General features: G+C 42.5%; 56 protein-coding genes, 8 tRNA genes and 1 pseudogene (1 of these 65 running past the window's edge). 6 read left to right on the top strand and 59 right to left on the bottom strand.

Annotation, left to right across the window (positions count from 1 at the left end):
* The 6 genes from H8S07_RS09420 to H8S07_RS09395 all read right to left on the bottom strand — a co-directional run.
* Positions 1–141 carry the 5' portion of a selenium metabolism-associated LysR family transcriptional regulator gene (locus tag H8S07_RS09420; protein WP_117537777.1) on the bottom strand. The gene continues 807 nt to the left of window position 1, outside the view, so only the first 141 of its 948 coding nucleotides appear in the window; its start codon is at positions 139–141; the stop codon falls past the left edge of the window.
* Positions 141–2,054: a selenocysteine-specific translation elongation factor gene (gene selB, locus H8S07_RS09415; protein WP_117537776.1), complete on the bottom strand. Its 1,914-nt coding sequence runs from the start codon at positions 2,052–2,054 to the stop codon at positions 141–143. Before selB ends, H8S07_RS09420 begins: the two co-directional genes overlap by 1 nt.
* A 12-nt stretch (positions 2,055–2,066) precedes the next feature.
* The gene (gene selA, locus H8S07_RS09410) at positions 2,067–3,494 is read right to left on the bottom strand and encodes an L-seryl-tRNA(Sec) selenium transferase (RefSeq protein WP_117537775.1); all 1,428 of its coding nucleotides are present in this window, start codon (positions 3,492–3,494) and stop codon (positions 2,067–2,069) included.
* A gap of 29 nt (positions 3,495–3,523) precedes the next feature.
* Entirely contained in the window at positions 3,524–4,564 is a 1,041-nt protein-coding gene (selD, locus tag H8S07_RS09405) for a selenide, water dikinase SelD (protein WP_186855938.1), read from the bottom strand.
* A gap of 141 nt (positions 4,565–4,705) precedes the next feature.
* Positions 4,706–5,311, bottom strand: coding sequence for a sulfurtransferase-like selenium metabolism protein YedF (gene yedF, locus H8S07_RS09400; protein WP_021859792.1), 606 nt, complete (start codon positions 5,309–5,311; stop codon positions 4,706–4,708).
* Positions 5,312–5,363: 52 nt separating this feature from the next.
* On the bottom strand, positions 5,364–6,017 hold the full coding sequence (locus H8S07_RS09395; RefSeq protein ID WP_117537773.1) for a PHP domain-containing protein: 654 nt from the start codon (positions 6,015–6,017) through the stop codon (positions 5,364–5,366).
* Between the two features lie 203 nt (positions 6,018–6,220).
* On the opposite strand from H8S07_RS09395, the gene H8S07_RS09390 reads away from it, so the two are divergent.
* Positions 6,221–7,084, top strand: coding sequence for a class I SAM-dependent methyltransferase (locus H8S07_RS09390; protein WP_021859794.1), 864 nt, complete (start codon positions 6,221–6,223; stop codon positions 7,082–7,084).
* A 97-nt stretch (positions 7,085–7,181) separates the two neighbouring features.
* Positions 7,182–7,343 carry a rubredoxin gene (gene rd / locus H8S07_RS09385; RefSeq protein ID WP_117537772.1) on the top strand — a complete coding sequence of 54 codons (162 nt, stop codon included), beginning with the start codon at positions 7,182–7,184 and terminating at the stop codon, positions 7,341–7,343.
* Between the two features lie 187 nt (positions 7,344–7,530).
* Here the strand turns inward: rd and H8S07_RS09380 are convergent, their stop codons facing one another.
* On the bottom strand, positions 7,531–8,202 hold the full coding sequence (locus tag H8S07_RS09380) for an HAD family hydrolase (protein WP_186855937.1): 672 nt from the start codon (positions 8,200–8,202) through the stop codon (positions 7,531–7,533).
* Positions 8,203–8,396: 194 nt separating this feature from the next.
* Here H8S07_RS09380 and H8S07_RS09375 point away from each other — a divergent pair, with 194 nt between their 5' ends.
* Complete coding sequence (locus H8S07_RS09375; RefSeq protein WP_186855936.1) at positions 8,397–9,227, top strand: hypothetical protein; 831 nt, start codon at positions 8,397–8,399, stop codon at positions 9,225–9,227.
* Between the two features lie 262 nt (positions 9,228–9,489).
* On the opposite strand, the gene H8S07_RS09370 is transcribed toward H8S07_RS09375, so the two are convergent.
* The 25 genes from H8S07_RS09370 to murB form a co-directional block, all read right to left on the bottom strand.
* Complete coding sequence (locus H8S07_RS09370; RefSeq protein WP_186855935.1) at positions 9,490–10,815, bottom strand: flavodoxin; 1,326 nt, start codon at positions 10,813–10,815, stop codon at positions 9,490–9,492.
* Between the two features lie 27 nt (positions 10,816–10,842).
* Positions 10,843–12,687, bottom strand: coding sequence for a rhodanese-like domain-containing protein (locus H8S07_RS09365; protein WP_186855934.1), 1,845 nt, complete (start codon positions 12,685–12,687; stop codon positions 10,843–10,845).
* 17 nt (positions 12,688–12,704) lie between these two features.
* Positions 12,705–12,929, bottom strand: a complete 225-nt coding sequence (locus H8S07_RS09360) for a hypothetical protein (protein WP_186855933.1) — start codon at positions 12,927–12,929, stop codon at positions 12,705–12,707.
* A gap of 561 nt (positions 12,930–13,490) precedes the next feature.
* Positions 13,491–13,571: transfer RNA gene (locus tag H8S07_RS09355), tRNA-Leu, on the bottom strand.
* 104 nt (positions 13,572–13,675) lie between these two features.
* Positions 13,676–15,001: an MATE family efflux transporter gene (locus H8S07_RS09350; protein ID WP_021859798.1), complete on the bottom strand. Its 1,326-nt coding sequence runs from the start codon at positions 14,999–15,001 to the stop codon at positions 13,676–13,678.
* A gap of 78 nt (positions 15,002–15,079) precedes the next feature.
* Positions 15,080–15,152, bottom strand: a tRNA-Lys gene (locus tag H8S07_RS09345).
* Positions 15,153–15,158: 6 nt separating this feature from the next.
* A tRNA-Gln gene (locus tag H8S07_RS09340) sits at positions 15,159–15,230 on the bottom strand.
* 33 nt (positions 15,231–15,263) lie between these two features.
* Positions 15,264–15,337 (bottom strand) — tRNA-His (locus H8S07_RS09335).
* A gap of 67 nt (positions 15,338–15,404) precedes the next feature.
* Positions 15,405–15,478 (bottom strand) — tRNA-Arg (locus tag H8S07_RS09330).
* A gap of 56 nt (positions 15,479–15,534) precedes the next feature.
* Positions 15,535–15,605 (bottom strand) — tRNA-Gly (locus H8S07_RS09325).
* A 7-nt stretch (positions 15,606–15,612) separates the two neighbouring features.
* Positions 15,613–15,687: transfer RNA gene (locus tag H8S07_RS09320), tRNA-Pro, on the bottom strand.
* Positions 15,688–15,808: 121 nt separating this feature from the next.
* Positions 15,809–16,288 (bottom strand): metallophosphoesterase family protein, encoded by a 480-nt coding sequence (locus H8S07_RS09315; protein ID WP_186855932.1) that lies wholly within the window; start codon positions 16,286–16,288, stop codon positions 15,809–15,811.
* Positions 16,285–16,902: an RdgB/HAM1 family non-canonical purine NTP pyrophosphatase gene (rdgB, locus tag H8S07_RS09310; protein WP_186855931.1), complete on the bottom strand. Its 618-nt coding sequence runs from the start codon at positions 16,900–16,902 to the stop codon at positions 16,285–16,287. Before rdgB ends, H8S07_RS09315 begins: the two co-directional genes overlap by 4 nt.
* Positions 16,903–18,060 (bottom strand): THUMP domain-containing class I SAM-dependent RNA methyltransferase, encoded by a 1,158-nt coding sequence (locus tag H8S07_RS09305; RefSeq protein ID WP_021860178.1) that lies wholly within the window; start codon positions 18,058–18,060, stop codon positions 16,903–16,905.
* 335 nt (positions 18,061–18,395) lie between these two features.
* Positions 18,396–18,593, bottom strand: a complete 198-nt coding sequence (locus H8S07_RS09300; RefSeq protein ID WP_021860176.1) for a hypothetical protein — start codon at positions 18,591–18,593, stop codon at positions 18,396–18,398.
* A 297-nt stretch (positions 18,594–18,890) separates the two neighbouring features.
* Positions 18,891–19,355 (bottom strand): DUF1700 domain-containing protein, encoded by a 465-nt coding sequence (locus tag H8S07_RS09295; RefSeq protein WP_186855930.1) that lies wholly within the window; start codon positions 19,353–19,355, stop codon positions 18,891–18,893.
* 164 nt (positions 19,356–19,519) lie between these two features.
* Positions 19,520–21,631: a glutamine synthetase III family protein gene (locus tag H8S07_RS09290; protein ID WP_186855929.1), complete on the bottom strand. Its 2,112-nt coding sequence runs from the start codon at positions 21,629–21,631 to the stop codon at positions 19,520–19,522.
* Positions 21,632–21,790: 159 nt separating this feature from the next.
* Positions 21,791–22,657: a class II fructose-1,6-bisphosphate aldolase gene (gene fba, locus H8S07_RS09285; protein ID WP_021860173.1), complete on the bottom strand. Its 867-nt coding sequence runs from the start codon at positions 22,655–22,657 to the stop codon at positions 21,791–21,793.
* A 58-nt stretch (positions 22,658–22,715) separates the two neighbouring features.
* Positions 22,716–23,174 (bottom strand): prepilin peptidase, encoded by a 459-nt coding sequence (locus tag H8S07_RS09280; RefSeq protein ID WP_118288356.1) that lies wholly within the window; start codon positions 23,172–23,174, stop codon positions 22,716–22,718.
* Between the two features lie 200 nt (positions 23,175–23,374).
* Positions 23,375–23,446, bottom strand: a tRNA-Glu gene (locus tag H8S07_RS09275).
* A 118-nt stretch (positions 23,447–23,564) separates the two neighbouring features.
* Positions 23,565–24,497, bottom strand: a complete 933-nt coding sequence (locus H8S07_RS09270; protein ID WP_021860171.1) for a diacylglycerol/lipid kinase family protein — start codon at positions 24,495–24,497, stop codon at positions 23,565–23,567.
* A gap of 83 nt (positions 24,498–24,580) precedes the next feature.
* Positions 24,581–24,838 (bottom strand): HPr family phosphocarrier protein, encoded by a 258-nt coding sequence (locus tag H8S07_RS09265; RefSeq protein WP_021860170.1) that lies wholly within the window; start codon positions 24,836–24,838, stop codon positions 24,581–24,583.
* Entirely contained in the window at positions 24,831–25,733 is a 903-nt protein-coding gene (whiA, locus tag H8S07_RS09260; protein ID WP_021860169.1) for a DNA-binding protein WhiA, read from the bottom strand. The genes H8S07_RS09265 and whiA overlap by 8 nt, the downstream gene beginning before the upstream one ends.
* A 9-nt stretch (positions 25,734–25,742) precedes the next feature.
* Positions 25,743–26,627 carry an RNase adapter RapZ gene (rapZ, locus tag H8S07_RS09255; protein ID WP_021860168.1) on the bottom strand — a complete coding sequence of 295 codons (885 nt, stop codon included), beginning with the start codon at positions 26,625–26,627 and terminating at the stop codon, positions 25,743–25,745.
* 1 nt (position 26,628) lies between these two features.
* On the bottom strand, positions 26,629–27,540 hold the full coding sequence (murB, locus tag H8S07_RS09250; RefSeq protein WP_186855928.1) for a UDP-N-acetylmuramate dehydrogenase: 912 nt from the start codon (positions 27,538–27,540) through the stop codon (positions 26,629–26,631).
* 148 nt (positions 27,541–27,688) lie between these two features.
* Between murB and H8S07_RS09245 the strand changes: the two genes are divergently transcribed.
* Positions 27,689–28,969, top strand: coding sequence for an HlyC/CorC family transporter (locus tag H8S07_RS09245; RefSeq protein ID WP_186855927.1), 1,281 nt, complete (start codon positions 27,689–27,691; stop codon positions 28,967–28,969).
* Between the two features lie 95 nt (positions 28,970–29,064).
* Here the strand turns inward: H8S07_RS09245 and H8S07_RS09240 are convergent, their stop codons facing one another.
* From H8S07_RS09240 to pdxA, 16 genes and pseudogenes are all read right to left on the bottom strand, one after another.
* Positions 29,065–29,751 (bottom strand): sigma-70 domain-containing protein, encoded by a 687-nt coding sequence (locus H8S07_RS09240; RefSeq protein WP_186855926.1) that lies wholly within the window; start codon positions 29,749–29,751, stop codon positions 29,065–29,067.
* Between the two features lie 90 nt (positions 29,752–29,841).
* Positions 29,842–30,759: an RpnC/YadD family protein gene (locus H8S07_RS09235; RefSeq protein ID WP_186855925.1), complete on the bottom strand. Its 918-nt coding sequence runs from the start codon at positions 30,757–30,759 to the stop codon at positions 29,842–29,844.
* A 228-nt stretch (positions 30,760–30,987) separates the two neighbouring features.
* Positions 30,988–31,254: a hypothetical protein gene (locus tag H8S07_RS09230; RefSeq protein WP_186855924.1), complete on the bottom strand. Its 267-nt coding sequence runs from the start codon at positions 31,252–31,254 to the stop codon at positions 30,988–30,990.
* Between the two features lie 206 nt (positions 31,255–31,460).
* The gene (locus H8S07_RS14940; protein ID WP_226977400.1) at positions 31,461–31,853 is read right to left on the bottom strand and encodes an SPOR domain-containing protein; all 393 of its coding nucleotides are present in this window, start codon (positions 31,851–31,853) and stop codon (positions 31,461–31,463) included.
* Positions 31,854–32,078: 225 nt separating this feature from the next.
* A pseudogene (locus tag H8S07_RS14935) lies at positions 32,079–32,606 on the bottom strand (N-acetylmuramoyl-L-alanine amidase family protein); the annotation flags it as partial.
* Positions 32,607–32,671: 65 nt separating this feature from the next.
* A complete protein-coding gene (locus tag H8S07_RS09215) occupies positions 32,672–32,845 on the bottom strand; it encodes a hypothetical protein (protein ID WP_186855944.1) in 174 nt (57 codons plus the stop codon).
* 53 nt (positions 32,846–32,898) lie between these two features.
* Positions 32,899–33,972, bottom strand: a complete 1,074-nt coding sequence (locus tag H8S07_RS09210; protein WP_186855923.1) for a M24 family metallopeptidase — start codon at positions 33,970–33,972, stop codon at positions 32,899–32,901.
* 96 nt (positions 33,973–34,068) lie between these two features.
* Positions 34,069–35,475 carry an FAD-binding oxidoreductase gene (locus H8S07_RS09205; protein ID WP_186855922.1) on the bottom strand — a complete coding sequence of 469 codons (1,407 nt, stop codon included), beginning with the start codon at positions 35,473–35,475 and terminating at the stop codon, positions 34,069–34,071.
* A gap of 2 nt (positions 35,476–35,477) precedes the next feature.
* Entirely contained in the window at positions 35,478–36,671 is a 1,194-nt protein-coding gene (locus tag H8S07_RS09200; RefSeq protein ID WP_186855921.1) for an electron transfer flavoprotein subunit alpha, read from the bottom strand.
* A 12-nt stretch (positions 36,672–36,683) separates the two neighbouring features.
* The gene (locus H8S07_RS09195) at positions 36,684–37,472 is read right to left on the bottom strand and encodes an electron transfer flavoprotein subunit beta/FixA family protein (RefSeq protein ID WP_186855920.1); all 789 of its coding nucleotides are present in this window, start codon (positions 37,470–37,472) and stop codon (positions 36,684–36,686) included.
* Between the two features lie 469 nt (positions 37,473–37,941).
* Positions 37,942–38,622 (bottom strand): FadR/GntR family transcriptional regulator, encoded by a 681-nt coding sequence (locus H8S07_RS09190; protein WP_186855919.1) that lies wholly within the window; start codon positions 38,620–38,622, stop codon positions 37,942–37,944.
* A gap of 53 nt (positions 38,623–38,675) precedes the next feature.
* Entirely contained in the window at positions 38,676–39,437 is a 762-nt protein-coding gene (locus tag H8S07_RS09185; protein ID WP_117537766.1) for a DeoR/GlpR family DNA-binding transcription regulator, read from the bottom strand.
* Positions 39,438–39,575: 138 nt separating this feature from the next.
* Positions 39,576–40,076 carry a YcxB family protein gene (locus H8S07_RS09180; protein ID WP_117537765.1) on the bottom strand — a complete coding sequence of 167 codons (501 nt, stop codon included), beginning with the start codon at positions 40,074–40,076 and terminating at the stop codon, positions 39,576–39,578.
* 103 nt (positions 40,077–40,179) lie between these two features.
* The gene (locus tag H8S07_RS09175; RefSeq protein WP_117537764.1) at positions 40,180–41,211 is read right to left on the bottom strand and encodes a 2-keto-3-deoxygluconate permease; all 1,032 of its coding nucleotides are present in this window, start codon (positions 41,209–41,211) and stop codon (positions 40,180–40,182) included.
* Between the two features lie 18 nt (positions 41,212–41,229).
* A complete protein-coding gene (locus H8S07_RS09170; RefSeq protein ID WP_021860155.1) occupies positions 41,230–42,573 on the bottom strand; it encodes a four-carbon acid sugar kinase family protein in 1,344 nt (447 codons plus the stop codon).
* Entirely contained in the window at positions 42,574–43,593 is a 1,020-nt protein-coding gene (gene pdxA / locus H8S07_RS09165; protein ID WP_186855918.1) for a 4-hydroxythreonine-4-phosphate dehydrogenase PdxA, read from the bottom strand.
* Between the two features lie 303 nt (positions 43,594–43,896).
* Between pdxA and tpiA the strand changes: the two genes are divergently transcribed.
* Positions 43,897–44,685 carry a triose-phosphate isomerase gene (tpiA, locus tag H8S07_RS09160; RefSeq protein ID WP_118519847.1) on the top strand — a complete coding sequence of 263 codons (789 nt, stop codon included), beginning with the start codon at positions 43,897–43,899 and terminating at the stop codon, positions 44,683–44,685.
* Positions 44,686–44,839: 154 nt separating this feature from the next.
* On the opposite strand, the gene dhaL is transcribed toward tpiA, so the two are convergent.
* Both dhaL and rpiB read right to left on the bottom strand, forming a co-directional pair.
* Entirely contained in the window at positions 44,840–46,606 is a 1,767-nt protein-coding gene (gene dhaL, locus H8S07_RS09155) for a dihydroxyacetone kinase subunit DhaL (protein ID WP_186855917.1), read from the bottom strand.
* A 146-nt stretch (positions 46,607–46,752) separates the two neighbouring features.
* Positions 46,753–47,199: a ribose 5-phosphate isomerase B gene (gene rpiB, locus H8S07_RS09150; RefSeq protein WP_021860151.1), complete on the bottom strand. Its 447-nt coding sequence runs from the start codon at positions 47,197–47,199 to the stop codon at positions 46,753–46,755.
* Between the two features lie 90 nt (positions 47,200–47,289).
* Between rpiB and H8S07_RS09145 the strand changes: the two genes are divergently transcribed.
* Positions 47,290–48,075, top strand: a complete 786-nt coding sequence (locus H8S07_RS09145) for an HAD family hydrolase (protein ID WP_186855916.1) — start codon at positions 47,290–47,292, stop codon at positions 48,073–48,075.
* 117 nt (positions 48,076–48,192) lie between these two features.
* Here H8S07_RS09145 and H8S07_RS09140 read toward each other — a convergent pair whose 3' ends face one another.
* The 9 genes from H8S07_RS09140 to H8S07_RS14930 form a co-directional block, all read right to left on the bottom strand.
* Positions 48,193–49,278 carry a M24 family metallopeptidase gene (locus H8S07_RS09140; protein WP_021860149.1) on the bottom strand — a complete coding sequence of 362 codons (1,086 nt, stop codon included), beginning with the start codon at positions 49,276–49,278 and terminating at the stop codon, positions 48,193–48,195.
* 142 nt (positions 49,279–49,420) lie between these two features.
* Entirely contained in the window at positions 49,421–50,062 is a 642-nt protein-coding gene (locus H8S07_RS09135) for an HAD family hydrolase (protein ID WP_186855915.1), read from the bottom strand.
* An 85-nt stretch (positions 50,063–50,147) separates the two neighbouring features.
* A complete protein-coding gene (locus H8S07_RS14770) occupies positions 50,148–51,653 on the bottom strand; it encodes a xylulokinase (RefSeq protein WP_186855914.1) in 1,506 nt (501 codons plus the stop codon).
* 16 nt (positions 51,654–51,669) lie between these two features.
* On the bottom strand, positions 51,670–52,722 hold the full coding sequence (locus H8S07_RS09125) for a 2-hydroxyacid dehydrogenase (RefSeq protein ID WP_021860146.1): 1,053 nt from the start codon (positions 52,720–52,722) through the stop codon (positions 51,670–51,672).
* Positions 52,723–52,808: 86 nt separating this feature from the next.
* Positions 52,809–53,462, bottom strand: coding sequence for a class II aldolase/adducin family protein (locus H8S07_RS09120; RefSeq protein ID WP_021860145.1), 654 nt, complete (start codon positions 53,460–53,462; stop codon positions 52,809–52,811).
* Between the two features lie 86 nt (positions 53,463–53,548).
* Positions 53,549–54,586: a 2-hydroxyacid dehydrogenase gene (locus H8S07_RS09115; RefSeq protein ID WP_021860144.1), complete on the bottom strand. Its 1,038-nt coding sequence runs from the start codon at positions 54,584–54,586 to the stop codon at positions 53,549–53,551.
* Positions 54,587–54,590: 4 nt separating this feature from the next.
* Entirely contained in the window at positions 54,591–56,120 is a 1,530-nt protein-coding gene (locus H8S07_RS09110) for an FGGY-family carbohydrate kinase (RefSeq protein WP_186855913.1), read from the bottom strand.
* Positions 56,121–56,126: 6 nt separating this feature from the next.
* Positions 56,127–57,071 (bottom strand): sugar-binding transcriptional regulator, encoded by a 945-nt coding sequence (locus H8S07_RS09105; RefSeq protein ID WP_118660582.1) that lies wholly within the window; start codon positions 57,069–57,071, stop codon positions 56,127–56,129.
* A gap of 435 nt (positions 57,072–57,506) precedes the next feature.
* Positions 57,507–57,671: dihydroxyacetone kinase family protein (locus H8S07_RS14930; RefSeq protein ID WP_186855912.1), on the bottom strand; the 165-nt coding region annotated here is incomplete at its 5' end.

Raw genomic sequence — 57,671 nt, 5'->3', positions numbered from 1 at the left:
TAATCTTGCGTTTAATTCTTTCTCCAGCGATGAAATATGTGCACTGATCGTCGGCTGTGTCAAGAACAGATCTTTTGCCGCTTTCGAAAAACTACCACCTTCTGCTACTTTTACAAACGCTTCTAACTGTTTCAGATTCATTAGTATGCCACCCTTTCACTCTCTGCACCGGTTTTTTTCGTTACTTTGATACTGTCCATATACTCCAGAATCGGTTTTGCACTTTTTCTGCTCGTATCAAAAATGTCTCTTACCTGTGCAATTGTAATGATCGGATCTTCCGACAGTTTTGCTAAGATGATTTCCTTCGCTTTGTCCATATATTCAGTAAGCGTATACATGTCATCTGTAACTTTGACAATCTTTCCTTCTTCCAGCAAAATATTTAATATATCGTCTCCGATCTCCCGGCTGACTTTTCCAAGATCAATCTCCGTATATTTCAGGAAATCATATTTTGCTTTGCGGAAGCTGTCAAGATAGGTTCCGGATACTTTCTCATAAGTATCATCTTTGGTGACTTCATAATCAGGTGTACATAAAAATTCATCTACACGTTTGATGTGTCCGTTGTTTTCTTCTTTTTCAATAATTTTATCAAATACATTTGGCTTCACTTTTTTGAAGAAAGTCATCTGTACTTCTGCTTTTTTCATTCCATAACGGTATGGATGCTCTTCTTCGTATTTCTCCAGTGCATCCGTCAGTTTCTTCGCTGCTTCACGCTCAGAATCCGCATGCCAGACATAAGTATCTTTTCTCATCGGGAATGTGTAAATCGTTCCCTCTTCTTCCAACTCTTTTACATCTTCTTCAACTTCTTCCGGTGACAGCGCAGTAAGCTTCGCAAGCTCTGTACAGGAAATCAGTGTATCGCCGTGTGCTTTCGCATGCAATGCAATAACATCTGCGGAGGAACCAGATTCCTTTCTTTCCAGTTCTTCAATGACATCGTCCTGGAATCTGCGCTTAATCTTCGGATTCGGCTCCAGGATCATGCCTCCACCGATCGTCTCCATCGGTGAATAGAAGCGGACAACAAATTTGTCTCCTCTTCTGACTGCAATCTCTTCTTCCAGGCGAAGCTGTACATAACCACTCTCACCCGGTCCGATTTCTTCCTTGTCAAGAAGAACTGCACGACATAAAATCTCGCTTGTTCCTGTGAAGAAATGAAGCCGCGAATGATTGGTCAGCACACGTAACGATGAGTCCAGCACATTCAGTTTTACATCAAGAAGATCTGTATTCTTCATACTGTTGACCGGCGCAAGCACGCATCCTCTCTTGATCTCCTTTTTCTTAACGTTGGAAAGATTGATTGCAACCCGCTGTCCTGCGTAACATTCTTTCTTATCCTCTCCATGCACCTGAATGCTTCGGATTTTACATTCTTTGCCAATCGGATACATCTCCAATGTGTCTTCTTTGGAAATCGTTCCAGATACAAGTGTTCCGGTGATAATCGTTCCAAATCCCGACAGTGTAAATGCACGGTCAATTGGAAGACGCGGGATCGTGTGAATATCCTTCTGGACAATGTCATCGCTTGTCAGATGCACGATCTCATCGATCAGTTTGTCCAGTCCCTGTCCGGTTACGGCAGATACTTCCACCACCGGCGCTCCTTCCAGAAATGTGCCTGCCAGCTCGTCTTTTACATCTTCTTCTACGAGTTCCAGCCACTCTTCATCTACAAGATCACATTTATTCAATACAATAATACTTTTTTCAATTCCCAATAAATTCAGAATATCCATATGCTCTCTTGTCTGCGGCATGATTCCTTCGTCCGCTGCAATGACAAGCAACACAAGATCCATTCCTACTACACCGGCAACCATGTTGTTAATAAATTTCTCATGTCCCGGAACATCGATGATTCCTGCACGATCTCCACCCGGAAGGTCAAAATACGTAAATCCGAGGTCAATTGTAATTCCACGGCGCTGTTCTTCTTCCCATCGGTCTGTATTTCTTCCGGTCAGTGCTTTAATGAGTGTCGTCTTACCATGGTCTATATGCCCGGCCGTTCCAATGATGATATTTTTCATAGCCATTCTCTCCTAACGTACTTCTATCAGACTCTTCTCTTCAAACACCTGCAGTTCCTGTAACTGCTTAGCGAGTAATTTGAAATTCTGTTCATCCATCGTTCTTACGTCGATCAGCACAGTGTCATTTGCTGTTCTCGGAATCAACGGCACCGGCATATGGCGCAGTCTTTCTTCAAGCTCTGTAATGCTGATCTTCTCAGGATTGATCGCAACGCCCATACTTGCGATACGCTCCAGAGGGAGAGAACCTCCGCCAATCTGTGATTCAAGTGGAACCACACTGATCTCGGCAGAAAGCTTTGCCGCTTTTAAAATACGGCATAATTTCTTAGCATCTTTAGTCACTTCGTCTAATGATTTTGTAATCATGCGAAGAACAGGAATGTTCTGAACTGCCTTTTCTTCGGACAGATATTCCTGTAATACAAGTTCCAGCGTTGCCGCTGTAAATTTATCAATACGGAGAGCACGGGTAAGCTGGTTCTTCTTCATCATATCGATGTATTTCTTCTTACCGATAATGATACCTGCCTGTGGTCCTCCCAATAATTTGTCGCCACTGAAGCAGACAACATCCGCACCTTTTGCAATGGATTCCTGTACAGTCGGCTCGTGTGTCAGACCGTATCTTTCCAGATCAATGAGCACACCACTTCCCAAGTCTTCCACTACCGGAAGATCATGTTCCTTCGCAAGCGGGATCAGTTCATCAATCCCTACGGTATCTGTAAATCCAACAATACGGTAATTGCTTGTGTGTACCTTCAGAAGTGCCTTTGTCTCTTCTGTGATCGCATCTTCATAATCATCATAGTGTGTCTTGTTGGTTGTTCCTACTTCCACAAGTGAAGCCCCGCTCTGCTCCATAACATCCGGGATGCGGAACTTACCGCCAATCTCTACAAGCTCGCCACGGGAAACAATCACTTCCCCTCCTTTAGCAAGCGAGCTCAAAATAAGCATAACAGAAGCAGCGTTGTTATTGACTGCCATCGCAGCCTCTGCCCCTGTAATTTTGCACAACAATTTCTCGAAGTGCGAATAACGTTCGCCACGTCTTCCGGCTTCGAGATTATACTCCAGATTTGAATATCCTGTTGCAATAGCCGCTACCCTCTTCATATGTTCCGGGCTTATCGGTGCTCTTCCCAGATTGGTGTGGAGAATGGTCCCCGTACCATTCATTACCATGCGCATGTTCGGCGTATGCATTGCAGACACTGTCCGCTCGATCTTCTCCGTCAACGCTTCAATCTGTCTCTTTGCTTCCTCTTCGTCTTCACATTTTGCAATATAAGCACGCAGACGATTCATCTCCAGATGAATGGATTCCATAACCGTCTCCCGGCTATAAGTCTCTATCAACATCTGGACTTTCTCATCAGCAAGCAGCACATCCACTTTCGGGATACTGCGATACAACATATTCTTGTCCATATTTTTCTTCCTTCCACTTTTTCTTTGACTTAAAACAGTCGGATCAACTTGTCGCTCTTAGGTGCAACCTTTCCGATCACCGAAATCGTGGTATCCATGCTTGCATTCTTAAAATCTGCCAGCATCTCATTCAAATTATCCGGTGCCACACTGATTAACAATCCGCCGGATGTCTGTGGGTCATATAGCAGGTCCAGATAATACTCCGGAATAGAACCTGCGTCTACTTTCCCAATAGAATATCCTCGGTTCTTGTATGCTCCGGCCGGGACCAGTCCCATCTTCGCGAAATCGATCGCATCGGTAAGGTATGCAATGTCTTTAACATTGATTTCAAATGTCACATCACTGGCTGATGCCATCTCGACACAGTGACCGAGAAGTCCAAATCCTGTGATGTCTGTGCAGGCGCTGACGTCATATTTCTCAACCGCCTGTTTTCCTCTCTTATTCAGCGATGCCATAACCGTCTGCGCTTCTCTGATTGCTTCCGGTGATGCCATATCTGCTTTGATCGCAGTATTAACGATTCCGCTTCCTATCTGTTTCGTTAAAACCAGGATGTCTCCCGGTCTGCATCCGTAATTCTTAAAGATCTTATCCGGATGCACAAAGCCTGATACACAGAGACCATATTTCGGTTCATCATCCTGCACCGAATGTCCTCCTACCAGAACAGCTCCTGCTTCCTTCACTTTGTCTGCTCCTCCGGCAAGGATATCCCCTAAAATAGCTGGATCCAGGCAGTTCGGAAATCCAACAATATTCAAAGCTACTGCCGGTTCTCCTCCCATCGCCCACACATCACTCAGTGAATTGGCCGCTGCAATCTGTCCGAACATATACGGCTCATCTACGATCGGTGTAAAAAAATCCACCGTCTGTATCATAGCAATATCATCTGTCACTTTATATATAGCAGCATCGTCCGACGTCTCAATACCTACGATCAGGTTCTTGTCCTCGAACTTCGGCAACTTACCCAGAACCTGGGCAAGGGTCTCAGGACCAATCTTAGCTGCTCACCCTGCCGTCTTCGTCAAGCTTGTCAGTTTTACATCTGATTTCATACTTGTTTTCTCCTCTCCTTGGTATTGGATGTAACTTCCGCTATACATCTATATATATAGCAAAAATAAGCCGGACTTCCTGTGCGACTCACAAGTGTCCGGCTCTATTACCTCTGTTACAAAATCTGTCTGGACAAATGATTAAGGTCTGATGATCTTACCAGCACCCGCCATTGTCTCAACAATACTGTACATATTTGTTACAGTTCCTACCACCAGTTTTTCTTTCAATCCATAATAATCAAGGCATGTTCCACATGTCAGAATCTGAACCCCCTGTGCTTCCAGTGACTTCAAATCTTCCAATGAATCAGAACCTTCTGTGGTCAGAGTCGCTCCACCGTTATAGAATAACATAGTTTTAGGTAAAGTATCAAGCTGTGTTATTGCAAAGATGAAACCTTTTATTAATACTTTTCCAAGTTCATCGTTACCAGATCCCATGCGGTCTGAATTAATTACTACAACTGTGTTATCTCTTGCGTCCGGCATACAAGTCTCCTCTCCTTCGCTTACTGTCTCAGGTGCTCCGTTCATCTGGATCGTAACTTTGTATTCTTTGTCAGCGATCTTCTCAGACTTTACTGCACCGCCTGAGCTTTCAGCCATCTTTGTTACGTTCTGAACGGCGATCTCATTGTCAACTAAAACTTCGATCGTCTCCGGGCCTGTGAGCGCCTGCATTGCCTTTTTGGTCTTTATAACCGGGATCGGGCAATTATCTCCCATAGCATTAACTGTAATCATAATGATTCTCCTTTCATGCCTTCCCTTTTTTATCTTATATAGATATATTCTATCATTGATGTGCGGAAAGGTAAATAGATTTCTTATTTGTAATTATATGATATTGTCCATCCTTATAAAAAGCCGGACACATCGTTCCTTTTTTAAACACTTCCAGAAATTCTTCCATTGTATGTACTTTCTCCGGAAAATAAGTGGCGCATACACCAACTTTCTCCGGTACATGACAGTCACTGGAACCAAGTGTGAAAAGTCCAAGTTCTTCTGCATATTCAGCAGCCTTATAACATGCTTCAAGCGACGTACTTCCATTCAAGACTTCCAACCCATCCAGTCCGTGCACGGTGCGTAAATTATCTTCCAGTCCTCTGTTATTATTGCGAAATGGATGTGCTGCAAAACACACGCCGCCCTGCGCTTTGACAAGATCAATAAAATCCTGTGCAGGTATCCGTTCTTTCGGATACTCTTCAATTCCAAATGCCACTATATCGCCCTGCAGGGAGAAAAATTCAATTCCTGTAAAGATCGGGAAATTCTCACGTCTGGAATATTCTGCTGCATATTCCTTAAGCCCCATGCTGTCATGATCTGTAATGCAGATTCCGTCCAGTCCTTTTGCCCTGGCAATGCGTACCATCTCATCCAGTTTCAGAAAACTGTCTTTGGAATATGTCATCTCATGCATATGTGTATCGATCAGCATAATCATTTCCTCCCATAGTTGTCTGTTTTTCCAACTGTTCTTCTCTTTCTATTATATAAACTCCTGTCCCGTGCTTCAAATAGAGTTTTTTAATATATATCCATTATTATAGAAGATGTCTATAGGCTTTCTTTTTCTTTTCCGCCATGCTATAATCTTTCATGAATGACTATGCTAACAAATCATGAGAAAGGTTTTTAATTATGTGGATTGCAGATCAATGGAAAGATTATGAAGTAATAGATTGCAGCAAAGGAGAAAAACTGGAACGCTGGGGTGATTTTCTTCTTGTGCGCCCGGATCCGCAGGTAATCTGGGATACCAAAAAGACAAACAGTGGCTGGAAACATCCGAACGGACATTATCACCGCAGTAAAAAAGGCGGTGGCGAATGGGAATTTTTCGATTTACCAAAACAGTGGCAGATTCATTATAAAGAGCTGACATTTAATCTGAAACCATTCAGCTTCAAACATACCGGACTTTTCCCGGAACAGGCAACCAACTGGGACTGGTTCTCCGATAAAATCAAAAACGCCGGACGACCGGTAAAAGTTCTGAACCTTTTTGCCTATACCGGAGGCGCTACTCTTGCGGCTGCCGCAGCCGGAGCAAGTGTTACACACGTAGATGCGTCCAAGGGAATGGTTACATGGGCGAAGGAAAATGCAGCATCTTCCGGTTTATCCGATAAACCGATTCGCTGGCTTGTCGATGACTGTGTGAAATTTGTAGAACGTGAGATCCGCCGTGGCAATCACTATGATGCGATCATCATGGATCCACCTTCTTATGGAAGAGGTCCAAAAGGAGAAATCTGGAAAATCGAGGATGCCATTCATCCGCTTATCAAATTATGTACGAAGATACTCTCTGCCGATCCGTTGTTCTTCCTTGTAAATTCCTACACAACCGGTCTGGCACCTGCTGTTCTGACTTATATGATCGCGACAGAACTTGCACCATGGCACGGACATGTAGAATCCCAGGAAATCGGTCTTCCGGTCAGCAGCACCGGCCTTGTCCTCCCTTGCGGAGCATCTGGACGCTGGTCTAAAGAGATATAGCATTTTTGTCCGATATGATGTATGCTATAACTATAAGATGATGTTTGGGAAAATATCCCGGACAAGGACACGAAAGGTTTCTAACGGAGGAGAAAAGATGGAAAAATATGTATGTCAACCTTGCGGCTATGTTTATGATCCGGAAAATGGGGATCCGGATGGCGGTATCGCTCCCGGAACAGCTTTTGAAGATCTGCCGGACGACTGGCTCTGCCCGATCTGTGGTATGGGAAAAGAAGTATTCGCAAAAGAAGACTAATACGGATACGCCGTGTAAACTTGTCAAAAAAACATGGACATAACAAAAGAAGACCAGCTGTATATTGAGAACACCTCAGCATACATCCAGTCTTCTTTTTATTATGTATGAAACACACCATATTGCATAATTTTCCCATGATATCTCATTGGAAAATATAATTCCAAAGAGTTTTTATGATTGAAAATTATACACTCCCCTCTAAAAACGGAATCACTTCCCCAAGATCAGCAAACTTCCGGTAAATCAGCTTTTTTATCTCTTCTGCCGGCTGGAGCAGATCCGGAATCATGATGGTATGTAATCCTGCTGCCACCGCCGACCGAATTCCGCCCGGTGCATCTTCAAATGCCAGTCCGTTTTCCGGACGCAGTGCAATACTCTCACAGACACGGAGATAGATTTCCGGATCTGGTTTTCCTTTTGTTACCATATCGCCAAATACACCGCCGTCAAACCACTGATAAAGTCCCGCATCCATCAGTACACGCTCTGCATACTTTCTGCTTGACGAAGTTGCCACTGCGGTCTTGTAGTCATGCGTCTTTGCATATTCCAGTAACTCTGCTGCTCCTTTTTTCACCGGAAGTCCCTCTGTATCTGTAATCTGATAAAAATATTTGGATGTCAGTTTCTGAAATTCTTCATAAGGAAAATCTGCGCTGATCGCATTTTTAAAATACTGTCTGCGGCTTTTTGCATTCATTCCCAGTGTATGGTAGATCTGCTGCCCCATTCCTTCTATTCCGAGTTCTTTGCCGGACAGCTCCCACGATCTCTGCACAATCCGCTCCGAATCAAGCAGCAGACCGTCCATATCAAATACAAATCCTTCTATTTTATTTCCATTTATTTTCATGACAATGCTCTCCTGTATCTCCAATTATTACTCATGATAGTTATTTTACATCATTTACCTTAGTTCGATTGTTTTCTATTATACACAATTCTAAATCTAAAGAAAACCTTATGTCTTCCTGAAATTTTTGTGATATCTATTGTATCCATTCGATATAGATACTAAAATGTAAATCGTTTTAGGAGGGATTTTTTATGAGTATGAATACTGCAAATAAGGGAAAAGATATCTTCGACAATGATTTTGAAGTGATCTACGAAGGGGATCTTCCTGATATTAACATTGATACAGACGATAATTACAAAGATGTACTTTCCAGTCTTTCCGATCTGGATACAACAAAGCATATCGATTATGTGGAAGAAAATTATACTACTTCATTCGATGAGACGCCGGAAGAATATATGAAACGGAAGCGCGGCGGCAAGGTATCCGGCAATGATTCTGACAAAAAACGTTCTTCTGATAAAGGCGGGCACAAAAAGGGCGGTTTTCATCTGCCAAATTTTCTGTCTCCTTTGAAGAAAGGCGCAGCAACCGGTGGAAAGATCGCTGCTAAAGCAACACGCAAGACGTTGAATCTCCTGCTCCGTGCCGGAACTCTGGTACTCATTGCTATTATTTTCTGCATGCTGGGACTGACATTCTGGAAAAACGCTCCGGCTTACGGAAATATTGCTGCGGCGGTCGCACAGAAGAATTATATTCTGGGGGCTTATCTTGGTGTTGCCTTATTCCTGCTTCTCGTGGAAGCAGTCACATTTTTAATCGTGCTTTTCGGAAGCAGTACTTATGGGAAACGCGGACACCGTTACGATAAAGGCAAAGGCTTGTTTTCTTTTATTTTCATCTATGCAGGTGCATATCTGTCTCTGTATTTTGAAAATCTGATCCCGGCTTCTCCCGCTCCGCTTCAGGGTTTAAAAGGAGCACTGCAACTCTACGGCGGACTTGCTTCCGCTCTTCTGCCACTCTGCGCGCTGGGTGTTGTAAGCTGCTTTGTAAGAAAATATGTGATACGATAGTCAATTGAAAGACTGTCCTTTATTCCAATACCCTCTATGCTGACAGAACATGTTACGCAAGATTGTATTTTTCATCTGTAGAAAATTTTATTAACAGTTTTCTACAAATGTTATAGTTAGGTTATTGAATATATTTAATAAAGCAAAAGCAGCTCCGTATTATATACCAGATACGGTACATAACACAGAGCTGCTTCTTTTATGTTCTGGGGAAACCTCCCCTTTCCATATTTACTTTTATTTATCCTTAATTTCTTATCAGTTAATCAATTGAAATGAGTGTATACTGATTCTGAATTACATTATCATTCGCATCTTTTGCTGCTCTGCAATAAATCGTAAATCCATTATAGAAAAATCTAACCGAGGATACGCCGTGTGTACAACCATTGACATCAACGGTCATGTTATTATACTTTCCGACTTTTTCAGCAATTTCTTCCTTGGAAAGTGTTTGACCAAGGAGTTTTGTTGCTGCTTCTTTCTGTCCTGCAACAGTCTTTAACGGATCTGCCTTTGCTGTTTCAACTTTTTTGCTTACTTCTGCAACCCACTCTTCTACTTCTTCTTTTGCATCCGGAACCATTTTGCGGGTTAAGAGCTTTCCGTCTTCTTCTCCCATTACAACAGAATTTGGAAGTTTAGCTTTCAGGACATTAATTGCATCTCCAAAACCATAACCACCGGCTTTAATCTGGTCGCAGGAAGAGAATGGTACGATTGTCTTGCCATCCAGATTGTTTTCCTTCATAAAAGTATAAAGGGCACGTGGCGGCTGGCCATACCAATTCGGGAATCCAAGATAAACAACATCATACTGGCTTAAGTCTTCCGTACATTCTTCTACGTCGGGAGCAATACCCATAGCCATTTCCTGATCCTGGACAATTGTCTGTGTCTCTTTCTTTGTCTTAGGATACAGACTCTTTGTACGGATGGAATAAGTCTTTGTATTCAATGCGCCTGCAATCCACTCTGCCAGGAGACCATTGTTACCGGTGATCTTACCTGTGCTGTCCTTCAGCACACTTGCAGAAGTCATAGCATCGATCGGTGTCTGCCCTTCGTTCACATAGCCAGATTCCGGATTACCTGATGCCAGTTTGTTGTAAACTTCCTCTGCATCTTCAATATTCTCACCACGCGCGAAATAAATAACAATCGCTTTTTTTGGTTTTGTTGGTTTCGGTGTTGGTGTAGGCGTCGGCTTTGGTGTTATCTTCTTCGGTTTTGCTTTTACCGTAATTTTCACTTTTGCTTTCGCTTTTTTGTTCTTTTTGGAAGTTACAGTAATGGTTGTCTTTCCAGCTTTTTTCGCTGTTACAACTCCCTTTGAGGAAACCGTTGCAATTTTCTTGTTACTGCTTTTATATTTGACAGATTTGCTTGCTTTTTTCGGTTTCACAGTTTTTACTTTAATCTTCACTTTTTTGCCAACCGTAAGAGTCTTCTTTGTTGGCGTTACATAAATCTTTTTTGGTTTCTTTGATGCTGCAAAAGCATCTGCAGCATCAAAGGTAATTGCCATTACAAAAACCAGAGCGAAAATCACAGCTTTTTTCATGATAGCTTTTATATTTGACTTCATAAAAACGCTCCTTTATCTGCTCTTTTCTTATTCTGGTTTCCTATTTTTAGCGTCTGTTACAATGTTTCCGCTTTCATCTACAACTTCATCAAGATATTTGTCGTATTTTACTTTTCTTCCGGCATAGTCGATAAACCAGTTTCCACGGTTAGCCCATACAACCCAGCCTTCGCCCCATGCTCTGACATTGTTGATATCTACAGACTGTGCATTGTAAGCTTCTCTTGCAGCTCCCCAACCATCGCCACAGAACTGGATGATGGATTTATCTGTCGGGATGCCATTTTTCTCGTAACCTGCAAGGATTACTTCTTTCATAGCCGGTGTTCCGTCTGCATTTTCAAAGTACATTCCATTTGCTTCGAATGAGCCAGGAACTTTTCCTAACAAATCGTGATAGCTGTATGTAGAACTGATGCTGTCTCCTCCAACAAGTGTTCCTGCTGTGTGGTTGTTTCCATCTTCTCCATTTTTGCTGATCATATCTTTTACTTCATCCATCCATGCAAGTTCATTCGGGCTTGCGATCTTGTCTGATCCGAAAGAATCTACAGATGTCGGTTTTACAACATTCTTGTTGTCAAGCTGATATCCGTTGTAGTTCCATGCATTCATAAGACCACTCATACCGTAGTATTTTACTCCGAGAGATCTTAACATATATCCAAGTCTTGCGATCGGACGTCCATCACTTGACATTCCGATTACGATAGAATCTTTTGTAATTCCGTATTCCGGACAAATGCTGTCACGCATCTCCTCCAGTGGAATCAGGCTATACTCAATGGAATATTTCTCACGTTTTTCCGGTGTGTATGAACGAGGTCTCTCATATGTATTTGTATTCATATGAACAGCGCCCGGAACATGTCCTGTTGTCAGGTAAGAAGATTCTTTTACGTTTCCGTAGCTTACATCAATCAGAACAATCTTATCCATATCAGCTTCGCTGAATACTGATTTTGTAAGTGAAGATAATGAATCTGTGTTTCCTGTCTTGTAGTCAGAAATATTTTTTACGATCTCTGATGGAAGGAAACGATCGTAATTCTTGTAAGACTCTACATTTGTTCCTGCATCGATCATATCTTTTGCATTGTAAACTTTTACATTCTTAACACCCTGTTTGTAGAAGTATTTTGCTACATTTACAGCTTCATCCTTTTTATCTGTATAATCATATATAATATATGTCTTATCTGCATTTAAGTCGATTGCTGTATTGTAGTTTTTCAAACTCTTCTCACGTTTTGAGCTGGAAATGCTGAAGTCAAGCCATCTTGCAGAATACAGAACTGCATTTTTCAGATGTCCGCCATTCTTAGCGCCCTGAAGTGCCCATCCTGCGTATGCTTCCTGCGGTCTTGCATCAACCAGTTCCGTCTTATCATCAGCATCATTCATCATAGCTTCAACTTCTTCTGTTGTAGCTGTCTCCGGCACAAAATCATCTGCGTCCGGCTGATCCGGTTCCGGATCCGGTGTTGGTGTCGGATCTACTGGATCTGTTGTATCTTTTTTAGCTGTAACTTTAATCTTTACAGATTTCACAATACCTGTCTTAGCATCTGTAGCTTTTACAGTTACTGTTCCGGCTTTCACACCTGTAACTACAACACTTGTAGATTTTGCGGAAGAGAGTTTTGCAACATCCTTTCCTGCTGTAATTGACCATTTTGCGCTGTTGTTAGATTTTAAAGTTACTTTCTTGCCAGCTTCTACTGTTGTAGCTGATGCTTTTACAGTTAATACCGGTAATACTTTAATTGTAACTTTCTTCGTCTGAGAACCTGCTTTTGCTTTTACAACTGCAGTTCCTTTCTTCAGACCTTTCACTTTTACGCTCTTTGCCTTTTTGCTTGTCAGTTTCACGTATTTTGATCCCTTTACTACGGACAATTTACGGATTTGTTCGCCTTAAGATCTACTGTTTTTCCAACAGCAATTGTTTTCGATGCGGGTTTCACAGTAAGTTTGCTTGCCGCTAACGCGCTGGTAGATGACACGCCTAAAGTTCCGACTGAGACGAGAACAGCCAGAGCAACTGCCATTACCCTTTTGAGCAATGATGATTTCTTAAACATTTTGCTTCCTCCTCTAAAGTTTTTACACATCTCTCTAAAGCTCCCTTTCTCATAGTTGCCTCTTTGATTTATGCATTGTTAATATTATATCATTACCCCCCCCCGGTATATCTAATAAATATTACCAATAATTATCAATTTATTATTATTTTCTATAAATATAAAAGCGATAATGATTGTCATTATTGTGCAATATGTACATTCTTTCAAGGATTCATAAATATTCTGTTTTCTGTGTCAAGCGCGATTATTCTCTGTAACCCATTTTCGTTTTGCAACATTTCGTAGCATTTATGTATTAAAATACATTAGTGCTTATATATACAATAATCAAACAATACTCCACATATACGCGTGTACTTTTCATTGTCGTCATACCCCGGGCTCTCCCTCTTTTGTATACTTCGTACACCATCTCGCCTGTTCATCGTATACTCAGCGATAAAACTCCCCTTGTGAGTTTTATCCGCTGATTAGCGGTCGTCAAATGCCGCCATGCACACATGGCGCATTTTCCTCGTCGCTATAACAAAAAAGACCACCACTTTCGTGATGATCTTCTTCGTAATTGATATTATATCATGTAGCAAATGCGGATGACAGGACTTGAACCTGCACGTCGGGGACACCAGATCCTAAGTCTGGCGCGTCTGCCAATTCCGCCACATCCGCATGCGAACTGCCTAAATAATATACTATATTTTCTGCATATTTGTCAACTGGTTTTTTATAATCATCTGTTTCCTGTTATTTCCGGGACATTTTGAAAATTTTCCTTAAATAACCTGATGCTCCATCCATTTTCCACTTTTAAAGCGGATACTGTAAATAATCGCACGGACTGACCAGTCAGTGAACATTCCGATCCATACTGCAATCGGTCCAAAACCGAGCACTCTCGCAAGAAACATCGCAAGTGTGACACGACAAAACCACATGATGAGCGCCGATGTAACCATCGTAAATTTCACATCCCCGGCTGCACGGAAACCGTATGCCGGTATAAATGCCAACGACCACACAATTGGTTTTGCAATGGTGATACAGCCAACCATGAAAATACACATTTTTGCACTCTTTGCTTCCATTCCACCGAAAATCGTAATTGGATGTACGAGCGCAAAGATCAGCAGACAGCTTGCAATCACGACAACTTCTGACACGGCTGTCATCTTCTTAATATAGTAGGCTGCCTCATCTTTTCTTCCGGCTCCCATACATTCTCCGACTACCGTCATCAGTCCGACACCTATTCCAATTGCCAGAATACCATTCAGATTTTCCAGGATATTTGTCATTCCCTGCGCAGCAATTGCGGCCGTCCCCATCATAGACACCGTAGACTGGATTGCCAGTTTACCAAACTGGAACATACTGTTTTCGATTCCCGACGGAATACCAAGATACAGAATCCGGCGGATCTGTGACCAGATAGGGCGAATACTAAGATACCCCCTCAGGCGGATAATAAGTTCCGGACGACGCAGAAGACACAGCACTGCAATCATCGAAAATGCACGCGACAACATGGTCGCTGTTGCCGAACCGATAACTTCCATATGAAATCCCCATACAAACAGTATATTTAATATGAGATTCAGAATATTTGCACACAGTGAAATCATCATCGGCGTTTTACTGTTTTCCTGTGCACGGAATATGGACGAACCATCATCATACAACGCAATAAACGGATAGGATATCGCTGAAATAATAAAATATTGTCTGGAATATTTCATAACCTGTGGTTCTACTTCTCCAAAGATCAACCGCAGGAGCGGTCCATTTGCTGCCAGACAGATTGCTGCAATCACCACAGACAATACAAATGTGATGAACAGAAGCTGTCTTGCCGCTTCATTTGCTTCTTTTTCTTTTTTGCATCCAAGATATTGGGAACATACAACTGTTCCTCCTGCTGCCAGTGCATAAAACGCCTGAACGATCAGTACGTTGATGGCGTCTACCAGACTGACTGCTGAGATTGCCGCCGAACCCAGATTGCTGACTACCATTGTTCCAACTGTTCCCATCATGGAATTTAGCAACTGATCAAATGCCAACGGTGCCATCAGTTTCCACAATGCTTTATTAGAAAACATGTGTTTTCCCACTTTTTTTCCTTCTTTCTACACAAACAAAAAAACGCAAACCCCAAAGGATTTGCATCTATAATTCAGTGAGCGTGCGGGGATTCGAACCCCGGACAACTTGATTAAAAGTCAAGTGCTCTACCACCTGAGCTACACGCCCATATAACTGGGCTAGTTGGATTCGAACCAACGAATGCAGGAGTCAAAGTCCTGTGCCTTACCGCTTGGCGATAGCCCAATAATACATTTTCTCTTTACAGAAAAAAAGAAAGGTGGGTAATGGGACTCGAACCCATGATATCCAGAACCACAATCTGGCGCGCTAACCAACTGCACCATACCCACCATATATTACTTATCGAACTATAGCTGTCCAACTAAGTACCACATTATTAAATTGTTGTGGTTCTAACGAGCCTGGGGGGATTCGAACCCTCGACCTACGGCTTAGAAGGCCGTTGCTCTATCCAGCTGAGCTACAGACTCTTAAGGATAAGCTCCTCAGAACTATCACTTTTCCAAATGTCTGTTGACACTCGGAAAGCGGGTGATGGGAATCGAACCCACGTATCCAGCTTGGAAGGCTGGTGTTCTACCATTGAACTACACCCGCAAGATTATCGGGGTGACAGGATTCGAACCTGCGACCTCCTGGTCCCAAACCAGGCGCTCTAGCCAAGCTGAGCCACACCCCGATATTGTTTACTTTGTGTCATCTTGTTGTATCTCCGTGACACAATAGCTATTATATAGCAAGGTTCGAATATTGTCAATAACTTTTTTGATTTTTTTTTGCAATTTTTTACATGTCTTTTCTTATACATATTTCAGCTCAATCTCCGGCATGCCCGATGCATCAATCTCCATGATCATATAGGTCTTCTGACGCCCGCTCTGACGCGGGTAAGAGATACTTCCCGGATTCAATATCGTCACGCCGTCTTCTTCATGCAGCGATGGCTTATGTGTATGTCCATACATCACCACATCAGCGTCTCTGCCTTTAGCTTCTTTCAGCAAATCACTCTCTCCCATAGATACATAATAATAGTGTCCATGTGTAATGAAAATGTGATTTCCTTCCACAACGAATTCTTCTTCCTGCGGAAGATCACTGAAATAGTCATTATTTCCTGCAACGATATGTACCGGACAGTCCGCCAGTGCTTCTATATAATCAGCCCCGCCTTCCACATCTCCAAGATGGATAAGCATATCAATCGGCTTCTCCCGCTCCAAAACCTGTTCCAGAGATACGTGAGCCTTATGTGTATCACTTACGATCAGTATTTTCATTTCTTCTTATTCTCCAGAATCTCACGCATTTTCCGAAGTCCTTCTCCTCTGTGGCTTCGTCTGTTCTTCTCTTCCGGCGCAAGTTCTGCGCTGGTACATCCACATTCCGGCAGATAGAAAATCGGATCATATCCAAATCCGTTTTCTCCGGCAATCTCATGACCAATAATGCCCTCCATCGTGCCGCGCACAACTTCATGGCTTCCATCCGGAAGTACAGCTGCGATCGCACAGACAAACCGCGCTGTACGTTTTTCGTCCGGCACACCATCCAGACGGTCTAAGAGCGCCTGATTTTTAATATCATAGGAAGTATCCTCTCCCATGTACCGCGCAGAATAGATTCCAGGCTCTTTGTTCAGATAATCGATTTCCAGGCCGGAATCATCTGCCATCACAACTGCTTCTTTGTATTCCGGTATCTCATGTGCGATTTTCGCAATCTCGGATGCTTTGATCAGTGCATTTTCTTCAAATGTGGTTCCATCCTCTACAACATCTGCCTGAATCTCTGCTTCTTTCTGTGAGAGAATCTCCAGTCCCAGACCGTCAAGGATCATACGGACTTCCACCATCTTATGCTCATTTCCTGTTGCAAATATTATTTTCTTCATCTACTGCTCCTCTCTCGGTTTTCTCGGCGGCTTCGGTCCCATAAACTGATAGAAATATGTCTTCAACATTCCATTGTAAATCTTCCGGTTCTTATCCGCTTTCCGTCCGAAATAACGCTGTGCATCTTCATAAGAAGTAATCATGTAAGCTGACCAGCTGTCAAGCCCTGCAAAGCTCTCGCCAAATGCACGATACAGTTCCGGCAGGTCTTTCTTATCTTCCAGACGTTCTCCGTAAGGCGGGTTCGTCACGATAAATCCGTATTTCTTCGGATGACTTAAGTTTCTTACATCTCTCTCCTGAAAATGGATCAGATGATCCACTCCGGCTTCTCTTGCATTTCTTCTTGCGATCTTAATGACTGATCCATCGATATCATATCCCTGAATGTCCACATCGATATCGTCCTTAATCAGATCATTTGCCTCGTTGATCACGTCATACCACATTTTCTTCGGGATCAGGTTCGTCCACTCTTCTGCCGTGAAGGAACGATTCATTCCCGGCGCGATATTTGCAGCCATCATTGCAGCTTCTATCGGAAATGTTCCACTTCCGCAGAACGGATCTACGAATACACGGTCTTTCTTCCATGGTGTCAGCTTGATGAGTGCTGCTGCCAGAGTCTCCGTGATCGGCGCTTTGCCGGAAACTTCACGGTATCCTCTCTTGTGCAGGGACACACCGGATGTATCGATTCCTACTGTCACGATATCTTTCATCAAAAATACACGTACCGGATAAGAAGCTCCGTCTTCGGGAAACCACTCGATTCCATAATATTCCTGCAGCCGTCTGACCATTGCTTTCTTCATAATAGACTGGATGTCTGACGGGCTGAATAATTTACTCTTAACAGACGCTGCCTTGGCAACCCAGAATTTTCCATTCTTCGGAATATAACGCTCCCACGGCAGGTTCTTTGTCTTGTCAAATAATTCTTCAAATGTTACCGCTTTGAAACTTCCTGCTTTTACAAGGATTCTCTCTGCTGTCCGCAGGAAAATATTGGCACGGCAGATTGCGTCTTCATCTCCGTAAAATGTCACTCTTCCATCTTCTACTTCTGCGATATCATAGCCAAGGTCTATGATCTCTCTTTTTAAAACTGCCTCCAACCCAAAATGGCATGGTGCAATCAATTCTATTTTACTCATATATTTCTCCTGTTTCTTCCGTACTTTTCTGTTTGTACTCTTTCTTAGTATATTCTACATAAAAAAAGCGCGCAAGGTTTTTATAACAAAGAATATGACTTTGCATATCTGCCGGAAGATTTTTATATAAAAAAGGCTTCCCTGAAAATACCTGTATCTTCAGGGAAGCCTTTTTGTTTACTTCATTATAAATGACTACCATCATAAAGCGCAAACTGCATCACACATTATTTGATTTTTGCTTTTGCTGCTTTTGACCATGCCGAATAGAGTTTGACACTCTTTCCGCCATATTTCACTGTCTTATAAGTGCGGATTGTTACGCCATTTTCTGATTACTGTCTCTCTTTGTAGCCGTGGCAGTTGCTATCAGAAGAATTTCTATTGGATTCATTCTTGTCGGACTGCCCATATGCATTCTTTTTGGATGCATTCTTATTATATCCGTTTTTGTTAGATGAGTTCTTGTCTGCGATGTTTTTGCCATAAGCATTCTTATCAGATGCATTCATGTTTGATGAGTTTTTTGCCATTTTAAATTCCTCCTAATTCTTTTTTAAGTTACAGGATTATTGTGTCCATCTGCATCTGTTTTATGTATCTTTTTCACAAAAACAGGCTTACAAATATATTAAGATTTTTTTAAGGTTTTTCTTGCTTTTTGACTCTTGCTATATTATACTTAAACTTGTAGAAAGGTTACTTTCTACAACCCCTTATTAATTATTTATACTCCCCTCAAAAGACCGATGGCTCCCCCATCGGTCTTTTACTTTATATTTTTCTTTTTATCACAGGGATTCATCAAATTTTTCTTCTGCTTTCAGTTCTTATCTTCGTCTCTGTCCGATTACCCGGAGAATCCACATCAACACAATAAGCGGAAGAACGATCGGCGCAAGAATGCTGATAATTCCTCCGATCACCGCCACGATCAAGACGATAATTCCAACAAGCCCCAGTATCAGAAGAAGTTTCTTCCACCAGCTGTCCAATCCAAATACATGGACATTGCCATATCTATTCTGTTTGACGGAATCATATTCGCTATTTGCAGTGGTCTCACTTCTGTATTCACCTTCTGTGTACTCCTGGTTCTCCTGTGCATCTATGATCGTACGGGCAATCGCCCATGGATCTCCCAATTCATCTATCACTTCTTTTTCGGATTTTCCTTTCGCTACTTCATCTGTAATATACTGCTTATAATAATTCACATTCTCACTTACAACTGCACCACTTAAGTCATTGCCAAGTGCGGCTCTTAATTTTTCCAGAAATTCCTGTTTCGTCATTCTATTATCTCCTTAATCAGCAAAATGTGCCTAATAAAAAACCTTGCACTTAGGATAGCACATACAAGTTGCCATTCCAAGTGCAAGGTTCTTAAAATTTTCTAATGAATTTATAAAAATCAGGAGTTCATATTTATCGTATCTTTTATCTATCGCAAAACCGATTACACTTCAAAGATCAGATCTCCATATGATGGCATCGGCCATGCTTCTTTGTCTACGATCATTTCCAATTTGTCAACCGGTGTACGCAGAGTTTCCATTGCAGGTACTACATCGAAGTGATAGAATCTTGCCTGCTCTTCACCTTCATCCATAGCTGCTGCCTTATCAGTTACAGTACTGAGTGCATCCAGTGCGCTCTTTGTCGCAGCCAGGAGATCACTTGTCTCTTTCAGCAGTCCAGCCTGTACGGAAGCGTCTACTCCTGCTTCTTTCACTGCAAGTACTGTATCTGCCAGAGATTTTGTATATTTGATAACAGCCGGGATGATCTGTTTGCTTGCCATGTCGATCATTGTACGCGCTTCAATGTTGATAGCCTTTGAGTAGTTCTCATACTTGATCTCTACACGTGACTCAAGCTCTGCCTTTGTGAATACTTTAAACTTTTCAAACATAGATACTGTATCTTCTGTTACCAGTGCCGGTACAGCTTCTACCATAGATTTGATGTTCGGAAGTCCTCTTCTCTCAGCTTCTTCTACCCATGCATCTGCATATCCGTTACCATTGAAAATGATTCTCTGGTGCTCTGTTGCATATTTCTTGATCAGATCATGTACTGCCATATCGAAGTCATCTGCTTTCTCCAGGACATCACACGCCTCTGCAAATGCTTCTGCTACGATTGTGTTAAGTACAACGTTTGATCCGGAAATAGAATCTCTTGATCCTACCATACGGAACTCAAATTTGTTACCTGTAAATGCAAACGGCGATGTACGGTTACGGTCTGTTGCATCTTTTGCAAGATCCGGAAGTGTACTTACACCTGTCTCCAGTCTTCCGCCTTTCAGACTGTGTGTAGCTTCTCCGGTATCTACGAGCTGGCGGATTACATCTTCAAGCTGATCTCCAAGGAAAATAGAGATGATAGCCGGAGGTGCCTCGTTTGCTCCCAGTCTGTGATCATTTCCTACATCTGCTGCAGATTCACGAAGCAGTGCTGCGTGTTTGTCTACTGCTTTCAAGATACATGTCAGCACCAGTAAGAACTGTACGTTCTCATGAGGTGTCTTGCCTGGCTCTAACAGGTTTTTACCATCATCTGTAGTCAGTGACCAGTTGTTATGTTTACCGGATCCGTTGACACCTGCAAATGGTTTCTCATGAAGCAGGCATTTCATTCCATGCTGGCATGCAACTCTCTTCAATGTCTGCATTACCAGGTGGTTGTGGTCAACAGCTACATTTGCTTCACCGTAAATCGGTGCAAGCTCATGCTGTGCCGGTGCAACTTCGTTGTGCTGTGTCTTGGATGCAACTCCAACTTTCCACAGTTCAATATTGACGTCCTTCATAAATCCGGCAATTCTCTGACGGATGGTTCCGAAATAGTGATCGTCCATCTCCTGTCCTTTTGGAGGCATCGCTCCAAATAAAGTACGTCCTGCATAAATAAGGTCTTTTCTCTGCTCAAACTTTTCAGCATCTACAAGGAAATACTCCTGCTCTGCTCCAACAGAAGGAGTTACTTTCTTAGCTGTTGTATTGCCAAATAAACGAAGCAGTCTCAGTGACTGTTCATTGATTGCCTGCATAGAACGCAGAAGCGGTGTCTTCTGGTCAAGTGCTTCTCCTTTGTAAGAGCAGAATGCTGTCGGAATACAAAGTGTAGCGCCTGCTGCATCATGTCTTACAAATGCCGGCGAAGTACAGTCCCATGCTGTATATCCTCTTGCCTCGAATGTTGCTCTAAGTCCTCCGGATGGGAATGAAGATGCATCCGGCTCTCCTTTGATCAGTTCTTTTCCGGAAAAGCTCATCAGCACTTTTCCGTTCGGCAGTGGTGCAGAAATAAAAGAATCATGTTTCTCAGCGGTAGCTCCTGTAAGGGGCTGGAACCAGTGTGTATAATGTGTAGCTCCTTTCTCAATCGCCCACTCTTTCATCTCGTGAGCAATTACATCTGCTGTTGCAAGGTCTAATTCTTTTCCCTCTTCGATAATCTTCTTCAGATCTTTATAGACCTTCTTTGGCAAACGCTCTTGCATGACAGTATCGTTAAATACATCTTCCCCAAAAATTTCAGCTACTTTCAATGCTTCACTCATGTCTTTTCGTTTCCTTTCTTAATCGTGTCTTGTTGTCTGTATTCAAATATTGTTGAATATGTAAGAAAAAGGCACTCCAACTTTCATTGGAACGCCTTTGTTCTCGCTACGCCTGTTAGTATAACTCAATTGTCTGAAAAAGGCAAGTATAAATTGAAATTATTCTGCTTTTCCAACAGATCCGAATAATTCCATCTTCTCCTTGACAGTTTCGATGATTGCTTCGTATCCTGGTTTTAAAAGCTTACGAGGATCATAGCCTTTTCCTTCCTGATCTTTACCCGCCTCGATATATTTGCGTGTTGCATCAGCAAATGAAAGCTGGCACTCTGTATTAACATTGATCTTAGCTACTCCGAGATCAATTGCCTTTTTGATCATGTCATCCGGAATTCCTGTTCCACCATGAAGTACCAGTGGCAGTTTTCCTGTCAGCTTCTGGATTGCATCCAGAGTCTCAAAACTTAATCCAGCCCAGTTTGCAGGATATTTTCCGTGAATGTTACCGATACCTGCTGCAAGCATTGTAACACCAAGATCTGCGATCTGCTTACATTCGTTCGGATCAGCACACTCACCCTGTCCGATAACTCCGTCTTCTTCTCCGCCGATAGAACCAACTTCTGCTTCCAGAGAGATTCCTTTCTTGTTGCAGACTTCAATCAGTTCTTTTGTCTTTGCAACGTTCTCTTCGATTGGATATTTAGATCCGTCAAACATGATAGAAGAGAATCCAGCCTCGATACACTTATAACTTCCTTCGTAAGTACCGTGATCCAGATGTAAAGCAACCGGAACTGTTGTTCCAAGCTCACCCATCATAGCTTCTACCATAGCAGCAACTGTCTTGAATCCAGTCATGTACTTTCCTGCTCCTTCAGATACTCCAAGGATTACCGGAGATTTCATCTCTTCAGCCGCATTCAGTACTGCTTTTGTCCACTCCAGATTGTTGATGTTGAACTGACCTACTGCATAGTGACCTTCAACTGCTTTTTCAAGCATCTCTTTTGCTGATACTAACATATCATATTCCTCCAATTCTTCAATTCACATTTCATTTTTTTATTATAGACCATTACTTTCAAAAAAACAAGGACAAAGAAATCAGCATTCCCGCACTAAGAAACGGACCAAGCGGGATACTCGACTTCCGTTTCACCTTTTTGCACAAAAGCATCACGATTGTCCAGATTCCTGCCAGCAAAATGCCAGTAAAAAACGCTTGCCAGATTCCATTTGCACCAAATAAACTCCCACCTGCTGCCATTAATTTTACATCTCCGCCACCAACAGCACCCGGCTTCCATGCTGCCAGCAGAAGTAACGGCACACTGACAGCAAACACTCCAACGCACACCGCCTGACACGAAAGTTCAGGGCAGAGCATCCGGTACGCTGCCGCCAGCGCTCCAAATGCCAGCACGGACCGATTTGAAATTCTGTGTGTACGCGCGTCCTGTCCGGCAATCCACACCAGACAGGTGGCAAGCAGATACAGCATAAACCATCTGCACAAATATATTTTTGAAAATATCATCATAAAATTATATCTCCTTTTACTACATTATATGATGCCAGGTCAAAAGCCTGACACCCTGTATCAAAAATCTGTATGAAAGTAAAAATGTACTATTGCAATGTCATAATTTCAGGAATTATGCAGGCTGAACTGCCTGACTTGATATTGTAGATATATAAAACAAAACCGGAATTCATAATGAACTCCGGTTTCATACCGAGTGACTCCCAGGGGAATCGAACCCCTGATTCCAGCGTGAGAGGCTAGCGTCTTGACCGCTTGACCAGGGAGCCTTGCTCTTTCGTACTTGCCTAGTATAGCAAACATTCTATAAATAAGCAAGTACTTTTTTTCATTTTTTATGTTTTTTTGCAATTTTTTCTACAGCCCTGCATTTTTCGGCTGCTTTCGCTAGTTTTCTTTCTTGTGATTCACAGACAATTTCTTCATTTCATCTTCCGGAACCATTAGATGTAACTGTTTCTGCAAATTCTCAATGACAACTTCATCATGGCTTCCGCCATACTCCCCATCCAATGTCCATGGGATCTCTTCAATCGACTCGAATGTGATCTTGCCTGTTTTGAATGTGTACATATGCTTTGTGTCCACCTGTTCGATCAGAAGTGATGCGATGATCTCCTGTAAAGCAATTGGATTCTTCGGTGTCTTAATCAATGTAACTTCAAACAGACCGTCGTCAAATGCGACTTCCTTTCCGATCATATTGCGGAAACCGCCTACAGATCTGGAATTTGTTACCATTCCGAATACAAATTCGTCCTCGATCACCTCTCCGTCATGTTCTACTTTGATCCGGTAAGACGGAATGTTAAACAGACGCTTCGTTCCTTCCAGAAGGTATGCAAGATGTCCGAGCACGTTCTTCAATTCCTGCTTTGTCTCATAAGATACATCCGTAAATAAACCAAACGCGGCAATATAGACGAAAATACCGTCATTGAATTTACCGACATCACAGCAGAATTCGGAACCATTCACTGCATTGTCCGCAGCTTTCAGAACATCTTTCGGAATATGCAGGCTGTTCGCAAAGTCATTCGTTGTTCCAGCCGGAATATATCCGATCGGATCACGGTCTTCACGTTTCATCATTCCGGTCACAACTTCATCCAATGTTCCGTCACCTCCGCTGCACACAACCAGATCATATGTACTGGCATCATATTCGGATATTTTCTTATATGCGTCATGATATGCCTGCGTCGGATAGATCACCACTTCATAACCTGCTTTCACAAAAATATCTACAACGTCTGACACCTTTGGTGCGAGCATGCCTTTGCCGGCATGCGGATTATATACAAACAGTAATCTTTTCATACTCCGCTCTCCTTTCACTCGTCTGAAAAAGAGTTCCTTAACCGGAACTCTTTTCTTATGTCTTATATTATCATTATGTATGATTATTTGTTAGCAACGAGGAATGCTTCCACACCTGCTACTGCCTCGGATTCATCCTCTCCGTCTGCTGCAACAGTAATCGCCGTTCCTTCTGAAAGATTCAGGCTCATCATTCCCATAATACTCTTTGCGTTAATCTTCTTATCATCCATCTCGATATATACCTGACTCTTATACTGGCTCGCTTCCTGCACAAGGTGTGCAATCGGTCTTGTTTCCATATCCATGCTGTTTCGAATCGTAACAGGCTTCTTAATCATAGTGTTGCTCCTCCTTATTTTCCCTTAACTTATTCGCTATCTCACTTAATTTCCTCAGTCTGTGATTCACACCTGATTTTCCTACAGGTTCACGTAACAGACTTCCCAGCTCCTTCAGTGCTGCATCCGGATATGCCAGACGTGTAAGGGCGACGTCTTTCAACCCATCCGGCAATTCATCAAAACCAATCGTATCCCGGATATATGCAATATCCTCCATCTGCCTTACTGCGGCAGAAACGGTTTTGTTAATATTAGCAGTTTCGCAATTCACTTTCCTGTTGACGGCATTACGCATCTCTTTCAGGATCCGGACATTCTCCAGCTCCAGTAATGCAACATGCGCCTCCATAACATTCAGCATATCCACAATCTGGGAACCTTCCTTCAGATATACAACATGCATTCGCTTCCGCTGTACAATCTTCGCATCGGTTCCGAAGCTGTTCATCAGAGTCTTCAGATGCTCTGCCCGTTCTTCCTGCGCACATACAATCTCCAGATGGTATGACTTCGTAGGATCACTCATTGATCCCGCCGCAAGAAATGCGCCCCGAATATAGGCTCTTTTACAACAGACTGCCTGAACGTCCGCATTCTTTACCGCAAGGAGTTCTTCTCCCCTCCAGAAGAGATGATAACTCCAGTTGTCCTTTCCTGCATGTCTTCGAATTACGATATCAGTCTTTATATTAAATGTTTTTCTCATTAATGTAAAGCATTTTCTTGCAACTGGATAATTTTCCGTGTCCACCTGTAAAGTGATTCTGCCCTTAAAATCTTCCGAAAAATGCCCACACATTTGCACAATTGCAGAAAGTTCTGCAAGATTGCAATGTCTTGCATCCGTCGAATGTTCTGCCAGTTCTTCTTTTATTTTCCCGGAAAATGACATTTCCTGCTCCTATCTTGCTTTCGTTTTAGCATCCTTTTCAATGTCTCTGTGTTCGATTCTAACGCCATAGTTTTCTTCATTTTCCTGAAGTGTTTCGTATAATGCATTCGCCAGAGTTACGGATCTGTGTTTTCCACCGGTACAACCGATTCCGATCACAAGCTGCGTCTTTCCTTCTGCCACGTAATTCGGAATCAGAAATTCAATCATGTCTGTCAGTTTCTCCAAAAATTCCCAAGATTTCTCATTTTCCATAACATAATCTCTGACTTCTTTGTCATTACCGCTCTTTGAACGTAATTCTTCTATATAATATGGGTTCGGCAGAAAACGGACATCAAATACAAGATCTGCATCACTTGGGATTCCGTATTTAAATCCAAAAGACAGAACTGTTATGTATAAGTTCTTGTATTCCTTGTTTTCTACGAAAATTTTATTCAGTTCGCCTTTTAATTCGCGCGTCAGCATATGGCTCGTATCCAACAGGTAATTTGCCTTCTTCTTAAGAAAGCTTAATTTTTCACGTTCCTCGGCAATTCCTTTGTCCACTCTCTGGCTGCTGCCGGACAATGGATGAAAACGTCTTGTCTCTTTATATCGTTTGATCAGCACATCGTCACTGGATTCCAGGAACAGAATCTCATAAGTAAGTCCTGCTTCATCCAGCTCACTAAGTACACGCTCCAGTTCTTTGAAACTCTGACCGCTACGGATATCCACGCCAAGCGCCGCCTTATTCATCTCTGTACCCGGCACACTTAAAAGCTCTGCAAATTTTGGAATCAATGGCACCGGCAGATTATCTGCGCAAAAATAACCCATATCTTCCAGCATCTTAAGCGCTGTACTTTTTCCTGCTCCCGACATACCCGTTACAATCACAAATCTCATACTAGAACTCTCCTAATCTTTTTACTTCCGGCTCTAATTTCACGCCGAACTTTTCCTCCACTCTGTCTGACACCTGCTGCATCAGTTCTACGATATCTGCTGCTGTCGCATGATCCTTATTAATAACAAATCCGCAATGTTTTTCGGAAACCTGTGCGCCTCCTACCTGAAAGCCACGGAGATCTGCATCCTGGATCAGTTTTCCGGCGAAATATCCTTCCGGTCGCTTAAATGTACTTCCAGCACTCGGATATTCCAGCGGCTGTTTTGTAATGCGCTTTTCCTTCAGCTCATCCATGTAAGCCCTGATCTCATCTGCATTTCCACTCTTAAGTTCAAGAACTGCCTCTATGACAATGTAGCCTTTTTTTGCGATTACGCTTGTACGGTATCCCAGTTCCAGCTCTTCCTTCGGAATCGTAAGGAATTCTCCCTCATCCGTCAAAACTGTCACTTCCTTCAGAACATCTTTCATCTCACCACCGTATGCTCCGGCGTTCATCACACAGGCGCCGCCGAGCGTTCCCGGAATTCCTGCCGCAAATTCAAATCCTGTAAGACTTTGCTCCAGCGCTTTCGCTGCAACCTGTGAAAGCAGTGCTCCCGCCTGTGCGCAGATTACATTTCCCTCGCAGGTAATCTCATTCATCTCTTTGAAAATCTGGATTACAACGCCTCTGTAGCCTTTGTCTCCGACCAGAAGATTACTTCCATTTCCAATTATATAATAAGGAACATTCTCCGCTTTACAGCATGTAATAACCTGTAAAAGTTCTTCCTTTGTCTTCGGTACCACGTATACGTCTGCCGGGCCACCTACCCGGAACGTAATATGATTCTTCATCGGTTCATCTGCTTTCACCTGTGCAGACGAAAGAATCTGTTTCAATTTATCATATATATTCTGATTCATCTATGATTTCTCCTTATAGAATAGAGTGTGTCTTTTATTCCTTGTACATCATACAATAAATAAACTGCAAATTCAACGAACTCTTGCAAAATACCATGAAATGCGCTATATTAGTGCTATATACAAACCAAAAGGAGTGATATTTAAATTGGGTTCGGATGACGCCATACAATTTATAATTCTGATAATTCTGCTGCTTCTGTCGGGGTTCTTTTCTTCCGCAGAAACGGCTCTTACAACTGCAAGTCAGATTCGCATGCGCACATTGGAAGAAGAAGGCAATAAGCGCGCGAAGACTGTACTTCGTATCACGGAAAATTCCAGCAAATTGCTAAGTACAATCCTCATTGGAAATAATATCGTGAATACGGCTGCCGCTTCTCTGGCAACAACTATTGCCTACAAGCTGGGTGGATCTATGGTCGCTGTCGCAAGTGCGATCATTACAGTGCTGATTCTTCTGTTCGGAGAAATCACGCCAAAGACAACTGCGACCGTTTACGCGGAGAAGATTTCTCTGCTTTATGCACCTGTCATCAGCTTTCTCATGAAAGTCATGACACCGGTTATTTTCATCATCAATGGACTGTCCTCTTTGATTCTTCTTATTTTTCATATCGATCCAAATGCGAAGAATCGTACAATGACTGAAAATGAACTTCGTACCATTGTAAATGTCAGCCATGAGGACGGAGTTATTGAATCCGATGAGAAAGAAATGATCTACAACGTGGTTGATTTAGGAGATGCGAAGGCAAAAGATGTTATGGTACCGCGTGTACATGTAACATTTGCGGACGTAGAATCGACTTATGAAGAACTGATTGAGATTTTCCGAGAAGATAAATTTACAAGACTTCCGATTTTTGAAGAAACAACCGACAATGTGATCGGTACAATCAATATGAAAGATCTTCTTTTATATGATAATACGAAAGAATTTCATATCCGTGATATTTTAAGAGAAGCATATTTCACTTATGAATATAAGAATATTTCCGAACTTCTCGTTGAGATGCGAGAATCCTCTTTCAATATCGCCATCGTTCTGGATGAGTATGGCGAAACTTCCGGTCTGATTACACTTGAAGACATTCTGGAGGAGATCGTCGGTGAAATCCACGATGAATATGATGAAAATGAAGAAGATTTCGCACAGGAAGTCGGCGAACGGGAGTACCTGATTGAAGGTTCCACGAATCTGGATGACTTAAATGACCGTCTGGATCTTGATCTTACTTCAGAAGATTATGATTCCATCGGTGGATTTATCATCGAACATCTGGATCGCCTTCCGGAAGTCGGAGATTCAATCACAACGGAAGATGGTATCCGTCTTATTGTCGAAAAACTAGACAAAAACCGTATCGAAACTGTCCATGCTTACTTGCCGGAACCACAGCCGGAAGAAGAGGACGAGGAGGAATAAAGACAAGACCGTCGCTTTACGTGTATCTATCGCGTAAGCGGTGGTCTTTTGTATAATAGGAAATGCAATTTCCTATTATACAAAAAAGAGGTGGATTACTCCACCTCTTCTCCTGCTAATTTCAGAATATCTGCGATCTCCGCTTCTGTAATTCCAAGCTTATCTGCAACTTCATCCACTGCAACTTTTCTTCCATTCTCCTCGGTCATATCACGGATCGCCTGATCCAGATCTGAGACTTTCTCTACCATGCGGTGATCTCTTCTCGTTGTCTCATCCTGTGACTCCAGAAGTACATCGATTCCTGCCCGTACTTTTTCCATAATCTTCTCTTCTTCCTCTGTCTGGGAAAGTGCAAGCACCAGGCTTAAGCTTCCTTCCTGTATCATATCTCCGAGAAATACATTGCCACGATGCATTTTCAATGCTTCATCTACAATCTTCGGAAGATAATAAGCCATCTTCTCTTCCATCGGTTCTTTTGCTGCTTTCTTCTGTATCTCTTCGATACTTCTGCGGTATTCCACGAGATATGCCTGTTCTTCTGTACTGAGTTTTGTCGGCTCTTCCACCATTCTCACTACGCCCGACTTCTTCTGATAGCCATAAACCGATACTTTCTGAGACAACAGATAATCACACACAAGATCAATCTGTTCTTCGGAAAGTCCGTCTTCTGCGAAGAACTTCTCGACTTCCTCTTTCTGCATCTCACCGCCCTGTGCGATTGCTTCTTTTAATATATCACCTAATTTTTCTTTAAATTCTAAACGACCTGCCATATATGCCTCCGTTTTTATATTATTTCCTGATATGTGCATCAACCATATCAATAATAACATAAAAGCCGGTGGCGCGTCAAAATATAGTAATTATAGCAGTCCTGCTTTCGCTTGAAACTCTTCCACGGAATCTGCTCTCGCCGCTGCTTTCAGCCAGCTTGTCAAAACCTGTAGATCTTTTTCAGATCTGATTCTGTTCTGAAGTGCTTCCGGGATATCGCCGAGTTCCTGTAAGATTTCCAGCAGAGAATCTATCTTACCTTTCTGTATTCCAGCCGCTTCGCCATCTGCATATTCTTCCATGCGTATTAACCTTTCCCGTTTTTCCCATGTATAATCCAGATGTGTCATTTTCTTTACGTCGTCCTTTCTTCTCCTAAAAAAATCTTCCAATATATGATTATCTATGCAGTCTTTTATCGCGCTGTCCACTGCCTCTTCCAGATTCATTCCCTGCCTTTGATTCTCTCTTACTTTCTCTACAAAGTAAGTATATCCTTCCAGTACTGTTGATTTCTTTTTCAAAATCTGATTATTCTCTGGATTGATATTATAAACCTTGCAGATGATCTCTATCTGCGGTTCGTCGACTTTGTGATAAAAAGCGTTCGACAATCTCATTTCTTCGTATTCCGGTCTCTTTTGCATCCCATTATAAAATATAACAAAATGCGGTGTCGGTATCTGTATTTGTTTCCTGCTGAACAGATCCTTGTCATTATCTTTCAGCCAGTCTTCCAATGCATTTACAAAATAAATCAAACTCCGAAGCGGCATATTCGGATTGTATGTAGACTGATGCTCGTAGAAATTGATATTCATGTCAATAATGAATGAAGCATCATTCCGAATGGAGAGCGATACGCCCCTCTCCAATTGAACAATCTCCACGTCTTCCGGGTTGGTGTACCCCGAATCGTTTAATGCATTGTAAATTTCCAGTGCATTTTCCTTGCTTTCCATTAACATGGAAAACACATCACTTTTGTACTCTCTGTTTTTTCTCATGAATTTCTCCCTTCTTTTTTGTGAGTCCTTCACAAGAAATTTGTGCGGTCTTTTTAGTACCTTCAGGACTCCTGCTGTTATTCGTGAAATTTAAAAGCATGAATTCCTTTCAGATACTTTAGATATAAATAGACACGCTTGAAAGCGCAAAAGAAAAAGACGCTTTTATAGGAGTTTAGCACTATCAAAGCATCTTTTCAACTTCTTTTTATAACTTCCGTAGAAAATCTATCTTGCGCTTCCGGCTCCCGGTCTGTGATGGCGGAACAGATAGAAAATTCCTCCGAACAATCCGAAGATGATTGCCGCATAAAGTGCCATGCACATTACATTTACAATGCATCCTGCAGATGCAGATCCTGCTGCCACCATGCAGAATAACATTCCAATACCAAATACCAGCGCGCACCATCCTACGATCAAAGTTGTCAGGAATACACCGTCTGCCATATTTTCAGGGACATATTTATTTACCGTTTCCCATATAAAGTTCATAACTTTTCCCTCCTCATCCGGAATAAACCTCTATTATGCTTATATCTTTGTGAATCCTTGGAACTTACAGCCACTTATGAGCGGCACTCATGTGGCTTCCGTTCTCTGGTTCTGGTATCATTATAAGTATAGAGCGTAAAATCTAAGGAGTATCTTATGTTAAACTCTTGTAAAACTCTGCCTGAAATTTTATGAGCATCGGTATTTTATTTTCCCCGGATGACAAGTGTATCGTACCCGTCTCTGCGGAGTTTTCTCTCCATACGGACAGCTTCCATAAGCGTCATGAATGGACCAACCTGCACGCGGATATACGGACCGGATTCATCCAGATATGCCGGATAGCCTGCCGCCAGAAGTTCATCTAACAGGCGCTGTGCATATACCCAATTGCGGTACAGACCGACCTGTACACGGTAAGCACCCGGACGTGGCAGGCGGGCTTTCTCAGATAATCTGTTGTCTGAGATGACGTTGCCCGAAATTGTATTTCCGGATGGTTCTGCGCTGTTGTTCGTTGTAATGTTTCTGGTTGTTTCTATATTATTGTTCAATGTAGCAGTATTCCCGGATAACTCTACGCTTTGATCCTGTCTCATATCCTGTATAACTCCTGGATTTTCTGCAGCACCAGCGATTTTATCTGAAACATTATCTTCAGAATATTCCACATATGCTTTATTTCTATCTTCAAAATATGTCTCGTTTTGTTTATTTTCACTATTCTCAAAATATGCTCCGTTCTGTCTGCTTTCACCGCTCTCAGATGACAACATTTCCTGCCCGGTTTCTGTCTGGTTCACAGCATTTTCTCTCGCCACTTCTTCCAGCGTTTCCAGTATCCCATCTGCAATTGCAAGTGCGATATCATTAAAATTCTCGTCAAATAACTGATTGTCTGTATTTGAATTAAGGAATCCGACTTCAACGAGAACTGCCGGCATTTTTGTCCGTTTCAGAACAACAAGATTTGGTCTTGCTTTCACACCCAGATTTACAAAACCTACCGTTTCGAGATTCGCATTGATATTTTCCGCCATCCTGTATTTGATTCCGGAAAGATCGTAAACCAGGCTTTCTACACCGGATACAATATTATCCTGTTCAAAAGAGTTGCGATGAATAGAAACAAAATAATCGACACCTGCTTCATTTGCCTCTATTGCTTTCTGAAACGGTGTCTCATAAATATCTGTCGTCCGTGTATATTCTACATCTACTCCGCGGTTCTGCAGAATCTGTCCGATTGCAAGTACAAGCCGCAGAGTATCATCTTTTTCTCTTCTGCCATTATAAACAGCACCCGGATCGGTTCCTCCGTGTCCCGCGTCCAGCATAATTGAATATGGCATAAGCTGCCTCCTGCATATTTTTTCTTATTTAGAATATGCAAAAAGGCAGCTTATGTGTACGAATGTTATTCATTTTTTGATCCCATATTTAGCTTAATCAAGAAAAGCACCAGAAGTATCTCGGATGGCTCTGCTTTCGTATTCACTGTCGGAATCAGTATCAGATCTGCTCCCATCAGCGCTTCTGTAAAGGAAAATGCTGAAACTTGAACAGTCCCAGCATTTTCTAAATCAATCATCCCATAAACGTGATGAACCTTACATATTTAAAACAATTCAGGCAGAAACCTGATTATCCAACAATACGATATTTCTTATCTACTGCATTCAGAAGTTCATGTCCGTCTTCCGTTACAAGAACAAGGTCTTCTACACGGACACCGTATTTGCCTTCGATGTAGATTCCCGGCTCGATAGAGAAGATCATTCCCGGCTTTGCAACATTCTTGTTGATCGGGCTTACATCACCGTACTCGTGATCTTCCTGTCCGATGAAGTGTCCAAGACGGATTCTCCAGTACTCGCTGTATCCGGCCTCATCGATCAGATCTCTTGCCTGTGCATCGATATCGCAGAAACGCATACCCGGTTTGATTACTGCTTCTGCTTTCTCAACTGCTGTACGAACAAGATCGTGAATAGCAGCCTGCTCATCGTCTACACTCTTGCAGTAGAATGTTCTTGTCATATCTGAGCAATATCCTTTCCAGATACATCCCATATCAATCAATACACATTCACCTGCTTTTAATGTACGTGTCTCACTTGGTGTGTGGTGCTGGTCAGCAGCATTTGGTCCGAAGCATACGATTGTATCAAAGCTTACTCCGCTTGCTCCCTCTTTTAAATACTCAGCATCAATGAAATCAGCGATCTGTTTCTCTGTCATGCCTTCTTTGATATACTCAGCAGCTCGCTCCATAACTTTATCGTTGATGATGGAAGCTTCTTTCATGATCTGGATCTCTTCTGCGTTCTTGCAGGCACGAACATCATCTACACAATCAGATCCCCAGATTGTTTTCATCTTCGGGCAGCGCTCCTGAAGCGGGATCAAGAAACGAGCCGGCCATGTCTTGTCGATTCCAAGTGTACTCTCTGTATCAATGTGTTCCATCAGAACACCGATTTGGTCGTCCATATCGCTGAACCATACTTCTTCAAATCCTGTGTTTGATACATAATACAGGTAGTTTAAGAATAAAGTATGTTTTCCGTTTGCTCTCAGAAGCAGTGCGTACAATCTCTCTCCCGGATTAACCATGATTCCTGTCAGGAAACGGATACTCAGCGGATCAGATACTAATAACTGAGACAGTCCTTTATCTTCCATTTTTTTCAATACGCGGTCAATTCTTTCGTTCATTTCGAAATACCTCCTAATGTATAATTTCGTTTTTTTTATCATATCACAATTAGTTCACGCAAGCCAGTACTTTAGTCTAAACTACGGTCTAAATTTTTATATCTGCGCAACCTTGTGCGGATTCAGAATATTCTTTGGATCAAATACCTGCTTGATTCCGTTCATCAGGCGAATATTTTCTTCCGGAAGCGACTCCATAAGATATGGCTTTTTCGCAAATCCGATACCATGCTCCCCGGACACCTGTCCTCTTAACTCATGCGCCTTCCGATAAATCAGTTCCATTGCGTTTCTCATTCGTTTTTCCCATTCTTCGTCACTCAACTCATCTTTCAAAATATATGCATGCAGGTTTCCATCTCCTGCATGGCCGAAGCTCTTAATCCGGATATCGACTGTTTTCTGCAGATCATGCAAATAAGTTACCATCTCATTGACACGATTTCTCGGAACAACCATATCCACTTCATCCATATAAGTGGTAGATCCTTTGATTGCTTCCAGGAATGCACCTCTCGCTTTCCAGAGGGACTCTTCTCTTTCTTCTGTATCAGAAATCAGTACATCCAGCGCGCCCTGTTCCAGGCAGAGTTTTGCAACTTTGTCATAGATCTCTTCAATCTCTTCTGTTGAATTTCCGTCAAATTTCAAAAGCAGGTACGCATCGGACTGTTTATCCGGGAATGCTTTTCCAAGATACTCTTCTGCATCTTCAATTACTTCCCGTTGCATAAATTCAATGGCTGTCGGAATTGCCTTGGATTTGATGATCTCCGGCACAGTATCAATCGCTTTTTCCAATGTCGGAAATGGAATCAAAAGACTGATCACACGTTTCGGAAGTGGCAGCAATTTTAAAATTGCTTTTGTAATAAATCCAAGCGTTCCCTCGGAACCGATGATCAGATCTTTCAGATCATAACCAGAACTGTTTTTTACGACTTTTCCTCCAAACTGCGTGATCTCACCATTCGGAAGAACCACTTCCAGTCCCATCACATAGTCTCTCGTTACACCATATTTCACGGCACGCATACCACCTGCATTTGTGCTGATATTTCCACCGATCGTTGCAGATTTTTCTCCCGGATCCGGTGGATAGAAGAAATCATGCTCTTCCACGTAAGCTGCCAGCTCCATCAGAAGCACACCCGGTTCTACTGTAATCGTAAGATTTTCCTCGTCCAGCTCCAGTACCTGGTTCATGAGACTGGTGTCAATCATAATTCCATGCTTGATCGCTACCGAAGAACCTACCAGACCGGTTCCGGATCCACGCGGTGTAACCGGAATTGTCTGCTCATATGCATATTTCATGATCGCTGAAATCTCTTCTGCGGATTTTACTTTTATTACAATATCCGGATAGCTGCTTGTACCGCCAAGTTCATCGTGGCTATATTCTTCATTGATATTTTCTCCGACAAGAACTCTCTCTTCATCACCGATCACATTTTTAATAAATGCAATATCTTTATCGTCTAATTTTTTATAATTTCCCATGATTATGCTCCCTTCTTTGCTTCGATCTTCTGAATCAACTGTGGCAGTATCTCATAAAGATCTCCCACCAGACAATAATGCGCTGTTTTAAAGATTGGAGCTTTTGGATCACTGTTGATTGCAAAAATATTTTCTGCATGGTTCATACCTGCTGTAAACTGTACCGCTCCTGATACGCCACATGTGATAATGAGTTTCGGGCGTACTGTACGTCCGCTTAAGCCGATCTGGCATTTTGCCGGAAGCCATCCTGCCTCTGCCACCGGTCTTGTACAGGCAAGCTGTCCGCCAAGAAGATCTGCCAGTTTCTGCAAATTTGCCAGATCCTCCGGCTTTTTCACACCACGGCCCGCAACAACAAGCACATCTGCATTCTCAATAAACTGTTCTTTTTCTTTCTGTACAATATCCAGAACTTCCACATGTGAACCTAATTTTTCTTTTGCTATCGCGCAGGAAACGATCTCTCCTTCCGCTTCTTCCTGACGCTTCGGCGCATTCATAATCTTGTATCTTACAGTTGCCATCTGTGGGCGGTGATTCGGTGTCTTAATATGCGCCATGATATTTCCGCCAAATGCCGGCCGGATCTGGGACAGGTCTGTGTCTTCGTTCATTTCCAGAATCGTGCAGTCTGCTGTCAGTCCGGTTTTCATTCTGGCCGCCACTCTCGGTGCAAGCTGCCTTCCGACTGTTGTCGCACCTACAAGAATCGAAGACGGTTTGATCTTCCCTATAAAATCTTCAAACACTGCTGTGTATGGTTCTATCTTAAAACGCGCCAGCTCTTCTTCCTCATAGACAAATACTTTGTCTGCTCCGTAATGGAGCAGTTCCCGGCTCTGTTCTGTGATATGATTTCCCATAAAGAGCGCATAGACCGGATGTCCGGTTATCGCTGCCAGCTCTTTTGCTTTTCCGAGAAGTTCAAATGTGACCGGGTGGATCTTTCCGTCTACATGATCAACATAGACTACGATTCCTTTCCATTCTTCTTTGTTGACGCTTGGTTTTACTGTGTCATCTACATATTCTACTGCACCTTTCGGACCTTTTTTCACACACAACCTGCACATTTTACAGGCTGCATTGATTGTCAGTTTCCCATCTTTTTCTTCCATTGCTCCAAAAGGACAGATCTTCACAAGTTCCTGATTATCCGTCACTTTTTCCTGATGTATAATTAACTTAGCCACTTCTTTTTCCTCCTACGCGAACTTCATTTCCACAATCTTGTCAAATAACTTCTCTGCAAGCACATCTCCGGTTTCTTCCCACACTTCTTTCTTGTCGTTCACTGCCGGCGGAAAGATTTTCTGTACCTGTGTCGGAGAACCATTCAGTCCGTAATGCATTTCATCCTGATCTTTCATATCCGCAAGAGAAACCACCCGGATTTCTCGGTCTTTTGTTTCCATTTTCTTTACATAGGATGGAAGTCTCGGTTGGAAAATATCTTTATTCACTGCTAGAAGACACGGAAACTGTACTTTTGCGACTTCCACTTCTCCCGGAAGATCCATGCTGACTGTAATTCCGTCTTCTTCTACTTTATTTATCTTAACAACGTCTGCCACACTTGGGATATCCAGCCATTCAGAAATCTCTGGTCCGACCTGGGCAGTATCCCCATCGGTTGTCTGTCTGCCGCAGAAGATCAGGTCAAACGTTCCACAGGCTTTGATTCCCTGCGCGATCGTATAACTGGTTGCCAGAACATCTGCACCGCCGAACTTTCGGTCTGAGAGAAGCGTTCCTCCGTCTGCTCCCATTGCAAATGCTTCGCGAATCACCTGTTTTGCCTGCGGTGGTCCCATGGAAATGACATGTACACTGCCTCCTACCTGTTCACGGATCCGGAATGCACACTCCAGTGCATACAGATCATACGGATTCATCTTTGAAGCTGCACCGTCTCTTTTTAATACACCTGTAACCGGATCTACTTCTACTTTATTACTTTCTGGTACCTGTTTGATACAAACAAGAATCTTCATCTTAAGTTCCTTCCTTTCATAATTTCAAAACTCTCTCGGGTCATATAACAGATTTGATAATTATCTTCAAATCATTATATTGGTTCTACCAATTGTGTCTTTATGGAATAATTGGTAGAACCAATCATTTGTGTATTTAGTATAATTCTTCCATATGCCAGCGTCAATAATTGTTTGATTTTTCACATATATGATTTTTCTTTGACATATTTGATATTTTGTTAACCATTCAGCAGCTTGCTTATGTGCAACTTTTTTCATCTACAGAGTCTGCCTTCGCTCACCTTTTTCCAGATACTACGCCACCAGCAATAAAGCGAATTGAGGGCTTAGGATGCCTCCATGTTTGTATGACGAAATTTTCATATCGTTATAGCATAAAAAGAGTCCCCTTAAGTAGATTTGGCTTATTTACCATGTCTACTTAAAAGAACTCTTTCAAATATCTACAGAGCTTTTCTTCTTTTTCTTAACCAAGTACTTCATCGATCATCTCGAAATGCCACCTAAGTGCCTGATGTCCTTTCTCTCTGTCACCTTCTCTGAGTGCATCCACAAGATGTCTGTGACACTCGTTTAATTCTGTTTTTCGATTTTCGTTTTTCAAAATCCCATATCGCATATCTTTAATAAAAATATCAAATACACTAGAGCACGCTTCCAGAATATCAATCAGAAGCTGATTCCCGGACGCTCTTGCAAGCGTGTAGTGAATGATCTTATCAAGCGTTGCATTGTTTTTGCTGTCACCGTTCTTATCCAGCTTTTCTACGCACTCTTCCATCTTTGCAAGATCCTCCTCCCTCACACGATCCAGAGCCAGTGTAAATGCAAGCACTTCCAGAGAGTATCGTACCTGTGAGATCTGTTTGTCATTGACCTGATCCATGGCAAACATCATCGCCATCGTCTCGGTGATGCTCTTCTGAAATTCACAGGTAACATAATTGCCGGAGCCTTGCTGTGAGCTGATGATTCCCATCATATCCATAATCCTTATCGCTTCCCGCACAGAATTACGGCTGACTTCCAGTTTCTCTGCAAATTCCCTTTCCGGTGGCAGCTTTTCACCCGGTTTTAATTCACCGGACAAAATCATTTTCTTTACTTTTTCTATAACCCTGGCATATGCCTTCTCTTCGCGTGCCATACTTTTCACCTTCCGGTCTTACATTCTTCTCCATATAATCCTGTACATATCCTCTATGCAATCACAAGAGAGATATTGGATTCCTGCGCTTTTTTAATGTTCTCTCTGCTCACATCACTGTCCGTGATAATCTTATATACATCCTGGATCGGGCAGATCACAGAGACGTATCCGCCTCCGAATTTACTGCTGTCAGCAAGTACATAAACCTGTTCCGCAACTTTCAGTATCGTACGTTTCACCTGCATCTGCGGTGTCGCAATCGACGTCAGTCCCACATCAAAATTAATACTGTGCACACCAATAAATGCTTTATCTACATGGAACTGTTCCATATTCTGAAGTGCTGCTTCTCCCATTGTTGCGGACAGATGTCCGCCTACATGTCCACCAATCATATAAAGTTCTACATGATCTACCCCAGCCAGCTCATTGCCCGCAAGCAGAGAATTTGTTACAACGGCAAGTCTTTTCTCCGGATGTTCTTTGATATAAGCAGCCAGGTAAAAACTGCTTGATGCATCATCTATAATAATCGTATCTCTGTCCTCAATAAATGCGTAGGCACAGGCTGCGATCTGTTTTTTACGCTCTACATTGCGGTAAATACTCTCTGCCGAATATTTTCTTACCGTCTTGCTGTCAATCTGCAATGCCCCGCCATGGGTACGTTTCAGAAGCCCTTCCTGATCCATATTTTTAATATCGTTTCGGATCGTCACTTCTGAACATCCCAGTTCTTTACTGAGTTCTGCTACTCTGACACTTCCTTTTTCTTCCAGTTTTCGTAATATTGCCTGTCTGCGTTCTTCCATTTCTATCACCTTATAATTTATTACCGAGAACATTTGCTCTCTTCTTGTACTTTTCCTCTTATATTTCATATCATCTTATGACTCTGCCACTGGCAGTTTTCTCCGGCAGAATCTATAACAACAACGACTGCATTGCCATTAGTGCATACGCACTTTGCTCTGCCCAAGCTGCGTTGCAATGATCGTAAAAATCGGTACAAACTGATCACCAAAATCAACTTTTGGAATGATTATTGCATTATCTTTTCCATAATAAATACCTATCGTCTTCGGCGTTACCACTGCACGCTCGATCTCATCCCATTTATAATTCTTTGTATTTCCATCATTTTCTGCAACAATACCTTCATCTGAAAATGTATAATCCACAGGATTGCAATATTCCTGGTTCACTTCCACTTGCTTTGCTGCACGCATCTTAAGCTGCAACGGTGTACCGCCAAGGAAAATCACTGCTGCGATCAGGTAAAAAACAAGACCTGTCACTCCTGTATGATTCGTCGTATACATAATGACTCCCATAAAGGCAACTGCCAGTCCAAGAATGTTGATCAGAAATCCGCTGAATTTTGAATAAGCATGAAACAAAAGGAAATCATAAAGATATTCTTTTGTCATGCGAACGGTAATTTTATTCATGATACCAAAAACCTCCTGCAAATATTTTCTTTTAATGCGTATAAAACAAAAAAGCCCTTTTATATTATACCATACAAAAGGACTTTTTTTCAGTAAATAATTCTTAGTGAGCCATTTTCTCGTATGCCCATCCTTCCGGACTGTAGATACCTTTCTGTCTCTTCTGCATATATTTATCAAATGCAGCAGTGATGAACGGACACAGGAACAGTGTAATAATAGATGCTGTTGCACACTGTGCTGTTGCCAGACTTACAGAATCTGCCAGAGTCGGATCTGCCTCTGCAACAGCTGCCGGTGTCATAGCTGAGTTCAGAGCTGTTGTACCGATTGCAGCACCCATAGCATTTCTCTCTTTCTTCGGAAGCAGTAAGTTGATAATGAAGAAGAACAGTACTGCAGTTGCTGCTGAAATCAGTCCAAGTACAATTCCTGATGCTCCTGCTTTTAAGATTGTCTTTACATCTGTCTTAGCTCCGATAGAGATTGTCATGAAGAAAGTTACGATCGGCTGTGCTGCTTTACAAGCATTACGGAAGCCTTTATCTAAGTTACCCCATACAAATCCAATCAACAGAGGAATGATAACTGCGATCAGAGAGTTGATCGGGATATTGGCAAGTCCTGTTGCTCCAAGTGCGATCAATGTGAAGAACGGACCGTCATTTAATGCCAGGATGGATACAGCTCCTGTATCTGTTGCATTACCAAACTGAGAAGATAATGAAATATACAGAGAACTGTTAGAGTTTGTAATCGCTGCAATAAATACGAATGGTGCGATTCCTAAGAATCCCTGTGGTCCGCAAAGCTTACCAACTACAACTCCTACGATAACTCCAAGTAAAAATTTAACACCAGTCATAACAACACCTTTATATAAAGGCAGACCAACCTGTTTTACGTCGATCATAGATCCACATACAATCAGGAAAAATCCCATCATGCAGGCATTTCCTTCATAAAACAATGCTGTTACATATCCACCGATCTGGAAGAACTGTGGAATAAATGTTGCAATTACAACTGCGATAACCAGCGGGATGATTACAAGTCCACCCGGAAGGTTTTTCATTTTTTCAAGAATTGGGTAATCTTTGCGTTCACTTTGAACATTTGTCTTTTCGTTGCTCATTTTCTCTCTCCTTATCTCTTATCGTGCAGATTCTCTGAACAGTCTGCTTACAATATCACATGCGGTATTGTCATTTCCGGTAAGTCCCCCTTTACCGACAACCGGGAGTCCGCTGTACTTACTGCCTACGAGGCGTCCGACATCTGTCTGTGGGATGACATAATCCATAACTTCGATACACTCTACTCCAAGCTGGTAGCATACATTTACCATAGTGTCCCCGCCGGTTGTGTAAAGTCCTGCGACTTTCTCTTTTCCGACTTTCTCCAGAAGCTGGGAAATAATCATACCCAGACCTGCATTGATTCTGTTCGCGCTCATGCCACCTGCGTAGTGTCTCTTGTTGTCTTCTTCATCCAGATTCAGAAGTTCTCCATGAAGAGCCGTCTCAAAAAGGATCGCTCTTGGCTGATTGTCAGATTCCAGAAGTTCTGCCGCTTTGTTTACAGCTTTGAATACTTCATCCAGGGCAACATCACCGCCCTCAATAAGTGGAAGCGGTTCTACACTAACTCTCACATGACGAGGATCCTGACACAAGATTTCCATCTGTTTTTTTGTAACCGGAGTTGCGCTTCCTGCTGCGATCAGAACTGTCTTTCCTGCCTCATCAGCCTGCGGAGGAATATTCGGTTCCTCGGCACTGATCAGTTCTCTATAAAATGCAAGTTTTGAAGTAAACGGTCCCGGATCTACTGCAACAACATCCCATCTTAAGCTGATACATGCCTTTGCAATGTTTTCTACATCTTCCAGTGTGATTCCGTCTACGACAATCACTTCACATCCTGCTTTTTTCTGTTCTGCAAGAGCTTCTTCAATGACTTCTTCTCCTGCAAGAACTTTATCTAATGTAACCAGACCGACTTTTCTTCTTGTCTGGCCTTCCAGTAATCTTGGAATATAATTTTCTTTTACCGGAGTACGCACATCCTGTGCAACCGGCGTATTGATCAGAGCCACACCATCGATAACGGAATATCCGCCAACCAAGATTCTTCTGGACTGTGGCATAGCAGGTACTACTACTGCAACTGTACCTTCTTTCATCTGATCCAGCATTGCATCGATTTCTACACCAACACCGCCGCGAAGTGTAGTATCAATACGTTTTGAAAAATATTCAACGCCCATTTTCTTCAGAGCGATCGTTGCTGATTTTACTTTATCATAAGCTTCATTTGCAGGAAGCGGACGGCTGTTACTGCTGATCAGGATTGCATCCAGTTCATCAATTCCTTCTGTCTTCTCTGCTGCTTCTTCGTTAAAAAATACCGCTGTTCTGGCTTTGGATCTTGCAAGGAGCACACCTGTTGTTGTTGCTCCTGTCAGATCATCTGCCACTGCTCCGATTAATGGCATTTATTTACCCTCTCTTTCTTGCTGTTTTGCAGCATACTCAGCTACAACCTTCGTAGATTCAATCAGACTTACACATCCTGCGATTCCTTTTCCCGCGATATCAAATGCTGTTCCGTGATCTACAGAACTTCTGATAAACGGAAGTCCGAATGTCAGTGTTACAGATTTTTCGAAATCAAGTGTCTTACAAGCAATGTGTCCCTGATCGTGATACAGAGAAAGGATTGCATCGAATTTACCAGATTTACCAATGTTAAATACAGAGTCAGCCGGGCAAGGTCCGATTGCATTGATTCCTTTTGCTTTTGCAGCTTCAACGGCCGGTCCGATATCTGTAAGCTCTTCTGTTCCGAATAATCCGTTGTCTCCGTTGTGTGGATTTAATCCTGCAACTGCGATCAGTGGATTCTCGATTCCGACTTTACGAAGCTCTTTATCAATGTTGATAACGTTCTCTAAGATTACGTCTTTTGTTGCATAGTGGCAAGCGTCTACCAATGACATGTGACGGCTTACAAAGAATACTCTTAATTTATGGCAGGAGAACATTGTCAGCGCATATGGAGAATTTGTCTGATGCTGATAAATCTCTGTATGTCCAGGCTCTTTTACTCCGACTAATTTGATAGCTCCTTTGTGGATTGGAGATGTAGAAACTGCATCTACTTTCTTAGCCATTCCAAGTTCGATAGATTTCATAACCCAGTCGATTGCCATCTGTCCTGCAAGCTTCTGCTCTTTTCCCCACTCGATAGAGTCTGTATCGTAATCTCCTGTTTCCAGAATATCGATTGTTCCAAATTCATATTTTGCTTCGGAAGGATCTGTGATCTTGTTGTATTTTAATTCTTTTCCAAGAACCTTTGCAGCTCTTTCCATGATTGCCTGACTTCCGATCACAAATGGTTTGCAGCATTCATGAATCTCTTCTGAAAGCATAGTTCCTACTACAATCTCTGGTCCGATACCTGCCGGATCTCCCATTGTAATTGCTGTAACTGGTCTGAATTTCTCGCTCATTTTTCTCTTCCTTTCGTTTTCGAATACTTTCGTTTTATGTTTTGTATTTTTGTTTTGTTTTCATTTGTTGATTTTATTTTATTACTTTTGCTTTCGTTTTTCAATAGCTTTTTATCATTTCAGTAGATTCAAACACATTTTCATTACAGTTTTTGTGAATATTTACTATTATTTGCGCCTATTCTTTCGTTTTTTTTCGTTTTTTCGTTTTGTTATTTTTTTGTCATGGATTTTGTTGCATTTTTTTCGTTTCGGATGTATAATGAAACCAACAATTTTTCATATAGAATCGAGGAGGATGACATGAAGAAAAAGTTATACTTTGGAAGTAACCTGAAAATGTACAAGCCTATCAAGGAGACTGTAGAATATCTCCAGTCACTGGTTGAACATACAAAGGACATCAGCCGTGACGAGATTGAACTGTTCATCATTCCTTCCTATACAACACTGGAAAGTGCAGTGAATAAAGTAGACCGCAATTATATAAAAATCGGTGCACAGAATATGTGTTGGGAAGACGAAGGTCAGTTTACCGGAGAGATTTCACCGGTTATGTTAAAAGAACTCGGGCTGGATCTTGTAATGATCGGACATTCCGAGAGACGTCATGTATTCGGAGAGACAGACGTTGAAGAGAATAAGAAAGTAAAAGCCGCTCTGAATCATGACTTCACAACTCTGCTCTGCATTGGTGAGACTGCTGAAGAGAAGAATTTCGGTATCAGCGCAGAAGTGCTCCGCACACAGTTAAAGGTCGGCTTCCACGATGTTCCGGTTTCACAGGTTCCGAATATCTGGGTTGCTTATGAGCCGGTATGGTCCATCGGTGTAAATGGAACACCTGCTTCCGCAGATTACGCGGAAGAGATGCACAAAGTTATCAAAGAGTGTCTGCAGGAGATCTTCGGTGATGCTTCTAAGGACATTCCGGTTCTGTACGGTGGAAGTGTCAATCCCGGCAATGCCAATGAACTCATTGTTCAGCCATCTATTGACGGATTATTTACCGGACGTGCTGCATGGCAGGCAGACAAGTTTGACAAGCTGATCCGTGATGCAAAAGCTACTTACGAAGCAGCACAGGCATAAGTCCTTTTGCTGTTTGCTTACTTATATTATTTATCAATTCCAAAAGAAGCCCCGTTTCACCGGTATGTGTGAAACGGGGCTTCTGCTGTTATTTCCCTATTAGTTTTTATCCACAATACAGACTTTGAATTTTGTAATTTATCCACACTGCTTTTTACTTCTCTTCACAGATATCCTCTACAAATTCACGCATTCCCTGAATGATCAGCCACACAGACGTTGCTCCTGCATCCTGGTATCCGATGGCACGTTCCATCAGTGATTTGGCGCGTCCAAATGCTGCCTGATATTTCTTCGTGTTCTCGACACCTGCTTTTGCGGCTGCCTCCGCTGCGCGCAGCATCTCGGCCAGGCTCTTTTCACTGTTTGCTTCCATTGCCTCTACTGCCGGAGCAAGTGCATCCACCATCGTCTTATCACCGACTTTCGCTTTGCCTCTCTCCTGGATTGCTGCAAGGCTTTTCTTTTCCATATGCGCCAGTTCTTCTGCACCAATAGCCTTCTTCGCTTCCATGCCTTTGGCACCGGCAAGATACAGGCTTCCGAAAATAACACCGGATGCGCCGCCCATTGACAGGAGCATTGCCTTTCCTGCCGCCTCGAAGAGTGCATAGACATTCTCTTCATTCTCCATGTGGGAGAGTTTTTTCTTAACTTTCTGCATGCCGCCCGCCATACCGATTCCATGGTCTCCATCACCAATGGCACTGTCTACTTCTGTCAGATATGGTTTCTTTGCAATGATCTTATCGGCAATATATAAAAGCATATTTCTTGCATCAGCCGCATTCAGTTCTTCCAGAATTCCGGCTTTGCTTCTTACAATCTCTGCCGCTTCCACGTCATTTACATCAAATTCCGGTTCTGACTTAATCTGTACATCTTCCGTCTGGCCGCCAGCTGCTTCACCGGTATTTCCCGTAAGCTCTCCCTTCGCGTAATACGGACAGTAACATGGCATATCATAGTATTTCTTCAGTTCTTCATCCAGTTTAAATAAAGTAATGGAAAATCCACCCATTTCCTGACTGGTACAATAATTGTTCAGATCTGTATCGTAAACTTTGATTCCATCTGCATCCAGAAGCTTTTTCACTTTGCGGAAAACAATTGCAAGTTCTGTGATCGTTGTAGAACCGAGACCGTTTACAAGTACACACACTTCATCGCCCGTTTTCAAATCCGAATCGTCCAGAATCTGCTTATACATCTTCTCGGTAAGAACATCTGCATCTTCCCACGTAGTGCGCAGTACACCGCGCTCGCCGTGCAGTCCCATGCCGTATTCAATCTCGCCTTCGCCCAACGTAAATATCGGCTGTTCCACTCCCGGAAGCTGTGCAGGTGCAGTTGCAACACCAATCGTTCTTGTATTATCTCTTGCCTTCTCCGTAACTCTGACAACTTCTTCTAATTCCAGTCCTGCATCACATGCCGCACCTGCGATTTTCACAACAAATACATCTCCTGCGATTCCGCGTCGGTCCTCGATACGCTCCTGCGGCGCGGATGCTACATCATCCCACACGCGCACATGTGCTGTCTGGATTCCATCGTCATTTAAGAACTCTTCGCCCATATCAAAATTCAGATTATCTCCCGCATAGCAGCCATACACAAAAAGAACACCTTTTCCCTGCTCGACTGCCTTCGCTGTCTGGTAAATCGTGTTCGGATCGGGGGATGCAAATATATTGCCGCACGCCGCTGCATCTGCAAGTCCTTTTCCGACAAAGCCGGAAAACATCGGTTCATGTCCGCTTCCTCCGCCGATCACCAGTGCCACTTTGTCTTTTCTTCTCTGTTTTAAAATCACACCGTTCACATCCGGATGTTTAACATAATATCTACTGTAAGCGCTGATATAGCCTTCCATCATCTCGTCTACAACGTGTTCCGCATTGTTTATAATCTTCCGCATCCTGCTGTCACCTCTTCTGTCATTATTTATATCTAAATATCTGCCGCTGCAGCTCTCTTCTGGCTACTGCCTCTATTATGATTGTCACGTCATTATAGATTTAAAGTTAAAAGATGCCCTTACAGGCATCTTTAACAGACCATTTCTTAGTTATCTTTATTCTCAATCGCCATGATCATATCGACACGAGTCTGGTGTCTTCCACCTTCAAACTCAGCGCCAAGCCATTCATCAATGATCATCTTCGCAAGCTCAATGCCCACAACACGTGCACCAAACGCTAAAATATTTGTATTGTTGTGCTGTTTGGACAGTTTTGCAGAATACGGTTCTGAGCATACAACTGCTCTTACGCCTTTTACTTTGTTGGCAGCCAGCGAGATTCCAACTCCTGTTCCGCAGATCAGAATTCCGCAGTCTACTTCGCCGGATACAACTGCACGTCCGACTTTCTCACCAAATTCCGGATAGTTACAGCTCTCCGGTGTGTTGGTCCCATAATTGATAACTTCATATCCTTTCTCTTCCAGATACTCCATTACCTGATTCTTCATCTCTAATGCTGCATGATCGTTACCAATTCCAATTTTCATAGTATCTATCCTCTTCTTTCATTTAATTTCTTTTTATATTATAATAGTTACGGATTTAATTAGCAAGATACGAAAAGGAGAATACACTTTATGATAAAATACATCGCCAGCGATCTGGATGGAACATTACTTCAAAATGGGGCGCAGAAACCGGATAATGAAACTTTAGAACTTATCCGCCGGCTCACCGAAGCCGGAATTCATTTCATTGCCGCCAGCGGCAGACAGTATATCAATATGTACCGTATGTTTGGTCCTGTGCAGGATATGATTTCTTATGTTTCGGAAAATGGTGCTCTCGTCATGGATCAGCACAAAGCCGTCACCAAAGGCTCTCTTGACCGTGATCTTGTCCTTCGCATCACTGAATATGCCAAAGGATATCCGGCATGCAACTGCCAGCTTTCCTGCGAAAGCTACTGTTATACTGATTCCAAAGATCCATTTTACATAAAACATATGACTGACGTTGTCCAGTATGATATGGCGGTTGTGGATAATTTAGCTGACATAAAAGAACCGTTTTTAAAGCTTGCCATGTGTGATTTCTCCGGCAAAGGAACTTCCGCAATTGAGCCTTTCTTCCGCAAAGAATTTGGTGATGAGATTAAGATCGTCACTTCCGGAAACGAGTGGATCGATTTTGTCGCACCGGATATTAATAAAGGAACTGCTCTTGAAAAACTGGTACATTATCTTGGATTTGATATGTCTGAAGGAATTGCTTTCGGCGATCAGTTTAATGATATCGAAATGCTTCAGATGGCAGGCGACAGTTATGCGCTTTCCGGATGCGCGCCGGGCGTTGAAGCTTATGCGAACCACATGACAGATTCCGTGCAGGAAGTACTGAAGAAAGTGCTTGCTGAATTATAAAGACTACTTTACAACAAAAAAGCACCGCCCCATAACCGATACAAATCAGCTATGGAACGATGCTCTTTCTTATGTATAAATTATACCATTCTCAATAACTTGTCCTAAGAGTTCTTCTTACTCTTCCGGAACAATGATCAGATCTTTTGTGAAGTCATTCAGAACTTCGCATCCGTCTTCTGTGATGATTACAAGGTCTTCGATACGGACACCGATGTTCTCATCCGGAAGATAGATTCCCGGTTCAACTGAGAAGCACTGTCCAACCTGGATGATATCTGTATTTACAGAAGATACATCACCGAACTCGTGGTCTTCCAGTCCGATAGAATGACCTGTTCTGTGTGTGAAATACTCTCCGAAACCTTTCTCCTCGATGTAATTTCTTGCAGCAAGGTCAACGTCGCACATTCTTGCGCCCGGTTTTGCAGCTTCGATACCACGTCTGTTAGCTTCTACTACGATATCATAAATCTCTTTTGCACGATCAGAAACTTCTCCGATGAAGACTGTTCTTGTCATATCAGATGCATAGTTGTCTTTGAATCCACCGATATCAAGGATTACGCAGTCTCCGCGTTTTCCTTTGGAATCATCTGTTACGTGATGTGGATCAGCTGCTCCGTGTCCATAAGCTGTGATCGGATCGAAGGATACATCTTCACATCCTAATTCTTTGTAGATCTCACGCATCTTAGCGTTCAGTTCTTTCTCTGTCAGTCCTTTTGCTACCCAAGGAATGATCTTCTCCATAGCAACATCGTTGATCTTAGAAGATTTTCTCATTAAATCCTGTTCTTTCTCATCTTTGATCATACGGATGTAGTCGATGATCGGAGAACCGTTGACGAATTTGCTTCCTCCGCCAAGTTCCTGCAGGCGGATTAAGAATTTGGATGGCCATGTCTTGTCAATACCCATGGTCTTGTCTTTCTCTACATATTTGCTTAAGATCTCTACTCCGTCCTCAATATCATCATAATAAATGATATCTACTCCGAGATCTCCTTCCTGTGGAAACAGTTTGTTGATTACAAACTTATGATTTCCATTCACATTCAGATACAGTGCTAAAAGTCTCTCTCCCGGGAAGATCCATTTACCTGTCAGATAAAAAATCGCAACCGGATCGGATACGATCATCTGTGGTACATCATGCTCCTCCATTGACTTTAATACTCTTGTTACTTTTCCCTGATCCATTGTCTGTCCCAGCCTTTCTATTTATTTATAGACATTTTAAATCGGCAGTGAAACACTACCGATTTAATTTTGATTACATTATATGCTTTTCCATAACAAAAGTCAAATTTGTCAGACGATTTTTTGTATCATCTTCTTTTTATTATACTTTTATTTCCCGTATACTCTTAATCTGCTGATCTGCTTTCGATATATCCTGCATTCCGGAAGTCGGATTGTCATATCCGTAGCAGAAAATGCCTGCTGCCTTCGCAGCTTCGATTCCCGCACGGGAATCTTCTACTGCCACAGCTTCTTCTGCCTTCACTCCGGTAAGTTCAAGCACTTTCAGATATACATCCGGTGCCGGTTTCTTCTTCGGTATCTCATCTCCGGAAACCGTCACATCAAACTGCTCTGCAATTCCCAGAAGCCTGAGCGAATCATCTACAAGAATACGGGTAGATGAGGAAGCAAGCGCAATTCCCATTCCTTTTTCCTTCGCATCCATTATCAATTCTACCAGCCCGTCCGATGGCTTTACATCATTCTCTTCGATTTGCTTTGCCACCAGGTGATACTGCTCTTTTTCCAGTGCGTAAGGCTCTCCCTCAATCTGATAAATCTCGATTACCTTCCGCCAGAATCCGCTGGATGATTTACCCACGGCTTCCGGCATCTTCTCATCCGGAATGATCCCATATTTTTTAAACATCATCTGCCTTGCATTCTCATGCAGTGGCTCGCTGTCTAAGATCACTCCATCCATATCAAAAATGATTAATCTTGCATCTTGTTTCCCCATAATTCTATCCTCAGTCTCCATCCTTCTTATTATCATTGTTTCCTGCACATTTTTCAGAACTGTGTCGCTTATTATTTTACATTTTTTATTTGATCTGTGCAAGTACCGCAAACTGCGATTTCAAACTTTGATAAGAATCCAGATAGATCTGATATAACTCTTTATATATCGGTATCCATTCTTCCACCGGCTCTACAATTTTCTTAATCTGTAATGCCGCCCTTGATGCGTCTTCCGGTGTCTTGTACTCGCCCATAAATGCTGCATTCATGTAGCCGAGTCCACCCGGTGCTCCAAGATTTACTGACGGTATCTTAATCTCCTGGCCGATGACAGATGCCTTGATCTTCAGCCAGATATCACTCTTGCTGCAACCACCGCAGCAGATGAAATCGCGAATTGGGATTCCTGTCTTGATCGCCTGATCCAGATTATCCTGCAGTGCAAAACTGGTGCCTTCCATAACCGCACGTAACATTTCCGCACGGGTTGTATTCATATTCAGCCCCATAAAAGTTCCTCTTGCATTCGGATCCCAGATTGGTGCACGCTCTCCTGCCATATAAGGGAGGAAAATAAGTCCTGTCGGATTTTTTGCACCGGCTTCGATTTCTTTATTTATTCTCGGATAAGCGTCATTTTGCGGTGTCTCGCCGCCGTACAGCGCATCGCGAAACCACTTCAGTGAACCGCCGGCTGTATTCATAGCACCGAATAAAATAGTTGTGTTCTCTTTCACACCACGAAGATAAGAAAGTTCATTACATGTCACAAGTCCGTCAAATCCAAACATGACAACAGAACTTGTTCCTGTCATCTCTGCAATGCTTCCATCTCCGTAAACGCCTACTTCCAGGGCTGCTGCCGATGCATCTACTGCACCACCTAAAACAACAGTCTTCGTAGAAAGTCCGGTCTCTTCTGCTGCTTTCTTTGATACATGTCCAATGACATCCATACAGTCATAAATGTCCGGCATGATCTTCGTATCTCCGCCAATCGCTTCAAATAATTCTTCGCTCCAGCAGTTGTTATGCACATCGTAAAGCTGTGTCAATGATGCATGTGTCGCATCAATGGAAAATACTTCTGTCAGTTTATAATTGATATAACCATTCACCTGAAGAATCTTATGACATTTCTTCATCATATCCGGATGGTTACGTAAAAACCACATAAGCTCTGTCAGCGTAAAATACGTGTCCAGACGGTTGCCGGTGATCTCATACACCTTCTTCGTACCGATCTTCTCTTCTAATATTTCTAATTCTTTGGTGCTTCTCCGATCCATCCAGATCAACGCATCGTGCAGCGGCTCGCCTTCTTTTGTCATAGGAAGAACTGCCGGTGCCTGACTGCTGACAGAGATTACTTTAATATCTTCTGGGGCAACCCTGCTCTCGGTGAGAATAGACCTTATGGACTCTGCGACGCCCTTCCACCAGTCTTCCGGATTCTGTTGTGCCCATGATGCCTTCGGAAGCAGTGTCTTGTACTCTCTTCCAGCTTCTGCTACGACCTGTACACCCTCGCCAAAGAGAATACATTTTACCGTAGTCGTTCCTATATCAATTCCAATGGAATATTTCACCTTGAACGCCTCCCCTCTACTTCAATACCTCCGGATTGCAGATGAATTTCGGCTGCTCATGTGCCAGAATTTTCTTAACATCCGTAAGCACGATTTCTGTCTGATGTCCAACAATATCTCTTGCTGATCCTGCAAGATGCGGTGTCAGAACAACATTTCTCAGAGATAAGATCTTATCTCCTGCCGGAATAGGTTCAACCGGATATACATCCAGACCTGCTCCAGCAATCTTTTTATCTTTTAATGCATCGTATAATGCGTCATAGTCCAGAACTTTCGCACGTGCTGTATTTACAAAATAGGCTGTAGGTTTCATAAGTGCGATCTTCTCTCTGCTGATCAGTCCGACTGTCTCCGGAACAACATTGCAGTTTACACTGATGAAATCAGCTTCTTTCATAACTGTATCCAAATCTACTTTCTTGGCATCCAGATAATCCATCTGCTCCTGTGATACATATGGATCATAAATGATCAGGTTCATGCCAAGTGCATGTGCTCTCTTTGCAACTTCTCGACCGATCATACCGAAACCGATCTGTCCAAATGTCTTGCCATACATCTCCGGTCCGCCGCCATATAATGCGAAAGGTGCATCCGGATCCATGGACCACTCAGACATTGTCTCAGCACGCTTTCCACCGTTGTCGTGATACTGTACATTTGTAAGCTGGTCTGTATATTTTAACAGATGATCTGTTAAACTCATGTTCTTGGATACACACATCAGAAGTGCGATCGTGTGCTCAGCAACAGCAATCGCATTTCTTCCACCGGCTCTTAATACCGGAATTCCTTTTGCTGTAGCAGCTTCGATATCAATACTTGCAAATGCTTCGTTACGGCAGCATACGATAATCTTTAATTTTTCTGCTGCATCAATAACTTCTTTTGTAATATCTTCAAATTCGGAGATCAGAAGTTCCACGTCTTTAATTTTCTCTTTCATCTCCGGTACCGGCATCTTAATTCCGGTTACACCATATCCTGCGAACTCATAATCTGTAGTGATTGTTTCCAGCATATCTGTGTAGTTTTTGTCAAATCTTGCTGTAATTAATGTTTTCATTGGTCATATCTCCTTTTTTTACATCCATCTCTGCTTAAATAGCGCCGGGAGCTTTAAAGCCCCCGGTTATCATGCCTGTAAACAGCTTATTTCTGTCCGTATTTGTGAAGGAAGAAATCATGGAAGAATGCAATATCTTCATCGGAGATCTGTACCGGTCCACCGATAGACTGTACATTGATATATACCATAGCTGCTTTTTCCAAAACCTGTGATCCTGTTAATGCTTCGGAAAGATTTCTTCCGATTGTAATCTCTCCATGGTTAGCGATAAGAGCTCCTGTACGATCTTTTAAAGCTTCTACAACTGTCTTAGCCATCTCCTGTGATCCTGGCATTGTGTAGTCTGCAACACGAACATCTCCACCAAGAATCTGTACCTGGTCATCGCAGATCGGAGGAATTGGTTTTCTTGCTGTAGCCATTACCAGTGCGTAATTAGAGTGTGTATGTACGATACCGTTCATTTCCGGTCTGTCTTTGAAAATAGCTGCGTGGATCGGTGTTTCTACAGATGGTTTTAATCTTCCTTCATATTCCAGAGTGTTCATATTTACAAGAACCATATCTTCCGGACATAAGCGATCATAATCCATTCCTGAAGGTGTGATTACCATATATTCATCATCTACACGAGCAGAAATATTTCCCCATGTTCCTGCTACCAGTCCGCTGTGGTACATTTTCTTAGCTGTTTCACATACTTCAATCTGTGCTACTGTCACTTTGTCTCTGTTCATTTTCATTTCCTCCTTAACCCTTTAAGATCCTTCTTTTTCATTTTATTTTTAAGATGCCTGCCCATGCAGGCACCTTAAAGTTCTTCTTAGTATCTGTACTGATATAATAAATGTTCGCCGTTCAGGAATCTTCGAACGTCAGATACAATCTGTTTTGTATGATTTACAAGTACGTCATTTGTTGCTCCTGCAATATGCGGTGTAATTACAACGTTGTCCAGCTCTGTTACATATGGATGGTTGCTTGCGATCGGCTCACTTGCATATACGTCAAATGCTGCTCCCGCGATTCTCTTCTCACGAAGTGCTTCGATGAGTGCTTCTTCATCCAGGATCGCTCCTCTGGAAGCGTTGATGAAATATGCAGTTGGTTTCATCAATGCGATTCTTTCTTTACTAATGATTCCGGTTGTTTCCGGTGTAACTTTCATATGGCATGTAATGAAATCAGACTCTTTCATCAGTTCTTCTACTGTATTAACTTTGCGGATACCGATTTCCTCAATGTCAACTTCTCCCTGATATGGATCGTAGATCAGAAGCTGCATGCCAAATGCTCTTGCGATATGTCCTACACGTCTTCCGATACTTCCGTATCCGAGGATACCAAGAGATTTACCTTTTAACTGTGTACCTTTAAATACCATGTAAGGTGCATCCATCTTCATATCCCAGATAACGTCTGCTTTCAGTCCTTCTTTTGTTGTCTTATGTGCATCCGGGTTGCCGGTATATTTTCCTTCTTTTAATGCTTTGTATGCCATCGGAATCTTTCTTGCGATAGAAAGCATCAGACCGATTGTCATCTCTGCTGTGGAATCTGAGTTTCTTCCAGGTGTATACAGAACCGGGATTCCTCTTTCTTTTGCAGCTGCCATATCAACATTTACCGGCGTTGCTCTTGTGCATGCGATCAGTTTCAGATTCGGTGCACCTTCGATAACTCTTCTTGTAATATCATCATAGCTTGTGATGATAATGTCTGCATCTTTTGTCTTCTTTACAAGCTCGTCCTCTTCCATCTTCGGAAGTCCGAGTGCCCATCCGTCCAGCACGACATCGCCCATCTCGTATAATGGCTTTAATTCTTCTTCATTGTACTCTGCGGTAAAAAATATTTTCATTTCTCTAATCCTCCTTGATTGCCTGAATTTTCTTATTCATCTGGTGTCTGTAGTCCCAGATCTGTTGATTGTGAATCCGTACCTGTCTGAAAAGTTCATATAACAGATCGTATTTTTCTGTACGTTTCAGATTCGGTTCGTATGTCTGTTTAAATACACAAGCTTTCTCTACCGCCTCCTCATAAGACCTGTATATTCCAAGTTTCACACCTGCGATCAGCGCAACACCTTTTGCACCAAGTTCTTTTCCTGCAGGTATCATAACTTTCATTCCCATTACATCTGCAATCATCTGTGCCCATACCGGGCTCTTTGCTCCGCCACCGGCAAGATATAAAGTCGCATGTTTATCTACATTCTGCAGACAGTCGCGGATAGAAAGACTTAAGCCTTCGTATACTGCCCGGATCAGTTGTTCTCTCGTTGTAACCTGGCTGATTCCGAAGAAGCTTGCTCTTGCATATGGATGATAAAACGGAGCTCTCTCTCCCGCCACGCTGATGTACGGATGATAAACGACTCCGCCGCAGCCTACCGGCACGCTTTCTACCATTTTATCAATCTCAGTGAAATCTTTTGTATTTGAAATATTCTGAAGCATCCAGTCAATGTTTGGTGTGCCGTTCAGTGTCGGCTGTAATTCTACATACAATTCTTTGATCGGATGTTTTTCGTATCTGGAATTCTCTGCTCCAAAATCGCAGTCTTCCTTGCGCATAACCATCTCACTGGCACATGTTGTGCCGAGGATGACGCAGGCATCTTTCTCATGGATCGCACCAAGTCCGATTGCTGTTGCTGATGTATCCAGTGCTCCGGCAACGACCGGTGTACCTTTGGCAAGTCCGGTCTCTTCTGCCACGCTGTTAAGGATTGTTCCGACTACTTCATCTGAATTCACCGGATCCGGAAGGTAATCACGATATTCAAAAATATCTAATTCTTTCATCAGATCTTCTGCAATCTTACCGGTCTGTGCATCGATCAGGGAAGTGAAACTGTCGGTGATCTCTGTTCCGATCTTGCCGGTCAGATTATAACGGATCCAGTCTTTACAGAATAATATCTTATACCCCTTATCCAGCACATCTTTGCGATGAGACTTCATCCACCGCAGAAGCATCATCTGATTGCCAAGAAGCGGCGGGGTTCCGGTTGTCCGGTGATAAAGTTTACCGATCTCAGGATGTTCTTCCGTGATCTTATGTACTTCTGCAACTGCACGTCCGTCACACCAGAGAATTGCATTCTGCAACGGCTTTCCTTCTTTGTCGATCAGCCAGCATCCTTCTCCCTGTCCGGTAACTCCGATGCCTTTGATATCTTCTGCTGCAACTACTTTTGAATCCATCAGTTCTGTAATGCAGGCTTTGACTTTTTCCCATACGATTGTCATATCCTGTTCTTCATTGTTCCCACCGTCGTTAATCGTTTCGCTCACACGGCTTGCAACCTGTATCTCTGTACCTTTCTCATCGAACAGGACTGCCTTGACATTTGACGTTCCGACATCAATTCCCATAATATAATCCATGCTTTATCACTCCTCTTCTTTTACGATCTCAAGAATCTCTCTTGCCGTCGTTTCATCTGTAATCAATGTATCTATACAATTCGTACGAAGAGCTGCTTTGATTGCCTGTACTTTCTTGGCACCACATGCTACAAGAATTACATTTGGAATTCCCTTCAGGCATTCTACATTGGCACTCAGCAAACGATCTGACAATGGACAATTATCCCAGGATCCGTCTTCTCTGATTGGATTCATTGCAATATCTCCAATAAATCCCTCTGCACGGAGCATCTGTATATCTTCCTTTGTAATATGTCCTCTTGTGCACATCGTAGACTGCTCTGTTAATTCACCAACTCCAAGTACCGCTATATTGCACTTCTTCATTAATTCAAAAGAAGCTTTGATACTTCTCTCCTGCATCAGCATCTTCTTTGTATCTTCATGTTCTACAACCACCGGCGCATATAACATATAACTTGCACAGTCCAGCTTGTTCGCAAGATTTCGTGCGATCTCGTCAGACTTTTCAACCTTCTGTTCTATGTTCTGTGCTCCCATAAGCTGTACAACCCGGCATTCGCTTCTCTTGTGATAAACCATCTGATCTACAACCTCTGCCAGTGTGTGTCCCCAGGAAACTCCTACTGTGTCTCCCTGCTGAATCTTATCCTCCATATACTGGGCCGCTACGTTTGCTACTTTATATATTGCTGTATCTCTCTCGCCATAATCGCTGGCTACTATCACCTGTTTTAAAGTATAGGCTTCTTCCAGCTTACACTCCAACTCAATATTATCTCTTTCGTAGCCTTGGATACTGATATTTACAATTCCAAGATCCATCAACGAATTGATGATCTGATTCACTTTCTGTCTTGTGAAGGAAAGACGTTTTGCAATCTCATCTTGTGTCATTCCCAGGGTGTAATACCAATATGCAATCTTTATATATACATCTTCTCTCATATATCTCTCCTTGGTTACATTTGTAATTTTATATTACATTTGTATTTAGTATAGCATTTTTTGTGCTTTTGTCAATAGTTCTCGGACATATAAGATGGCACTTTTTTGCCTTAAATACGCCATTTTTCAAGCTTTTCATGACACTTTTTTCACAATCCTAAAAGAAGCCGGAAGATGAGTCTTGCTCTCTATCTCCCGGCTTCTTTTAAGCTATCTCAGAACTGTCTTTCCGATGTATGATAGTTCCTTATGCTGTTTAGTTCTAAAAATGCCATACAAATTGTTTCGTACTTCGTACTCCCACAATTCTGCCCTACATTCGCATATCGTGAAGCTTACGATCCACTTTTATGCCCATATTCGGGGCGGGGCACTAAGTCATAAAACCTCTCACGTGCAAGCACATCGTGGTTTCAGACTTGTGCCCCTGGCATCTTATAATAGTTCGCTGATTCCGTCCGCCATTGCGCTGAGGATAATGCAGCAGGAGGTTGCTCCTGCATCCAGCACGCCTCTGGATCTCTCGCCCAGACGGCTGGAACGTCCGAATTTTGCTACCATGTCCTTGGTAGAATCGCGTCCTGCTTCTGCAGCTTTCTT

The sequence above is a fragment of the Dorea hominis genome (genome assembly GCF_014287705.1).
In the GTDB taxonomy this organism is placed as follows: Bacteria; Bacillota; Clostridia; order Lachnospirales; family Lachnospiraceae; genus Dorea_D; species Dorea_D hominis.
Note: the sequence above shows the minus strand (reverse complement) of the source record. Positions and strands in the feature narration are given on the sequence as shown.

Bases quoted from the DNA above. Each gene is read 5' to 3' on its own strand.
- dhaL (WP_186855917.1), bottom strand. From the start codon at position 46,606: ATGCGGAAGATTATAAACAATGCGGAACACGTTGTAGACGAGATGATG.
- H8S07_RS09185 (WP_117537766.1), bottom strand. From the start codon at position 39,437: ATGGAAGAACGCAGACAGGCAATATTACGAAAACTGGAAGAAAAAGGA.
- H8S07_RS09375 (WP_186855936.1), top strand. From the start codon at position 8,397: ATGAGTATGAATACTGCAAATAAGGGAAAAGATATCTTCGACAATGAT.
- H8S07_RS09195 (WP_186855920.1), bottom strand. From the start codon at position 37,472: ATGAAGATTCTTGTTTGTATCAAACAGGTACCAGAAAGTAATAAAGTA.
- fba (WP_021860173.1), bottom strand. From the start codon at position 22,657: ATGTTAGTATCAGCAAAAGAGATGCTTGAAAAAGCAGTTGAAGGTCAC.
- H8S07_RS09390 (WP_021859794.1), top strand. From the start codon at position 6,221: ATGTGGATTGCAGATCAATGGAAAGATTATGAAGTAATAGATTGCAGC.
- H8S07_RS09110 (WP_186855913.1), bottom strand. From the start codon at position 56,120: ATGGATTATATTATGGGAATTGATGTCGGAACGTCAAATGTCAAGGCA.
- H8S07_RS09230 (WP_186855924.1), bottom strand. From the start codon at position 31,254: ATGAACTTTATATGGGAAACGGTAAATAAATATGTCCCTGAAAATATG.
- H8S07_RS09135 (WP_186855915.1), bottom strand. From the start codon at position 50,062: ATGGGGAAACAAGATGCAAGATTAATCATTTTTGATATGGATGGAGTG.
- H8S07_RS09315 (WP_186855932.1), bottom strand. From the start codon at position 16,288: ATGAAAATACTGATCGTAAGTGATACACATAAGGCTCACGTATCTCTG.
- H8S07_RS09125 (WP_021860146.1), bottom strand. From the start codon at position 52,722: ATGAAAACATTAATTACAGCAAGATTTGACAAAAACTACACAGATATG.
- H8S07_RS09210 (WP_186855923.1), bottom strand. From the start codon at position 33,972: ATGAACGAAAGAATTGACCGCGTATTGAAAAAAATGGAAGATAAAGGA.
- H8S07_RS09305 (WP_021860178.1), bottom strand. From the start codon at position 18,060: ATGAGTAAAATAGAATTGATTGCACCATGCCATTTTGGGTTGGAGGCA.
- H8S07_RS09360 (WP_186855933.1), bottom strand. From the start codon at position 12,929: ATGTGTAAAAACTTTAGAGGAGGAAGCAAAATGTTTAAGAAATCATCA.
- H8S07_RS09170 (WP_021860155.1), bottom strand. From the start codon at position 42,573: ATGCCATTAATCGGAGCAGTGGCAGATGATCTGACAGGAGCAACAACA.
- H8S07_RS09395 (WP_117537773.1), bottom strand. From the start codon at position 6,017: ATGCTGATCGATACACATATGCATGAGATGACATATTCCAAAGACAGT.
- H8S07_RS09235 (WP_186855925.1), bottom strand. From the start codon at position 30,759: ATGAGAAAAAACAGAGAGTACAAAAGTGATGTGTTTTCCATGTTAATG.
- H8S07_RS09350 (WP_021859798.1), bottom strand. From the start codon at position 15,001: ATGTTTTCTAATAAAGCATTGTGGAAACTGATGGCACCGTTGGCATTT.
- rpiB (WP_021860151.1), bottom strand. From the start codon at position 47,199: ATGAAAATTGGAATTGGTAACGATCATGCAGCATTAGAGATGAAGAAT.
- pdxA (WP_186855918.1), bottom strand. From the start codon at position 43,593: ATGAGCGAGAAATTCAGACCAGTTACAGCAATTACAATGGGAGATCCG.
- H8S07_RS09265 (WP_021860170.1), bottom strand. From the start codon at position 24,838: ATGATTAAGAAGCCTGTTACGATTCGAAACAGCATGGATATGGAAACA.
- H8S07_RS09175 (WP_117537764.1), bottom strand. From the start codon at position 41,211: ATGAGCAACGAAAAGACAAATGTTCAAAGTGAACGCAAAGATTACCCA.
- H8S07_RS09215 (WP_186855944.1), bottom strand. From the start codon at position 32,845: ATGATTGATTTAGAAAATGCTGGGACTGTTCAAGTTTCAGCATTTTCC.
- H8S07_RS09295 (WP_186855930.1), bottom strand. From the start codon at position 19,355: ATGACGAAACAGGAATTTCTGGAAAAATTAAGAGCCGCACTTGGCAAT.
- H8S07_RS09240 (WP_186855926.1), bottom strand. From the start codon at position 29,751: ATGGCAGGTCGTTTAGAATTTAAAGAAAAATTAGGTGATATATTAAAA.
- H8S07_RS09270 (WP_021860171.1), bottom strand. From the start codon at position 24,497: ATGAAAAGATTACTGTTTGTATATAATCCGCATGCCGGCAAAGGCATG.
- rd (WP_117537772.1), top strand. From the start codon at position 7,182: ATGGAAAAATATGTATGTCAACCTTGCGGCTATGTTTATGATCCGGAA.
- H8S07_RS14940 (WP_226977400.1), bottom strand. From the start codon at position 31,853: ATGAGACAGGATCAAAGCGTAGAGTTATCCGGGAATACTGCTACATTG.
- H8S07_RS09370 (WP_186855935.1), bottom strand. From the start codon at position 10,815: ATGAAGTCAAATATAAAAGCTATCATGAAAAAAGCTGTGATTTTCGCT.
- H8S07_RS09140 (WP_021860149.1), bottom strand. From the start codon at position 49,278: ATGGATCAGGGAAAAGTAACAAGAGTATTAAAGTCAATGGAGGAGCAT.
- selA (WP_117537775.1), bottom strand. From the start codon at position 3,494: ATGGACAAGAATATGTTGTATCGCAGTATCCCGAAAGTGGATGTGCTG.
- H8S07_RS09145 (WP_186855916.1), top strand. From the start codon at position 47,290: ATGATAAAATACATCGCCAGCGATCTGGATGGAACATTACTTCAAAAT.
- H8S07_RS09115 (WP_021860144.1), bottom strand. From the start codon at position 54,586: ATGAAAATATTTTTTACCGCAGAGTACAATGAAGAAGAATTAAAGCCA.
- H8S07_RS09105 (WP_118660582.1), bottom strand. From the start codon at position 57,071: ATGAGAGAAGATGTATATATAAAGATTGCATATTGGTATTACACCCTG.
- H8S07_RS09380 (WP_186855937.1), bottom strand. From the start codon at position 8,202: ATGAAAATAAATGGAAATAAAATAGAAGGATTTGTATTTGATATGGAC.
- H8S07_RS09300 (WP_021860176.1), bottom strand. From the start codon at position 18,593: ATGGCAAAAAACTCATCAAACATGAATGCATCTGATAAGAATGCTTAT.
- H8S07_RS09290 (WP_186855929.1), bottom strand. From the start codon at position 21,631: ATGAGTGAAGCATTGAAAGTAGCTGAAATTTTTGGGGAAGATGTATTT.
- murB (WP_186855928.1), bottom strand. From the start codon at position 27,540: ATGAATCAGAATATATATGATAAATTGAAACAGATTCTTTCGTCTGCA.
- H8S07_RS09280 (WP_118288356.1), bottom strand. From the start codon at position 23,174: ATGATGATATTTTCAAAAATATATTTGTGCAGATGGTTTATGCTGTAT.
- H8S07_RS09205 (WP_186855922.1), bottom strand. From the start codon at position 35,475: ATGGGAAATTATAAAAAATTAGACGATAAAGATATTGCATTTATTAAA.
- rdgB (WP_186855931.1), bottom strand. From the start codon at position 16,902: ATGAAGAAAATAATATTTGCAACAGGAAATGAGCATAAGATGGTGGAA.
- whiA (WP_021860169.1), bottom strand. From the start codon at position 25,733: ATGTCATTTTCCGGGAAAATAAAAGAAGAACTGGCAGAACATTCGACG.
- selB (WP_117537776.1), bottom strand. From the start codon at position 2,054: ATGAAAAATATCATCATTGGAACGGCCGGGCATATAGACCATGGTAAG.
- H8S07_RS09180 (WP_117537765.1), bottom strand. From the start codon at position 40,076: ATGAATAAAATTACCGTTCGCATGACAAAAGAATATCTTTATGATTTC.
- yedF (WP_021859792.1), bottom strand. From the start codon at position 5,311: ATGATTACAGTTAATGCTATGGGAGATAATTGCCCGATCCCGGTTATA.
- H8S07_RS09120 (WP_021860145.1), bottom strand. From the start codon at position 53,462: ATGAACAGAGACAAAGTGACAGTAGCACAGATTGAAGTATGTGAAACA.
- tpiA (WP_118519847.1), top strand. From the start codon at position 43,897: ATGAAGAAAAAGTTATACTTTGGAAGTAACCTGAAAATGTACAAGCCT.
- rapZ (WP_021860168.1), bottom strand. From the start codon at position 26,627: ATGAGATTTGTGATTGTAACGGGTATGTCGGGAGCAGGAAAAAGTACA.
- H8S07_RS09190 (WP_186855919.1), bottom strand. From the start codon at position 38,622: ATGGCACGCGAAGAGAAGGCATATGCCAGGGTTATAGAAAAAGTAAAG.